At 40.2% G+C, this 57,671-nt stretch carries 46 protein-coding genes (2 of these 46 cut by a window edge); 31 read left to right on the top strand and 15 right to left on the bottom strand.

Annotated features, from left to right (window positions below):
• From C9J48_RS20955 to emrD, 4 genes are all read left to right on the top strand, one after another.
• Nucleotides 1-961 carry the 3' portion of an alpha/beta fold hydrolase gene (locus C9J48_RS20955; protein ID WP_006232180.1) on the top strand. 332 nt of this gene lie to the left of the window's left edge, so the window shows 961 of its 1,293 coding nt (coding positions 333-1,293); its start codon lies beyond the left edge, outside the window; the stop codon is at nt 959-961.
• 239 nt (nt 962-1,200) lie between these two features.
• Complete coding sequence (locus C9J48_RS20950; protein WP_006232179.1) at nt 1,201-1,554, top strand: hypothetical protein; 354 nt, start codon at nt 1,201-1,203, stop codon at nt 1,552-1,554.
• A gap of 355 nt (nt 1,555-1,909) precedes the next feature.
• Nucleotides 1,910-2,509 (top strand): GTP cyclohydrolase II, encoded by a 600-nt coding sequence (locus C9J48_RS20945; RefSeq protein ID WP_006232178.1) that lies wholly within the window; start codon nt 1,910-1,912, stop codon nt 2,507-2,509.
• A 368-nt stretch (nt 2,510-2,877) separates the two neighbouring features.
• Complete coding sequence (emrD, locus tag C9J48_RS20940) at nt 2,878-4,086, top strand: multidrug efflux MFS transporter EmrD (RefSeq protein WP_006232177.1); 1,209 nt, start codon at nt 2,878-2,880, stop codon at nt 4,084-4,086.
• Nucleotides 4,087-4,208: 122 nt separating this feature from the next.
• Here the strand turns inward: emrD and C9J48_RS20935 are convergent, their stop codons facing one another.
• Both C9J48_RS20935 and C9J48_RS20930 read right to left on the bottom strand, forming a co-directional pair.
• On the bottom strand, nt 4,209-4,535 hold the full coding sequence (locus C9J48_RS20935; protein WP_006232176.1) for an HI1450 family dsDNA-mimic protein: 327 nt from the start codon (nt 4,533-4,535) through the stop codon (nt 4,209-4,211).
• A 142-nt stretch (nt 4,536-4,677) separates the two neighbouring features.
• A complete protein-coding gene (locus tag C9J48_RS20930; RefSeq protein WP_006232175.1) occupies nt 4,678-6,231 on the bottom strand; it encodes an EAL domain-containing protein in 1,554 nt (517 codons plus the stop codon).
• Between the two features lie 529 nt (nt 6,232-6,760).
• Between C9J48_RS20930 and C9J48_RS27990 the strand changes: the two genes are divergently transcribed.
• Nucleotides 6,761-6,907 carry a hypothetical protein gene (locus C9J48_RS27990; protein ID WP_006232174.1) on the top strand — a complete coding sequence of 49 codons (147 nt, stop codon included), beginning with the start codon at nt 6,761-6,763 and terminating at the stop codon, nt 6,905-6,907.
• 247 nt (nt 6,908-7,154) lie between these two features.
• On the top strand, nt 7,155-8,372 hold the full coding sequence (gene glgC, locus C9J48_RS20925) for a glucose-1-phosphate adenylyltransferase (RefSeq protein ID WP_036803766.1): 1,218 nt from the start codon (nt 7,155-7,157) through the stop codon (nt 8,370-8,372).
• Nucleotides 8,373-8,451: 79 nt separating this feature from the next.
• On the opposite strand, the gene C9J48_RS20920 is transcribed toward glgC, so the two are convergent.
• The 5 genes from C9J48_RS20920 to C9J48_RS20900 form a co-directional block, all read right to left on the bottom strand.
• Complete coding sequence (locus C9J48_RS20920) at nt 8,452-8,742, bottom strand: hypothetical protein (RefSeq protein WP_006232172.1); 291 nt, start codon at nt 8,740-8,742, stop codon at nt 8,452-8,454.
• 505 nt (nt 8,743-9,247) lie between these two features.
• Nucleotides 9,248-10,675 carry a hypothetical protein gene (locus C9J48_RS20915; protein ID WP_006232171.1) on the bottom strand — a complete coding sequence of 476 codons (1,428 nt, stop codon included), beginning with the start codon at nt 10,673-10,675 and terminating at the stop codon, nt 9,248-9,250.
• A 130-nt stretch (nt 10,676-10,805) separates the two neighbouring features.
• Nucleotides 10,806-11,402, bottom strand: a complete 597-nt coding sequence (gene trmY, locus C9J48_RS20910) for a tRNA (pseudouridine(54)-N(1))-methyltransferase TrmY (RefSeq protein WP_006232170.1) — start codon at nt 11,400-11,402, stop codon at nt 10,806-10,808.
• 340 nt (nt 11,403-11,742) lie between these two features.
• On the bottom strand, nt 11,743-13,215 hold the full coding sequence (locus tag C9J48_RS20905) for a peptide MFS transporter (protein WP_036803417.1): 1,473 nt from the start codon (nt 13,213-13,215) through the stop codon (nt 11,743-11,745).
• A 429-nt stretch (nt 13,216-13,644) separates the two neighbouring features.
• On the bottom strand, nt 13,645-15,132 hold the full coding sequence (locus C9J48_RS20900) for an oligopeptide:H+ symporter (RefSeq protein WP_006232168.1): 1,488 nt from the start codon (nt 15,130-15,132) through the stop codon (nt 13,645-13,647).
• A gap of 387 nt (nt 15,133-15,519) precedes the next feature.
• On the opposite strand from C9J48_RS20900, the gene C9J48_RS20895 reads away from it, so the two are divergent.
• Entirely contained in the window at nt 15,520-16,293 is a 774-nt protein-coding gene (locus tag C9J48_RS20895; protein ID WP_006232167.1) for a hypothetical protein, read from the top strand.
• 35 nt (nt 16,294-16,328) lie between these two features.
• Nucleotides 16,329-18,707: a DNA polymerase II gene (locus C9J48_RS20890; RefSeq protein ID WP_036803764.1), complete on the top strand. Its 2,379-nt coding sequence runs from the start codon at nt 16,329-16,331 to the stop codon at nt 18,705-18,707.
• Nucleotides 18,708-18,823: 116 nt separating this feature from the next.
• Here the strand turns inward: C9J48_RS20890 and C9J48_RS20885 are convergent, their stop codons facing one another.
• Nucleotides 18,824-19,135 (bottom strand): hypothetical protein, encoded by a 312-nt coding sequence (locus tag C9J48_RS20885; protein WP_006232165.1) that lies wholly within the window; start codon nt 19,133-19,135, stop codon nt 18,824-18,826.
• Between the two features lie 231 nt (nt 19,136-19,366).
• Here C9J48_RS20885 and C9J48_RS20880 point away from each other — a divergent pair, with 231 nt between their 5' ends.
• Nucleotides 19,367-19,618, top strand: coding sequence for a DUF1289 domain-containing protein (locus C9J48_RS20880; RefSeq protein ID WP_006232164.1), 252 nt, complete (start codon nt 19,367-19,369; stop codon nt 19,616-19,618).
• Between the two features lie 69 nt (nt 19,619-19,687).
• Here C9J48_RS20880 and rplY read toward each other — a convergent pair whose 3' ends face one another.
• Nucleotides 19,688-19,966 (bottom strand): 50S ribosomal protein L25, encoded by a 279-nt coding sequence (rplY, locus tag C9J48_RS20875; RefSeq protein ID WP_006232163.1) that lies wholly within the window; start codon nt 19,964-19,966, stop codon nt 19,688-19,690.
• Between the two features lie 329 nt (nt 19,967-20,295).
• Here rplY and C9J48_RS20870 point away from each other — a divergent pair, with 329 nt between their 5' ends.
• Complete coding sequence (locus tag C9J48_RS20870; protein ID WP_006232162.1) at nt 20,296-22,443, top strand: TonB-dependent hemoglobin/transferrin/lactoferrin family receptor; 2,148 nt, start codon at nt 20,296-20,298, stop codon at nt 22,441-22,443.
• 108 nt (nt 22,444-22,551) lie between these two features.
• Here C9J48_RS20870 and iadA read toward each other — a convergent pair whose 3' ends face one another.
• Nucleotides 22,552-23,718: a beta-aspartyl-peptidase gene (gene iadA, locus C9J48_RS20865; protein ID WP_006232161.1), complete on the bottom strand. Its 1,167-nt coding sequence runs from the start codon at nt 23,716-23,718 to the stop codon at nt 22,552-22,554.
• Between the two features lie 633 nt (nt 23,719-24,351).
• Between iadA and C9J48_RS20860 the strand changes: the two genes are divergently transcribed.
• Nucleotides 24,352-25,827: a cytochrome-c peroxidase gene (locus C9J48_RS20860; RefSeq protein WP_242610847.1), complete on the top strand. Its 1,476-nt coding sequence runs from the start codon at nt 24,352-24,354 to the stop codon at nt 25,825-25,827.
• An 87-nt stretch (nt 25,828-25,914) separates the two neighbouring features.
• On the opposite strand, the gene radD is transcribed toward C9J48_RS20860, so the two are convergent.
• Complete coding sequence (gene radD, locus C9J48_RS20855) at nt 25,915-27,678, bottom strand: DNA repair helicase RadD (protein WP_036803759.1); 1,764 nt, start codon at nt 27,676-27,678, stop codon at nt 25,915-25,917.
• A 304-nt stretch (nt 27,679-27,982) separates the two neighbouring features.
• Between radD and arsB the strand changes: the two genes are divergently transcribed.
• The 3 genes from arsB to arsA are packed head-to-tail and all read left to right on the top strand — an operon-like array spanning nt 27,983 to nt 31,224.
• A complete protein-coding gene (gene arsB, locus C9J48_RS20850) occupies nt 27,983-29,050 on the top strand; it encodes an ACR3 family arsenite efflux transporter (RefSeq protein WP_006232157.1) in 1,068 nt (355 codons plus the stop codon).
• Nucleotides 29,051-29,060: 10 nt separating this feature from the next.
• Nucleotides 29,061-29,435 carry an arsenite efflux transporter metallochaperone ArsD gene (gene arsD, locus C9J48_RS20845; protein WP_006232156.1) on the top strand — a complete coding sequence of 125 codons (375 nt, stop codon included), beginning with the start codon at nt 29,061-29,063 and terminating at the stop codon, nt 29,433-29,435.
• Nucleotides 29,436-29,451: 16 nt separating this feature from the next.
• Nucleotides 29,452-31,224, top strand: coding sequence for an arsenical pump-driving ATPase (gene arsA / locus C9J48_RS20840; RefSeq protein WP_006232155.1), 1,773 nt, complete (start codon nt 29,452-29,454; stop codon nt 31,222-31,224).
• 122 nt (nt 31,225-31,346) lie between these two features.
• On the opposite strand, the gene C9J48_RS20835 is transcribed toward arsA, so the two are convergent.
• Entirely contained in the window at nt 31,347-31,841 is a 495-nt protein-coding gene (locus tag C9J48_RS20835; protein ID WP_036803756.1) for a GNAT family N-acetyltransferase, read from the bottom strand.
• 310 nt (nt 31,842-32,151) lie between these two features.
• Here C9J48_RS20835 and rsuA point away from each other — a divergent pair, with 310 nt between their 5' ends.
• The 4 genes from rsuA to C9J48_RS20815 all read left to right on the top strand — a co-directional run bounded on the left by rsuA (nt 32,152) and on the right by C9J48_RS20815 (nt 37,020).
• A complete protein-coding gene (rsuA, locus tag C9J48_RS20830) occupies nt 32,152-32,850 on the top strand; it encodes a 16S rRNA pseudouridine(516) synthase RsuA (protein ID WP_006232153.1) in 699 nt (232 codons plus the stop codon).
• Between the two features lie 301 nt (nt 32,851-33,151).
• Nucleotides 33,152-34,342 (top strand): Bcr/CflA family multidrug efflux MFS transporter, encoded by a 1,191-nt coding sequence (locus C9J48_RS20825; protein ID WP_006232152.1) that lies wholly within the window; start codon nt 33,152-33,154, stop codon nt 34,340-34,342.
• 93 nt (nt 34,343-34,435) lie between these two features.
• Nucleotides 34,436-35,089 (top strand): DUF2913 family protein, encoded by a 654-nt coding sequence (locus tag C9J48_RS20820; RefSeq protein WP_006232151.1) that lies wholly within the window; start codon nt 34,436-34,438, stop codon nt 35,087-35,089.
• 338 nt (nt 35,090-35,427) lie between these two features.
• The gene (locus C9J48_RS20815; protein WP_006232150.1) at nt 35,428-37,020 is read left to right on the top strand and encodes a BCCT family transporter; all 1,593 of its coding nucleotides are present in this window, start codon (nt 35,428-35,430) and stop codon (nt 37,018-37,020) included.
• A 227-nt stretch (nt 37,021-37,247) separates the two neighbouring features.
• Here the strand turns inward: C9J48_RS20815 and C9J48_RS20810 are convergent, their stop codons facing one another.
• Nucleotides 37,248-38,708: a DUF2867 domain-containing protein gene (locus C9J48_RS20810; RefSeq protein ID WP_006232149.1), complete on the bottom strand. Its 1,461-nt coding sequence runs from the start codon at nt 38,706-38,708 to the stop codon at nt 37,248-37,250.
• A 237-nt stretch (nt 38,709-38,945) separates the two neighbouring features.
• Here C9J48_RS20810 and C9J48_RS20805 point away from each other — a divergent pair, with 237 nt between their 5' ends.
• The 13 genes from C9J48_RS20805 to C9J48_RS20745 all read left to right on the top strand — a co-directional run bounded on the left by C9J48_RS20805 (nt 38,946) and on the right by C9J48_RS20745 (nt 56,495).
• Complete coding sequence (locus C9J48_RS20805) at nt 38,946-40,313, top strand: MATE family efflux transporter (RefSeq protein WP_006232148.1); 1,368 nt, start codon at nt 38,946-38,948, stop codon at nt 40,311-40,313.
• A 289-nt stretch (nt 40,314-40,602) separates the two neighbouring features.
• On the top strand, nt 40,603-41,274 hold the full coding sequence (locus C9J48_RS20800) for an ABC transporter ATP-binding protein (protein WP_006232147.1): 672 nt from the start codon (nt 40,603-40,605) through the stop codon (nt 41,272-41,274).
• On the top strand, nt 41,255-43,714 hold the full coding sequence (locus C9J48_RS20795; RefSeq protein WP_006232146.1) for an ABC transporter permease: 2,460 nt from the start codon (nt 41,255-41,257) through the stop codon (nt 43,712-43,714). Before C9J48_RS20800 ends, C9J48_RS20795 begins: the two co-directional genes overlap by 20 nt.
• Nucleotides 43,714-44,805 carry a lipocalin-like domain-containing protein gene (locus tag C9J48_RS20790; protein ID WP_006232145.1) on the top strand — a complete coding sequence of 364 codons (1,092 nt, stop codon included), beginning with the start codon at nt 43,714-43,716 and terminating at the stop codon, nt 44,803-44,805. Before C9J48_RS20795 ends, C9J48_RS20790 begins: the two co-directional genes overlap by 1 nt.
• Before the next feature lie 34 nt (nt 44,806-44,839).
• Nucleotides 44,840-46,135, top strand: coding sequence for an amidohydrolase (locus tag C9J48_RS20785; protein WP_006232144.1), 1,296 nt, complete (start codon nt 44,840-44,842; stop codon nt 46,133-46,135).
• Between the two features lie 354 nt (nt 46,136-46,489).
• Nucleotides 46,490-48,784 (top strand): FUSC family protein, encoded by a 2,295-nt coding sequence (locus tag C9J48_RS20780; protein ID WP_006232143.1) that lies wholly within the window; start codon nt 46,490-46,492, stop codon nt 48,782-48,784.
• 116 nt (nt 48,785-48,900) lie between these two features.
• On the top strand, nt 48,901-50,454 hold the full coding sequence (locus C9J48_RS20775; protein ID WP_107281233.1) for a TolC family protein: 1,554 nt from the start codon (nt 48,901-48,903) through the stop codon (nt 50,452-50,454).
• 5 nt (nt 50,455-50,459) lie between these two features.
• Nucleotides 50,460-50,663, top strand: a complete 204-nt coding sequence (locus C9J48_RS20770) for a DUF1656 domain-containing protein (RefSeq protein ID WP_107281232.1) — start codon at nt 50,460-50,462, stop codon at nt 50,661-50,663.
• A 17-nt stretch (nt 50,664-50,680) separates the two neighbouring features.
• Complete coding sequence (locus C9J48_RS20765; RefSeq protein ID WP_036803753.1) at nt 50,681-51,562, top strand: efflux RND transporter periplasmic adaptor subunit; 882 nt, start codon at nt 50,681-50,683, stop codon at nt 51,560-51,562.
• Between the two features lie 47 nt (nt 51,563-51,609).
• Entirely contained in the window at nt 51,610-52,326 is a 717-nt protein-coding gene (locus tag C9J48_RS20760) for a potassium channel family protein (RefSeq protein WP_006232140.1), read from the top strand.
• Nucleotides 52,319-53,458 (top strand): AI-2E family transporter, encoded by a 1,140-nt coding sequence (locus C9J48_RS20755; protein ID WP_006232139.1) that lies wholly within the window; start codon nt 52,319-52,321, stop codon nt 53,456-53,458. Before C9J48_RS20760 ends, C9J48_RS20755 begins: the two co-directional genes overlap by 8 nt.
• A gap of 236 nt (nt 53,459-53,694) precedes the next feature.
• On the top strand, nt 53,695-54,879 hold the full coding sequence (locus C9J48_RS20750) for a YcjF family protein (protein ID WP_107281231.1): 1,185 nt from the start codon (nt 53,695-53,697) through the stop codon (nt 54,877-54,879).
• Nucleotides 54,876-56,495, top strand: a complete 1,620-nt coding sequence (locus C9J48_RS20745; protein WP_006232137.1) for a GTPase family protein — start codon at nt 54,876-54,878, stop codon at nt 56,493-56,495. The genes C9J48_RS20750 and C9J48_RS20745 overlap by 4 nt, the downstream gene beginning before the upstream one ends.
• 68 nt (nt 56,496-56,563) lie before the next feature.
• On the opposite strand, the gene C9J48_RS20740 is transcribed toward C9J48_RS20745, so the two are convergent.
• Both C9J48_RS20740 and cra read right to left on the bottom strand, forming a co-directional pair.
• Nucleotides 56,564-57,088, bottom strand: coding sequence for a cytochrome b (locus C9J48_RS20740; RefSeq protein WP_006232136.1), 525 nt, complete (start codon nt 57,086-57,088; stop codon nt 56,564-56,566).
• Between the two features lie 103 nt (nt 57,089-57,191).
• Nucleotides 57,192-57,671, bottom strand: the 3' portion of a protein-coding gene (cra, locus tag C9J48_RS20735) for a catabolite repressor/activator (RefSeq protein WP_006232135.1). The gene runs 504 nt beyond the window's last position; 480 of the gene's 984 nt are visible here — the last part of the coding sequence; its start codon lies off the right edge, out of view — the gene reads right to left on this strand; it ends in the stop codon at nt 57,192-57,194.

Below are 57,671 nucleotides of genomic sequence, written 5' to 3'. Positions count from 1 at the left end.
CTTGAGCCAATTTCGTGCTGATAATATTGTGCGTGATGCTGAAGCGATTCGCGAGCAGTTGGGTATTCAACAGTGGGCGTTGTTAGGGCAGAGTTTTGGTGGCTTCTGTGCGTTACATTATTTGTCTTATTATCCTCAGAGTTTGTCTCGTGCTTATATCACGGGCGGTATTCCATCGATGACACGTCATGCTGATGATGTGTATCAAGCGACGTATCAACGTGTATTGGATAAAACCCAACAGTTCTTCCATGCATTTCCTGCAGCACAAGGTATGTGTAATCGTATTGCCGATTACTTGCTGAATAATGAAATTATACTGCCTAATGGTCAGCGCTTTACTGTAGAGCAATTCCAGTTGATTGGTATCAATCTTGGTCGCAGCGGTGGTGCGTTGGCCATGTATTACTTACTGGAAGACGCTTTTGTTGACGTAAATAGTAAACCTGAACTGAGTTACAGTTTCTTAACCGCGATGCTAGCTGAGCAGTCATACCTGACTAACCCGATTTATGCCATTTTGCATGAATCAATTTACTGTCAGCAAGATGCATCACAGTGGTCTGCACACCGTGTTCGTGAACACTATCCGCAATGCAATTATGTTTCTGGTGAAGATTTCTGCTTTACTGGCGAAATGGTATACCCATGGATGTTCGATCAATTAGAAACCCTTAGGCCATTAAAAACAGCTGCGGATTTACTGGCTGAAAAAGCAGATTGGCCGCAGTTGTATGATGTTGATCTATTAGCTAAGAATACCGTACCAGTTACTGCTGCGGTTTACGTTGAAGATATGTATGTAGAGTTTGATTATTCGCGTGAAACATTGGCTTTAATGCCCAATGCAAAAGCATGGATGACGAATGAATACGAACATAATGGTTTACGAGCAGATGGTGAGCGTATTCTCGATAAGCTTATATCTATGGCTGAAGTGATAGAGCAAACACAAAGCTAAAACCTAAATGCGAATTGCTAGCAGCCCTGAGTACTTATCTGATGATCTAGTCGATTGAATTAAACATTCTGATGTTAGTCTGAATTCTGTACCTTGAGATCGCTAAAGTATAGTTAGCTTTAAAAATCGTTTTAATCTGTATGTTGAATCAGGTTAAAGCGATTTTTTATACACGATACTCGAAATCATAAAATACATATTAGAACTTACGAGTTACTTAACTTAGCATGGAGAACATTGTGCGTTCATTAAAACTTTCTTTTTTGCTCTTGCCTATAGTATTAAGTTTTTGGCTGCTCGCGGCACATTTTTTACGAAATGGTAATGTTGTTTTATGTATTGCTTTGGTCGTTTTTCCACTATTACTATCGATTCGCCAGCGATGGGTTGCTAGGTTCATCCAAGTTGCGCTTGGGTTGTCAGCCTTAATCTGGATGCAGTCTACTTATCAAATGGTGTCAGAGCGATTGATCATGGGTGATAATTGGATGAGAATGGCTGCAATTATGTTAGGTGTAATGAGTTTTACTATTTTGTCTGCCTGCGTATTTTTACACTCTTTATTAGAAAAACGTTATGGCTTGAGTCAGTAAAAAAGTTACCCACCTAGCAACAGGTTGCATAATGCCTTTCGTTTGATTTTGTTATAATATAACAAAACAAGGTGAGGTAAGGCGGCTTAAGGTAGTCAAAAAATAATACCCTTACTCTTACTATACTTTTTAAGTGTGAATATTTTAGATATTATCTAGCAACAAGCAGAGGAATATTCATCTGTCGTACTATCGTTTAGTTATATCTATGCTGAGATGAAGCGCGACACATGAGTATTTTGTAAAGATTATCAGTCTATAGGGTAGACGTTCAAACATAACGCTCACGCAATGTTCGTTGTAATATTTTTTGAATTGTAGACCCTAAAGGCATTAAGACGTACTTAGGAACAACATGGTAAATATAAGAGCACGAGTGCCTTTTAAAGTTGGCCAGAAGAGTAACATTCCGGCTGATTTGCTTTCTTTCAATGGTCTTGAATCTGGTAAAGAGCATGTGGCCGTTATTTTCCAAGCTGCAGATACGAAACCGGCAGTACCATTGGTACGTATGCATTCAGAGTGTTTAACTGGTGATGTTTTCCACTCTTCACGTTGTGACTGTGGTGAACAGTTAGATGAAACCATTGAAAAAATGGGTGAAATGGGTGGGGTGATTCTTTATTTACGTCAAGAAGGGCGTGGTATTGGATTATATAATAAGATTGATGCTTATGAACTACAAAGTCAGGGTATGAATACTTATGAAGCGAATAACCACCTTGGTTTTGGCGACGATCTTCGTGATTTTACAGAAGCAGCATTAATGCTTAAAGCATTAGGTCTTAATGAAATTCGCTTGGTAACAAACAACCCGAAGAAAATTCGAGAACTCGAAGAAAACGGCATTATTATTACTGAAGTGGTTGGCACTAAAGCCCACGTCAAAGACGGTAATGAAAGTTATCTGAAAACGAAAGCTAGCCACGGCAAGCATCGCTTTCATTTTGATTGATTAATCATTGAACGTTTTGTGTGATTTCTATACATTGCGTTGTGATAGATAGTTCTTTAGCAAAAGCCTCGTTTTTCGAGGCTTTTTTGTATTCGATAAATAAATAAAACAGGCACTATTTATTCATTACTTTTTCTAATGCAAATCATGATAAAGTTTAGTGCTTAATACTACGCAATTTTCTTGCCTGATTGGCTATTCGCCATTACTATCACCGCACTTAAGACAGAGCTAGACGCTATACATTAACCCAGAATTAGTCTTAGTTATTGTTATCCTGTTTGTTCGTGGCTTTTCATACTATTAGTGGATTATTCATTCGAGTATTCACTTGTTTTTCTTATGTTGTTTTTTTGAGGGTACAGGTTGTGACTCAGCAATCTTCTTCTAGCCAAATGGCAAAGTTACTATTTCTAGTTATTATTTTGGCCGCTGCTGGCCAAATGACCCAAACAATGTATGTGCCTGCCATCCCAGCAATGGCACACGATTTTGGTGTTCAGTCTTCTTATCTACAAGCGGTAATGGCGGCTTATTTAATTCCATACGGATTATCGCAGTTCGTTTATGGTCCGCTATCTGATCGTATAGGTCGCCGACCAGTCATTATAGTTGGCATGGTGATTTTTTTAATCGGTACCATTGGTGCGTTACTAGCACCAAGCTTTGAATTATTCTTATTAGCCAGTTTTATTCAGGGTGCAGGTACGGGCTGTAGCGGTGCGATGTGCCGAACAGTAACGCGTGATTGCTATGACGGTGAAGATTTACATAAAGCCAATAGTCTTGTGAGTATGGGGGTTATATTTTCCCCTCTTATTGCACCGGTATTAGGTGGATATTTGTCATCAATGTTTGATTGGTCGGCAAGTTACATATTCTTATTAGTGTTTGGTGCTATCGTAACATTGGCGATGATGTTTATGTTTACTGAAACACTTCCGGTAGAGAATCGCCGTAATGAACGCGTACTCGTTAGCTATCGTTATGTGTTGAGTAACCGTCGTTTCCAAGGTTATGTACTTTGCTTAATTGCTACTTTTGCAGGCATCGCTGTTTTTGAAGCTGCAGCAGGTGTATTGCTAGGCAGTGTACTTAAGCTAGATTCAAAGACAGTAAGTTGGTTATTTGTATTGCCATTACCGGGATATTTAGCGGGTTCTTGGATGTCTTCGGCATTGGTTAAGCGTATTGGTAATAGCCGCGTAATGTATTTAGGTATGTTAGCCATTATTCTGGGTTCACTTACAGTTCTTATTCCAGGTATGGCAGGATTAGTAACAGTCAGTTCGTTAATTGGTGGGGCATTTATATACTTCATTGGCGCTGGTATTTTGTTTCCTGCGGCAACAACAGCAGCTATTCAGCCATTTCCGCAACACGCTGGAACGGCTGGGGCAATTCTTGGTGGGTTACAAAACTTGGGTGCCGGAATCGCGACTTTGTCGGCATCTTTCATGCGTGCAGATGATCAGTTTAGTGTTGGCTCTGTCATGACAGTAATGTCAATATTAGTTGTATTGAGCTTGATTTGGGTGAAACGTAGTCACCAACAAGATACACCCGTTTTGGTGTAATGCTTGGAATGTATAATTAATGGCTTAGGTCATTAGCGATACAGTACTAAAAAGGCGATGCTTTCTAAGTTAGAGTTTTCTAATTAGAAATGCATCGCCTTTTTGTATCTAGCTGTGATGTCTTAATCACGCTTCCATAAGATATGGCAGAACTTGTGTTCAGGGTCACGACTAATTAGCATGCGAGCGAATACGTCATCAAGCTGATCATTTTCTTCGTTAACTAAGCCAATACGTACTTCAGCGTACAGTTCTTTATCAACGTCAAAGCCAACGTGGCTGCCCCAATCATCGCGTGTTTCAACGGCTTCGGCTGCTCCACGGTCATCAAATTGTGCGGTGAATAAGATCACGTCTACTGGTTCTAAGCTCTCAGGTGCCATCTCTAGAAAGATGTCGTAAGCTGCGTCAATAACGTCGTCATATGAAATCAAATTTGATGTTTCCATGTACTTGATATGTCTCTTTTCGTAAATGAGTGACTATTAGAACATGGTTTTTTGAGGTGAGGTAGGGGGAAGAAGGAATTTTATACGTGATAAAGGAAAAGGGCTGTTGAAGCAACCCTTTAACTTATTCGTGAAGTTCGATTTATTTGATGGCTTGCTGGTGCGCGGTTGTTGTATTCGTTTCGACCGCTTCAGAGTGAGATGCAGATGCTGGTTTACATATCCCACTTAGATAATCGTCAAACGGCATCGGCTTGGCGTAAAAATAGCCTTGGCTTGCCTCAATACCTAAATCATCGACATATTCTGCTTGTTCCGCGGTTTCAACACCTTCTGCAACCATCGTACAATGCAATGTATGCCCCATCTCAGCAATATTATCTAATATAGAGTGAGTTACCGCATCTGTAACAGAAGAGGCAACAAATGTACGATCAATTTTTAAGATGTCAAAACGTAAGCTTTGCAGTGTTGATAAGCCTGCGTAACCTGTACCAAAGTCATCAAGTGCCCACTTAATCCCAACTTCACGTAGACGCTGCATACCAAGTTTAAGCTCGACTAATTCTGTGGGTGAAAATGTTTCACGTTCTGTGAATTCAAAAACCACATTATGTTGTAGGCTAGGGTACTTAGAAATAATACAAATTAACTCAGTCACATACCTAGAGTTAATAATCATTGATGCCGTTACATTGATTGATATATACAGGTCATCATTTTCTGCCTGAATCTGTGTTTTTTCATATGCTACACGCTCTAGAAGGTGAAGTGTGATCGTATTTATTAGCCCTGTACTTTCAGCAGTATGAATAAATTCAGCTGGTGAAATTACACCATGTTTAGGGTGTAGCCAGCGTACAAGTAATTCAGCACCGATCCAATGGCCACTTTTGGAATTCACAATAGGTTGATAATAAGCGTGAAATTCTCTGTTGTTAATTCCACGCTGAATATCTGACTTTATTGAACGTCGAAAATTTACTGATAGGTTAAGCAATAATACGATGAATATTGATAGTGTAATGATAATGGCAGTAGCATAAGGAAGTTGCTTGAAATAAACTTTTTTTAATGATGCCTCAACATATCCAACTGTTAATGCATAAGAGTATTTTTCTGATCGTATTTGTTCGCTAAAAATGAAATCATTGAATGGTGGTGAGTTTAAACATACAAAACTGTCATCAATGTTTCCTAAGCAACCAGAAAGTTGATCTTTATGTGTATATTGCTTAATCCAATAATCAATATAGCGACTATCAAGCATGATTCGGTACCAACCGCTAGGTGTTGGTACCATGAAAAATAATGCATCAATATGTCGTCTTTGACTTGTTGCTCTATAAATGACGTATCCGCTCTGTTCTTCAAATTTAGCTAAGTGACTGCTTTCTACTTTTATATTTGAATTTTTAATACGATCGCTGCAAAGAAAGACACCATTCTCTATATAGCTGATTTCTTGTATTACTGATGAATAAAAATTTAATTTCTCCAACTCTTCTCTGTTCTTTTTATCACAGGGGGTTGTATTAGAATCAATTAATGTTAGATCCGTTTTTATTTGATTTAACTGATAATTAATAGCAATATCAAGGCCTTGAATGGTATCTCTTGTCTTTTGATTAATGCCGTTCTTTACCCAAGCCATATCCAATATAAGACCTACCAATAGGCATAGTATCAGTAACATTATATTTTTAGCTTGAGTCATATAAAACTTAGAACGATTGCATGAAAAAGAAGACATGCAAATTATCATAAAATATTTTATGATAATATGAAAAAATGCGATTTATATCAAAATATTAATGTTTTGTTTTGTATTCTGAGGCTTACAATGATAGGCGTCATATTACTACCGCTTTTATTTTGCAACTCGTCATATTTGTGGCACTTCAGTGTGAGTGATTTATAAAATATTAAATAGCTTTATTTATAAATTTAAAGTAAGTGCCTTGCCTAGAGCCCAACAAATTCTCGCAGAAATAAGCATCTTGAGGTAACTTGGGTATAGAACTCATTATTTCAATTCGCCTTGTTAATATCATACTACATTTAATATCAGAAAAAGAATTGTTTGATTATGCTTGATACAAGCTGAATGACTCGTTTTTGTGTGACGAAAAATAATGTGAATGTTGTTAGCCGCACTTTAACTGCTTTTAGATTTCGATATCCTACCTATTAAGGGTTAGTCTTGAGTATGTAAGGAGCGGATTATGGAACGTAAAATGTTGAAACGTAATATTTCTTATATGGAAAAAGAGATATGCGAAATGAAAAGGGAATTAGATTTATTAGATGAGAAATATAAAGAGCATCAAGAGCTCGAACTTGTTCCCAGTAAGATGCTAGAGCATGACTGATCTAATCTATTGATTCAAATGAAAACGGTGCTCTTAGGGCACCGTTTTATATGCTTAGTCACTTAAACACGCATTGAGTAACTTTAGTGATGAGTCAATAAAGTGCATATTTTGTATTACTTTGCTCTATAGTGGTGCGGTGAATTAGCGTTATGTAAAAATTTAGGTTATTTATTAGTGGGTTACGGTTGGCTTGGTAATTGTATTATTAGAATATAGCCTAATTCATTAAAGGGATAATCAGATGATGCAAGAAACGTTAACAGTGATATTAGCAGGTGGTGTAGGTTCAAGGTTATCTCCTTTAACGGATCATCGAGCAAAACCCGCCGTGCCTTTCGGTGGTAAGTACCGCATTATCGACTTTACTTTGGCAAATTGCCTGCACTCCGGTTTACGACGAGTATTAGTATTGACTCAATATAAGTCCCACTCATTGCAAAAGCACCTCCGCGACGGCTGGTCTATCTTCAATCCCGAATTAGGTGAATATATTACGAATGTTCCGCCGCAAATGCGTAAGGGGGATAGTTGGTATAGCGGTACGGCAGATGCTATTTATCAAAACTTATGGCTGTTATCTCGAAGCGAAGCTAAATACGTCGTGGTGTTGTCGGGTGACCATATTTACCGAATGGATTACGCACCGATGCTTGAACAGCATAAAGCTAGCAATGCTGATTTAACCGTTGCTTGCATGGAAGTACCGATTGAAGAAGCAAAGGCATTTGGCGTCATGGAGACCGATCATGATAAACGGATTGTCGCTTTTTCAGAAAAACCGGATCAACCAGTAGCACTTAAAAGTAACCCGAGCAAAAGCTTAGCATCAATGGGTATCTATGTATTTTCAACTGATACGCTACTAAAAGTGCTAGAAAATGACGCAGAAAACCCATATTCAAGCCATGATTTTGGTAAAGACATTATTCCTAAATTGATCGATGGTTGTGGAGTGTACGCCCATCATTTTGGTGGGGAAGAGGGGCGAGTAACGCAAGATGCTTATTGGCGAGATGTGGGAACGATAGATTCTTATTACCAAGCAAACATGGACTTGTTGCAACCTGTTCCACCTATGGATCTCTACCAACAAGATTGGTCAATCCGTACTTATGAACCCCAATTACCACCAGCTAGAACTGTGTCATCGGCTACGGGTAACGAAGGTATTTTTATCAATTCTATCATATCAAGTGGTGTTGTTATTGCTGGTGGTTCAGTACAGAATTCTATTTTATTTCCTAAGGTTAATATAGCTAATGCAGCAGTTGTAGTTAATAGCATTATTCTAGAAGGGGTTGAAATAGGCGAGGGGGCAAACATTCAAAACTGTATAATAGATAAATATGTGAAAATCCCTGCTGGTACAGAAATAGGATTAAACTCCAAATTGGATGCACAACGATTTCACGTGTCAGATAAAGGCATTATTGTAGTATCGTCTGACCATGTATTTGAATAACGGAATATATACAAATAAAGTCAGCAATAGCGTAATGCTGCTCACGTTAAGTGAACTGCATTACGCATTAGCGTTTTTTCTAGGAAATATAATGATAAAAATGCCCCATCACAAATCGGGATAATTCGTCTGTTTGCTCTTGATTCATTTCTTTCAGTAGAAGAAACTTCTCTTTGTTATCTAAGATATCAAATGCATCTCTATTGAGCTCTGTCACATCATTAACACGTAAATAGGCATGGGTTAACGATATCTTCATTGCGGTTTGCGCAAACTCAGAATCAGAATCAAGAAATTTTACGATTTCATCGGGGCTTTCATACAATTCCCAAAAAATACCGTTCTTTTTAAAATTGGCTTTTTTAGTCATACAGTTCACCGTGCGTTTAATTACGAAAGTTAATGTATGTATTAAAATATAGGCATTAATGCAACTTTACGCATATAATTATTATGATATGAATAGGATAGTTTCATTTATGGCTCCGTTTCCCAGAATGGAGCTTTTTTTTGCATTTAAATCCAGTATGAACAATCTAAAACTTAGCGTAATCTGCTTATATTTGTTTATTATTTAATGACTTACGTTTTCTGATGGATTGCTATTGTAAGTCTAATCAGGAAAGGGATAAGTATCGGTATATTATATGAGAAGGTCGATTCGATATGAGGTTTATTATTTTATTTGTTAATAAATACAGTTTGTTAAGTGTTATCTTTTAACTTTGTACGAGATGGTAATGATTTCTATCAAAACTGGAATGAGAATAACAAATAAAATGCAACGTTTTTAGGTGTGCACTATTTACAAGACATTAAATATTAATATCCATATAGAATTCAGCCTATTCATGCTATATGAAACACTCGAACTATCACGGCTTCAGGAATAGCGTGTCGAATATATTTGCGTCATCAAAATGCCTTTCACCAATAAAGGCGACAGCATGCTGACCTATTTGACGGGTTGTTCCTGGCGAGGCTACCCCAAATGGCCATAAGTAAAAACGTTCTAACCGTTCACTGCCAAGCAACATTCCATTCTTATCAAACAGGCTTTTATTTAGCCCTTCTGGTGTTGGTAAGCTACGTAATGTTTGATAATTGAGTGAGGTTAAATGGCGAGTGAAAGGGTTACTTTCCCCCCAATACACATCTTTAATCATGTGCTCTCCATTTGATACACTAATTTTCAATATATCTGCACTTTGCGGTTGGTATATATGGAGGCGAGTGGGGGACTCAATCTTGGTACTTGTTGGCGAAAACTGTAATTCTTCATGTAATGCAAAAACCATATGGTAACAACCACAATGATGGATGCTATCGAGAATGTAGGGCTTTCCTTGCTCATCTAACGTTAGTCTGAATAATACACCATCAAATTTACCCGCATAGGGGGCGAGAGAAGATTTAGCCGTACGGTTTGCAAACCAGAGGCTGTAATTCAGTTGGAGTAATATTCTGCCATGGAATTGAGTGAAGCTATGGTCGACATAAACAATCGGTTCATTGGTATTAACAGCAGCCTGATCATCTGAAACATAGGTTACTAAGCCGGGCTTATCATCAAGAGATACCGATTCAACACGAAATTCAGGGGTATAAAAAGCCAATAATTGGGTGAGTTGATCATCTGTTAGCAAGGGCCAGTGAAGATCAGCACGAGCCGTTGTTTGTGAAAACCAGCTTTGTATTTCTTGCTGCGTTAATCTTGGTTTATCAGGTATAGCATAAGCGATAGTGTCATCATCTACAGGCTCAATAAACCCACTTAATATACGCTTTTTTTCTGTATGAATAGAAGGGGTCGCGAAAAGCTTACTAACAGGGTAAAGACCGATAATGCGTTGCCAATTTTGGTAATTAGACGTGATAATTGGCGGGTGTTGCTGTAGTTGCGACCAGAATTGGTTGTTTTCGGCTAATGATGTTGTTAATTGTTTGGCACAGCTTTCTTGGTTTTCAAAATTGATTGCGTTTTTGTTGCGTAAATTTTTGTATTCAATTTTGCGTTGAATCTCAGCTTGTCGAGATACATAGTTTAACCATTGAGCTTTACTTTGATCGGATGTTAATTGAGAGATTAATGCAACGCTAAAGCGATCAAAAGCAAGTGAAGGGTAATCGGGCGTCCAGAAGAGTTGTGCATCTTGAACGCCTTGTGTTTTAACTGTTTGCTTAAATTGGATTAGCTTGCGCACACAGTTTTGTTGGGTTGCTGAATAGTTTATCGCAGGGCTTGGTGTACTAGAGCAAGATAAGATAGTAAAGCAGGTGAAGAGTAAGAGCAAAATACGCATACTAATGAATCCATAGCTTTATCTATGTTCAGTTTAACTGCGTTTTATATATGAAAGCAAAATATGAACGACAATACATGCCGTTCATTAGAGCGTGTTGACGTTTTAAATACGTCAATACGCCCTAGCATTACATATTAATATCTAATTCATTGTGGATCAGCACCACACATTGCGATGCAAACAGCATCTTAGGCCCAAGGCTGATCTTTGTTGCCCCAAGGCGTTTTAAGCTGTTAAAGCTCTTCTTGGGCATAGGAATATGGTCGGTCAACAAGAAACAAGGGTTGCCTTCAAACTCTTGCTCACGAATGTTGGTGCCTTTTTTGTCCATCATGAATAGCTGGTAATCTTCAGCTAATTCTTGAACTAGTCTTTCGAAGCTCATGGTACGAACGGTAATACCCGGTTCAACCTTACGTTCTTGCTCTTTAGACATGCCTTGTGACAAATCTAATGCTCTTGCAATTTTTGTGAGTAAGGCTTGTTCGTGGAAGCCACCAACATTAGTGATTTCACTTGACGTAAAGCTAATCGTGCGAGAGAAGTCTTGCGTGCTTTCTAATACCAAATGAACAATAACATCGTCACGGTGCGATTGAGCCACAAATATAGCGTTCATCAAGGTATGAGCCAAAATTTCAGTGTGGGCTTCTTGACCGACTGATTCTAATAGCAGTTGACTATTGGTAGGGGCAGATCTGGCTCGTAATACAAAAGCGCGCATAGCTAAATGTCCATTGTGTTGAAGTGTCGTGGTTGCTAAATGCACACGACTTATGATGCTTTTGATGAATGACATCAGTAGATGTATCGGTATTCAAACTTCAGCAGATAATAAACGTATAAGAACCCGCTTATTTAAGGACGATATACTAGGCGCTACAACGGGGATTAACAAGCAGGTTTTTAGCTGCTGAATGAAAAGGGGATAAATGAACGGCTTATGTACATTTTCTATCAGTAAAAGCTTCACGGCTACAGATAGTTACTTATTTGTTTTCTCCATTAAAAAAGCCTCCAATAAGGAGGCTTTTAGCATAAAACATCATCTAAATGATACTTGCTTATTGAGCTTCAGACAGTACCATTTTCTCTGATTCTGCACTTTTCTCAAGCATCTTACGGATAACGAAAGAGGCAAAAAATGCCACTAATACCATCACGACAGCTAGCATAGTAAGTAGGCTGAAGTAGTCACCATACACTGTTTGTACGATTTCTTGTGTAATCGCCTGACCTTTTTCTAGTGCAATCGATGTAGAGAATACCGCACCAACGATACCACTTAATGCAATTGCGACAGAGAATAAGCTTACCGAGAAGTTCTCAATATGCTTCGGTGCAACAGAGAGGATGAAAGCGACAACCATACTGCCCACAATTACTTCAGCAAACGCTTGGAAGAAGTGAATTGCCAAGAATACTTCAGGACGAATAACAGCTTCAGGGCCAACAGACATTACAGCAACGGTAAGAATACCAAATGCGATAGCGGTTAGAATAAAGGCGAAGCCAACCTTTGTTGCCGTTGAAAAATTGATATTACGCTTTTCTAAAGAAGTAAAAGTCATCGCAATAACGGGGCCACCAAGAATACACCATAGTGGGTTCATTGCCATTGACGCTTCAGGTGCAATTGGGATAAATCCGAATAGATCACCACGCATCGTATTGATTGTTACCATGGTCATCGATGTCATCATCTGGCCATAGTAAACAAAGAATGCTGTTGTTAGTACAGTCATGATCAATATTGTACCCATCTTTAACGCGTCTGCTTTGTTCGACTTAACCATTAAAGAAATGAAGTATAAAATTGCAGCTGCGCCTATCGCATAGACAATGTTTTGTCCAATATCCATGTTTGAGAACATGAAGAAAACAAGACCAATCATACCAAGAGAAACAAGGCTGAATAGAAGCCAATTTTTAGGGCTAACAGGTTGTTGATCTATTTCAGCACCAACCGTCAATAAAGGCTTATGAGAAACAACTAGAATGATGAATGCAACGAATGCCATAGAAGCTGACAACATAAAGCTGCCATTAAACCCAATAGCGAGAACGAACATTGGGAATAGGTACTGTCCAAAAAGTGCACCTATGTTATTAACGGAATAGTTAACCGGATAACCGTTTTCGAATTCTTCTTGAGTTTTAAATGTACGCTTAAATAGACTAGGGTATGAAGGAGACATAAGGCCACGAGCGTAACTCGCAAGTGCAATACCAACAAGGCTCATTGGTACATTACTGGTTGAAGCGCCTAATACTAATAATGTGTAACCTAGAGCAAATCCGAAATAACTGATTGTTAAAGAGCGGTATGAACCTAAAAATTTGTCAGCTATGAATCCACCAGCGATAGCAAAAAGAGGACCAATAGATGAAAACGCACCTACAACCATCATGGTATCGGCTTCACTGTAACCAAGGTCTTCTAAAAAAAAACGGGTTAAAATAACCATTACGCCATAGAAGGAGAGGCCAAACATCATTTGGCACACCATCATTGACTTGTTCAGTCTATTCCACATAACTACACTCCATCCTTGTTAAATAACAAAGTAAATTGAAAATTGTAAGTATTTGTAAGTCGCTGCTGATATTAACATTAATACGACGAGTTGATTTAAGTCTATTGTCTCAAAAAACTCATATTGTTAGTTATATTTTCTAATGGATATGATTAGTTTTTATTGTGGTGTTTATTAAGTAGGCTGCTTTATTCTTTTGTATTTACTGGGAACATAGATTTAATTAAGTTATTTATTTTGTAAATGCGCCTTTAATTATTGCTGTTATTATGAGCAATAATTAATTTTTTCTAATTAGCGTTAAAGAAATGGATTTAGCTATTGAGTTTAATTTTTCAATATTTATTCATCATAATATTGCGATTCTAGAATGAAAAACGAGAGAGAACCAATAAGATTCGCTCCCGTTATAGTTTGAATGAAGGGGAATTAATTTGTGGCTAAATTTACGTTTTCTTCTACTTTTTCATCTTGCATCATGCGAGTTAATAATGGGGCTGTAAAGGCCATAACAAATGCTACACCGAGTGTTACGATACCAATGTTTAAGAAGACTTCACTGTATAGCGGTAACGTCTTAAGTGGATCTGTAACATTTTCTGGTGTGGCGCTGAAGGTCGCAACATAACCACCGATAATGAATGAAGCTGCTTGGGTTAGAAACCAAGCTCCCATAGTAAAGCCCATTAAGCGTTGAGGCACTAGGCTAGCAACCATAGCTAAGCCCAATCCGCTTATCATCAATTCACCAATACTTTGGAATAAATACACAAGTACCATCCACCACATTGATACCATACCTTGGCTATCGGCAAACCAGTTACCAGCAGCAGCGACGGCTAAAAAAGCAAATGCACACATAAACATGCCTACAGTAAACTTAGCTGGCATTGATAAATCTCGGCCTTTACTGCCATACGACGTATATAGATAAGCCAGTATCGGGCTACATAATACCACCCAGAAAGGGTTCAAGGCTTGTAGGCTAACAGGGTTGACATTAAACCCCATAACTTCCGTGCGTACGTTATATATTGCAAAGAAATTCAATGATGTAGGCATTTGTGCGTAAAGAACATAAAAAACGATCGCTTGTAGCATCAGTACCAATACAACAATCATTTTCTTACGTGCAGCACCTGTTAAGCGTATTGTTTCTTTTAAGAATATGCCGACAACACCAATACCAATAAGAGCAAGTACGATATTCGCCATCATAATGTTATTCAGTAGCCAAGCACATAAGGCTATAGATGCTATTGTTCCCAGAATAACAATAAGGAAATGTTGATAATTGACTGGTTTATTATCCGGCTCAGAGCCTAAGCCCTCAACAGTATGGCGGAAAACTACATAACTCATCAAACTGGCAATTAAACCAAATCCACAGATTACAAATGCTGTCGCGTAACCATATTCTGCAGCAATAACAGGGCTAAGTGAAAGTGCTACTAATGATCCCACATTAATAGACATGTAATACAGCGTGAAAGCACCATCAAGACGAGTATCATTTTCGTCATAACATTTCGCTAATAAGCTTGAAGGGTTGGCTTTAAATAAACCGTTACCGACTGCAACTGTACCCAACGCATAGAAAATAAAGTTTGGATTTAAAATTGAAAATCCCATCATAAAATAGCCGATAGCTAACACGATGGCGCCAAATATCATTGTACGTTTTGTACCGAGAATATGGTCGCCAACGTAACCGCCTATCGCGACCAAACCGTACACTAAAGCGGCAAATGCACCGAAAGTAACAAAAGAATCTTGTTGGCTAAAACCTAGTTGCTCAACAAAATATACAGCTAAAATACCTTGAAGACCGTAGTAACCAAAACGTTCCCAAAGCTCAATGAAAAATATCATCTTAAATGGCTTTGGTTGGTTGAAAATGCTATTTGTATTGCTCATTACAGTGCTAATCCACTAGTTAACTTGTCAGGTTGCACATTAAACGCTTATTGGTTTCAATTTAATGTGATGCTAGCTATGCAATTGAGAGCACTTGTGTGAGCTGTGTAGCAAAGATATACAATAAAACACATATTGAAATATTTATTTAAGGTTTAAGTCTAATAGTTAAGGTGAATAAGCTGGGTGCTTGGCAATTAAGTAGTTTATAGTTTTGATATTACACTTATTTATGAAATATAGGGCTATTTAGCGGTGGTGGAGCCTTGAAGGAAAAAGACACTGATTGTTTTGCAGCTTAGCTTTGGTAGAATTAGTCGGGTGATGTAGGTGTGATCAGCATAAACAACTGCGCGCTTACAAAAGAATAATAGCGAGAGTGATCAAGTGGCAGCAGCGTTACCAACTTTAAATAATCAAACACCTTTTCAACCAGAATATATGCCAGTATTGATTGATACCGTTAATCAACTTCGTGCGGCTCTTGGTTCGGCACTTCATAGTGTTTATTTATATGGCAGTGTTGCTCAACGAAAAGCAGTATGGGGTTATTCTGATTTAAATATCACGGTTGTGCTTAATCGAAATCTTAACTCATCTGAAGAATCTGCTTTAAATACAGTCAAGTGGCGTATAACCACCTATCAACCGAAAGTGCCTAGTCTTGATTTGCGGATAGGGCAATTTAGCGATGTCATTTCTATTGGCGGCATATTTGAGTGGGGCTTTTGGCTCAAGCATTGCTGCGTAAGCTTATACGGTGACGATTTATCGACGCGGTTTGGTTGTTTTGAACCAAGCTGGGACGTGGCTAAAACCATGAACGGTGATATTAAGGCAATGTTAGCGGATTATCGGCATAAGATAATGACCACAAAAGTAGTTAAAAACTACCTAGAATATTGCCAATTTATCAGTAAAAAAATGCTGCGTAGTTGTTTTGCGTTAGTGATGCATCGTGAAAAGTGTTTAGCGCATTCATTGAGTGATTGTGCCGATATATTTTTGCGTTATTACCCTGAGAAAAATGTCGAAGTTGAACGCTTATTTACTTTAATAGAAGGCACACAAGTGCCGAAACGTGCGGCATTATTTATGATTGAACAATTTGGCGGCTGGATAGTGGCTGAATTTGATAAAATTGAGCGTAAAATTGGTTAATTTTTTCTTTATTGCTAGCAGCTTCTGAGGTTTTTTTGCAGGTTCAATCTACTGGTTTCATTTTAACACGCCAAAGTCGTGATGCCCAAGGTCAGACTGAAGTCGTGCTATGGGTTAAAACGGACCAAGGTCCCGCTCGATTATTAGTTCATGGTGATAAACCAGTCTGTTTTGTATCTTCTGAAGCGCAAAAACAAGCCGACAATGCGCTACGAACCGCTAACCTTCAAGTCGATTGGAAGGCATTGCCTCTTAAAACTTTTCAACATCAATCACTTTTTGCCTGCTATACCCAAACGATAAGAGACAGCCTTCAAGTTTCTAAGGTTTTAAATAATGACGGGATAGAAGTATTTGAAGGAGATATTCGCCTTGCTGATCGCTTCTTAATGGAACGATTCATTCGTGGAGGGATTACCTTTACAGGGGGGGCGAAAGACAAATTGGGGTACACTGAATATTCACAAGTAAAAGCCAAAGCGACTGACTATGTACCTAAATTGTCGATTGTATCGCTTGATATAGAGTGCTCAGAAAAAGGCGTGCTGTATTCGGTGGGGTTACATAGCGATATGGATAGCCGGGTCATTATGATAGGTGAGCCAAAAGAGGGTGAAGAAGGCGAGTTATGGATTCAGTGGGTTGAATCAGAAAAAGCCTTATTATTGGCGCTTGAATCATGGTTTATTCAATACGATCCCGACATCATTATTGGTTGGAATGTGATTGATTTTGATTTCCGCTTATTACTAAAACGTGCTGAATGGAATGCAATCAGTTTACGTATTGGTCGTGGTAAACAAACACCGCATTGGCGTCAATCTAGTCAAAACCCTAATCAAGGCTTTATCTCTATTCCTGGTCGTGTGGTGCTAGATGGTATTGATACATTAAAAACGGCAACCTATAGCTTTCGTTCTTGGTCGTTAGATTCTGTGTCGCAAGAGCTGTTAGGCGAAGGTAAGCATATTCATAACGTGCATGATCGTATGGCTGAAATTAACCATATGTTTAAAAACGATAAGCTGTCGTTGGCTAAATATAACTTACAAGATTGTAAGCTGGTTACCCGTATATTTGAATATACTCATTTGCTTGAGTTCGCGATTGAGCGAAGCCGTTTAACAGGTGTAGAGCTTGATAGAGTCGGTGGTTCTGTTGCTGCATTTACTAATTTGTATTTACCGCAATTACACCGTGCTGGGTATGTAGCCCCGAATCTTGCGGGTGAAAACTGGATTGCAAGCCCCGGTGGCTATGTGATGGATTCTAACCCCGGTTTGTATGATTCTGTACTGGTACTTGATTTTAAATCACTGTACCCGTCGATTATTCGCTCATTCCGTATTGATCCTATGGGGTTGGTGGAAGGGCTATTGCAAGATGAAGGTAAAGAACCTAACCAAGCGATTTCGGGTTTTCGTGGCGGGCAGTTTCATCGAGAAAAACATTTTTTACCCGCGATGATTGAAGAGTTGTGGTCTGCGCGCGATCAAGCAAAACGTAATGGTGAAAAAGCGTTCTCTCAAGCGATTAAGATCATCATGAACTCATTTTATGGCGTACTTGGTTCATCTGGCTGCCGCTTTTTCGATCACCGGTTGGCCTCGTCAATTACGATGCGTGGGCATGAAGTATTATCAGTCACGAAAGATCTGATTGAAGACAACGGTTATAACGTTATTTACGGTGATACGGACTCTGTCTTTGTTTCATTAGGTAAAAGTCATACCCAAGAAGAAGCGGATATCGTTGGTAACCAATTGGTGAAAAGCATTAATGCGGAGTGGGTACGGCGTCTAAAAGATGACTTTAATCTTGAATGCTATTTAGAGCTTGAATACGAAACCCATTATCACAAGTTTTTAATGCCGACGATTCGAGGCTCTGAAACAGGCAGTAAGAAGCGCTACGCTGGATTAATTATTCAAGATGGTAAAGAGAAACTAATCTTTAAGGGATTAGAAACGGTTCGTACAGATTGGACGCCGTTAGCTCAAGAATTCCAGAAAACTTTATATGAGATGGTTTTTCATGACCAAGATCCCGATGAATACATTCGTGACTACACCAATAAAACGTTAGCTGGAGTATTTGATGATCGTTTGGTTTACCGCAAGCGTTTAAGACGAAATCTTGATGAATACCAAAAGAATATTCCACCACAAGTGCGTGCCGCTCGAATGGCTGATGAGATGAATGCCAAACTTGGTCGCCCGATGCAATACCAAAATAAAGGAGTGATCGAGTACGTGTTTACGATCTCTGGCTCAGAGCCGAAAGAGTATCGACAAAGCTCGATTGACTATAACCATTACCTTGAAAAGCAATTAAAGCCTGTCGCTGATGGTATTTTACCGTTTATAGGTAAGTGTTTTGATGATATTACCGCACCCCAGATGGGGTTGTTTTAGCCAACGTTAAGTATGCGCTAGAAACAAAAAACGCGCTGTTAGCGCGTTTTTAAGTGCTCATTTCTATTAGCATAATTACCTTTAGTATCTGCTAATCAGCTTTTTACCACGATAAATTAATCAAAGTATTCAACGTTTAAGAGTGTTGATTTGCTCGCGTGAATAGGGTCAAATTTGATTGCTCCACGGCTTGGTGTACATACTTTGAATACATCACCACAATCAAAAATAGCTAATACTTTCTCATCGGTACGAAATACTTCAGGTAATGATTGACCTACCTCACAAGCACAGATTTCGCCTTCGTGTTTCCATTGAAGCTTATGAATGCGCTTTTCTTGAGATGGTGCTGCAATGTGTTGAGCAATAGAAGAAAAAACCGATTCAGCCTGAGCTGAGTTAGACGAAGATGGTACAAAAAAATCCATGGATCCCTCCTGATATGCATCGATATTGATGTTAAATATAATGATGCGATTAATTACAACCCTGTTATCAATCTTAATAACCGCTTAAACCTTACCAGAATAAAGCATACTTTAGCAAGTTAGTTGCATAAATTGGCATTTTGTAATGAAGAGTTTGCACAAAAAGGTCGATAGCGCTAACTTGGGTATAAACTAAATATTAATAGAGATATATTTCATAGCGAGGGGATAATGGAGCAATTAGATTTCTTCACCGTACCCAGCCCTTGTGTTGGAATATGCCAAGTGAATAACCGTGGATATTGTAAAGGGTGTTATCGCAGTCGAGATGAGCGCTTTAATTGGCAAGTAATGACGTCAGATCAAAAGCGGCAGGTAATTAGGCTGTGTAAGCAACGCTATCTGCGCATTTTACGTCGTGCAAAAGGGAGTTCGATAGAAGTTCAGCAGGTCGATGATAATCCGCAGCAAAGTCTTTTCTAGCTTAAGCATATTTTATAGCCATAAAAAAAGCGCCATAAGGCGCTTTTATATTGAGAATGAACAACGCAATTAAACGCGTTTAAAGTCCATGTGCTCAACTTTTGGCTTGAACGCGTGACGTTGGATGTCTTGAGGCTTAACAGCAACTTCCTGACCGTCGATCACAAGGATGATACCTTCGTAGAACTCAGGCTTATCCATTTGGTTGATCACGTCACTGTGAAGAAGCTCGATAGCAACAGGAGCAGCTTCGCCACCGTAGATGATAGCTGGGAATTTTTCTGTAAGACGTAGACGGCGGCTCGCACCTTTACCTAGATCAGTACGTACAATTGCATCAAATTTCATATTAAATACTCTATAATTCATAAGTTCACTGAGTAATGCGACCTTACTCAATGTCGTAAAAACGAGCGCGCATACTAACAGTCAGCTTTATTCTTAGCAAGACTAAATCTCTATACAGACCATTTTAACGTAATGAAACGAACCTTATAGGTTTGGCTTCATTACTTTGGATGAAAAAAGAGCGTGTTCAATAGAGTAATCGATATTTAACTCCACTGCATTTGCCCTTATAAATATCAAATGGCAATGATAACGATAGTAATTCTCATTTGTATCTGTATACTATGCAGCAACGGAATTACTAACAAATCTATTTATAAGTAGGGGTTATGAGTAAAAAACTTACATTCATCGCGAGCTCAATATTTATTGCACTTTCTCCAGCACTTCACGCAGAAGAGGCAGTTTCAGTATTCGACGAAATAGTTGTATCAGGTACGCGTTCGGAACAAAGTATTAAGAACATTCCCTCTAGCGTAGCTAAAGTAACGTCTGAAGACATGGAGAATAATCTGTCGAACGATGTGAAAGATGCATTGAAGTATGAGCCAGGTGTTACGGTAAATGGACGTGGTCGCTTTGGTATGGAAGATTTTACTATTCGAGGTATGTCTGGCAGCCGCGTTAAAGTGATGGTTGATGGCGTAGAGCAGCCATCATCTTATAACCCTGGCGCAGATGTTATGCGTAAAAATGCCAATACCTTTGAAGTTGATACACTAACTGCAATCGAAGTGAATAAAGGGCCATCATCTAGCTTATACGGCAGTGATGCTTTAGGTGGTACTGTACTCTTACGTACAAAGAACCCAGAAGATTTACTTGAAGCTGGCGATGATAGCCACGTAAGTTTAAAAACAGGTTATGCCAGCGTAAGTGATGAATATAAAGCAACGATTGAAGTCGCTAACCGTACTGGCGATTTAGAAACAATGCTGATCTACACCTACCGTGATGGGCATGAGACTGAAACCCATGGTGATGGTGCGAACATTGAGGGGCCTGATCGTGGTGCTGCTGATCCTTTTAACATCACATCGCATAATATTCTAGGTAAAATGTTTTACCAAATAAACGATGCCAACCGCATTGGATTTACAGGCGAGTACTATACACGCAGTGCAGACGGTCAAATCCTTTCTCGTAATGGATATGATGGTGGTGGTGGCTTTATGCCGGGCTTCGTATATACCAATAACAGTGCAGACGACAAAGATGAAAGAGTACGTCTAGGCTTTGAATATGAGTGGCTTGCAGATAATGTGGCTTTTGATTCTTTAGAATGGAAAGTAAACTGGAGCAAGAGTGAGGCAGATCATAAGAGTTATGATCATACGGGTAATTACGGAAATCGTAACCGTGCTCGTTCTGGTACCGATGAAAGCACACAGTTAGATGCTCAATTCCAAAAAGAAATTCAGTTTACGAATAATCGTCATGAGCTTACGTACGGTCTTTCAGCATCAAATGCGAGCTTTGATTTAGATTACACTGATTACTTCTTAGATTCAGGTACATCTAAGCCAGGTAGCACTGAAGTGCCTAAATCAGAGTCTGAGAAGCGTGGCATTTTTGTACAAGATCAAGTCTATCTATTAGATGAAGCGTTGGTGGTTACGGCAGGGCTTCGTTATGATGATTACAAAGCTTCACCAGAGCAGTCTTCAGGGTTAGAAGACCATAACAGTGATGCACTCACATCGCGCTTAGGTGCGGTATATCATTGGAATCAACATTTCAGTACTTACGCGCAATACAGCGAAGGTTTCCGTGCGCCATCAATTTATGAGTTGTATTACGATAAAGATAATGCTGCGCATGGCTATAAAATTGTTTCAAACCCTAATTTGAAGCCAGAAGAAAGCCAGTCTTATGAGGTCGGTTTACGCGCAAATAATAATGTGGGTGCGTTAGAACTGTCTGCCTTCTATAACGACTACACAAACTTCATTAAGAGCTCGACGGTAAACACTGGTGGCATTGATATTACAACCAATGAAAACGTTGATGAAGCTGAAATATACGGTGCCGAATTTAAAGGTAGCTTGTGGTTAGATGAAGCTGTAGGTGCCCCTATGGGGTCATATGCACGTTTATCTTTAGCGTACCTTGATGGTGAAGATAAAAATACGGGCAAAACATTAGATACTATTGCGCCATTTACGTCTGTTGTTGGTTTGGGTTACGACGCTCCAAACGAACAGTGGGGTAGTGTTGTAAATGTTACTATGGTGGCAAGTAAAACGGATTGGGAACAAGACGATAATCTAGATGCATCTAGCTATACGGTTGTTGACTTAACTGCTTACTACCGCCCAATGAAAGATTTAACACTTCGTGCTGGCTTATTTAATGCTCTTGATGAGAAATATTGGCAGTATCAAGATCTAGAAGGTCAAACAGCATCGGCTCAAGGTATTGATATCCGTACTCAACCTGGTCGTAATTGGGGTGTTAACTTGAACTACGATTTTTAATCGATAGATGAATGTAGGCCACACCGATTAGGTTTTGAATCTAACGTTTATAATAACCGCATCGTTTGATGCGGTTCTTTTATTGAGGGGCTAGGCTAGAACAATAAATTATTCAAACGTACCTTTTACACAATACTCATTTTGTTTGAATAGCACTTTGCCTTTTGCCATTGTGAGTGTTAACGCAAGGTCAGCTTCATTCAGGAATACGAGATCTGCCATTTGATTTATCTCTAAACAACCGCGGTCATCTAATTTCAATCTGCTTGCGACATTGCTTGATACTGTATTCCAACTCTTTTCCAGTGGTAAACCTGCTGCAATCAATTCTCGAATTGTACCGAGTAAACTATCAAAGCCAGCTATTCCCATTCCCGACATATTACCATTGTCATCAAATTCAGGAATGCTGCCATTGCCGTCAGAACTTAATGTTAACTGATCTAGATTCACACCAGCTTCAAGTGCTTGTATAATAGCTTTACTTGGATTGACTGCACCTTTTGCACCAAGGTTAGGGTCAACACCTGAAGTTAAATCAATACTCCCACCTTTTAGCGCAAATTTAATTGCGTCATTTAATAAGTTATCGTTACGGTTAACATGAGTAGGTAAAAAGTGCTTAATAGGAATGTCACTATTTTCAAGAGCTTGATCAATTAGCTTTAATGTCTCTTTTGAATTACCCATGTGAACCACAATAATACCGGGCTTATTCGCTAACATAGAAGCCACTCGTACTTCCGAAGCTATCCGTATAAGCTCTTCAACACTAAGGTGAGAAGCACGGTGATCGGCGATAGCTATTTTGCAGCCTAATACTTTATCAATAAACACAACATCTTTATAAACTGAATCAGTAATGGTTGGTGAAGGTACACGATAAGATCCTGTTACCATATAGGCAGAAATACCTTCTTCGTCTAATGCTTTAACTTTTGCGTAGAGTGATTCGACATGTCGGGTTGCACTGTCTGTACCTAACAAACCAAGTACTGAGGTAATGCCTGCTTTTACCAATTTACTCACTTGTACTTCAGGTGTACGGCTTGAAAAGCCACTTTCACCACCGCCGCCAATAAGGTGAACATGTTGATCAATAATACCTGGAAGAACAAATTGATTAGAAGCATCTAACTCTTCACAAGGTAACTTTAGATTACTTGTTGTTATGGAAGAGTTTATGCCGATGATTTTATCATTACAAATAAGTATATCAGCTTTTATGAGCCCTTTTGGGGTTAGAATCGTTCCATTTTTTATAAGTTTTAGCATACTAAATCCATTTAAATATTTGATTAAAAAATAAATCAGGGTGGGTATCAGCGATTCATTCTGATACTAATATAAGTTGATCAACTTTTCTCGTATACGTAGCACAGATTTCATTTTGATAGGACAAAACAAGAACGCATCATGTTTTAAATTGATTTAACTAAAATAAGCGGTATGAAGTATAAGTTATTAACTGAATAGTTTTCAAGGTTAGAGTCTAATATGATTTTTTGGTGGGTGGTGTATATTATTTTATTTGCTATTCTGTTGTTGATTTGAGTGTGGTGTTAATAGTGTGAGAAATAAGAGGTGATGAGTGAGAAGTGAGATTCGTTATTATAATTGACACTCTTTTGAATGGTGGGTTTTGGTTTAATTTATTGTTTTAACTCATTTATTTCTATTTGTTCTTTGTTTTAATGTTTTTAAATGGTTAAGTCGTACAGTGATGTATGGGTTTGTAATGTTATTTTATAACTCTTGTCTTTTGTGTGAGATTTATAGTGTTTGATATTATATTTAACTGGTTAATATACTAGGTTTAATCTGTTGATGTTATTTCTTGTGTGGATGGTGTTTCGTTTTTGTTTATTTAAGATGATTTTTAATATAGGTTGATAGCAGGTGGAACTGATGAGTGAAATATCAAATAATATAATGTTAAAAAAGAAAAAAAGGATGCAGCATTATAGTGCTGTTATAGGTTTAATTGTTGGTGTTGGCTTTTTACCTAATACAGCAAATGCAAGTGATGAGGATCTGACCTATCTGGAGGAGATGGGTAAGCGTCTATTTTTTGAAAAAATCTCATTACAAAGAAATATGTCGTGCTCGACGTGCCATTCTGCTGGTACTGGTGGTACTAATGGTGATTCAAATATAAACCTTGAAGATGTAGCTGTTACAGGTTCCGATGGTGTTCAAGTTGGTAACCTCAAACCACCTACAAATCAATATGCACAATTTTTAAATGAGGTGGGAGACCCAGAAGGGTTGAAACTTTTTGACGTGGCTTGTCCTGGTTTTGCTCCTGCACCGTGTGGTGGAGCATTCTGGAACGGCCGTGCTGAAGGTGATTTAATTGAAACTGTACATAATATTGATGTATTCGCGGGTCTAAATAGCAAATACGAAACGATGTATAAAAAATATTTAGGTCCCGTAGCTGATCAAGCACATGCAAGCCCATTTATTAACCCACTTGAGCAGGCGAAGGACGATAAGTTTAAGGTATGTACGCAGGTTAGAGGAACGACATGGGGTAGACAGTTATACCAATATGCTTGGGGAGAGCACCTTTACTGTAGCTATAGTCAAGTGGATGAGATATTTGCGAGATTTTCGGTCGCTTTAGCTGCTTGGCAAATGTCTAGCGATAATAACCGCTTTGACTCTAAAAGAGATTTAGCATTAAAAAATGATTATGATGGATTATTCCCGTTTGATGATTTTACTGATCAGGAAAATGAAGGACATGATCTTTTTTATGGTCAAGCTAGGTGCTTCTTTTGCCACCAGAGCGGGAATAATAATGGTGTTGGCAAGTTTGAACGTTATACCAATGATTTCTACTTCAACATAGGGGTACCAAGAAATCATAAAATACCTAATGACCCAGCACCGGATGTAGGCTTATTTGCCACAACCTCGAATAGTGATCATTTAGGTGAACATAAAGTACCAACATTGCGTAATGTTGATAAACGACCATCCCCATATTTTGTTAAAGCTTATACCCATAATGGTTGGTTTAAATCGTTAGAGCAACTTGTCCATTTTTATAATACGGCTACTGTGAAAGCAACATGTTCTAACGAGTATATAACGGCTGAACAAGCTATAGCAGAAAACTGTTGGCCAGCTCCTGAGATCAATGAAAACTTCGCGGGGTTTGCTGTTGGTAATCTTCGATTAGATGCTGATCAGGAGGCTGCAATAGTCTCGTATCTGAAAACACTTACCGATACAACAAGCGTTGAACCACCAAGTGTATACCTACCATATACCTATGATAAAAGTCGTTTAGATCATAACGATGAGGAAAGTTATGAACAGGAAGCACCTATTTATGATTATAGAGAATCTATCAGAAGTCGATATATGCGATAAAAACTGGGTTAATTCAGCGTTAATTTAGTACTGCGAACATTGGGTACTTACAGTGCCCAATGTTCGGCTTTTTACTCTAAAGGATAATTATCTAGCGACAGGTACTTCGACTTTTTGATATTGGTCTAAATCAAATAATTTGTCTCGAATCGCCCAAAACCGACCGCTCTTTCTCGCGATAACAATTTCTGGTGGACGTAAGCGGTGTTCGTTATTCGCTACTTTTGTTGGCGCAGTATCAGTAAACGGGCGATGGCGATCAACAAGGTGAGGGTTAATGAATTTCTTCAAAAAATTCTCTTTTTGCGTTTTGTTCGAAAGTGGCCATACTTCGCTAATTTCAGCCCCTTCATCACTCACATAAATTACTTTAAGCTGGGGTTTATCAAATTTGTTTTTTCCTGGCTCTAAACGAAAATCTGTACACTTCATGATCATGGCATCTTTCAATTTTAATGCATCACGCAGCTTTTTGTCTGGATCAACCATTACCGCATTACATTGATGGCAACGACGAGCAGCTATATCATTATCTGCGCCACATTCTTCACAATACTTAGCCCGAAAACGGTAACCACATTCTTCGCGTTCACCTGTGTCATCGTCTTCAAAATACCCTTGGCAACGACGACCATAATGTTCAACCAAAAATCCAGCGGGATCGAGCTTACCCCAAAAGCTGTTATTGAATCCGCAAGCAGGGCAGGGAACCATAATCACTTCACTGTCGCTGTTGGGCTTAGGATCGCCAACTTCAGGTTGATACAAGTCGTAGCAGTTACCGGCATATTCTAAGATTAAGCAATCTTCTTTACCTTCAGACAAACGCAAGCCGCGTCCGACTATTTGCTGATACAAGCTGATGGATTCTGTTGGACGTAATATTGCGATTAAATCGACATGTGGAGCATCAAACCCTGTAGTGAGTACTGATACATTCACAAGGTATTTAATTTCTTGGCGTTTGAATGCATTAATAATGCGGTCGCGTTCATCTAACGGTGTATCGCCAACAACCAATGCTGCATTTTCATGCGCAAGATATCCCAGAATTTCTTGAGCATGATTAACGGTAGACGCAAAGATCATCACACCTTTACGATCTTTTGCATAATCAATTACTTGCTCAATAATCATAGGTGTAGCACGGGATGATTTTTCGATAATACTGTCTAAATCTGATTCTCGATAATTACCCGATGCAGATGGCGTTAAGCTAGAAAAGTCATACCCGATAACCGCCATATCCATCACTTTGGGTTCTGTTAGGAAATTTTCATCCAACAAATAACGAATAGGTAGCTCGAAAATGCAATCACGAAAGAAGCGTTCTTGTTCAGTCTTTACCTGTCCACGGGTATGGTATTTATAAATCCACCCAGTACCCAATCGATAAGGCGTTGCCGTTAACCCTAGAATTTTGATGCCAGGGTTAATAGTTTGAACATGAGTGATTACACGGCGATACGCGCTATTTTCATCATCAGGCACCCGGTGGCATTCATCAATCACTAGTAATGAAAATTCATTAGCAAACAGTTCTAAACTATTGGCCATTGATTGCACCGAGGCAAACACAACTTGTTGATCTGTTTCTTTTCGTCCTAACCCTGCAGAAAATATAGAGGCTTTTAAGCCATAGCTCTCATATTTTGCATGATTTTGTTCAACAAGCTCTTTTACATGCGTTAACACTAATACTCGACCACGAGCGATACGTGCTAGTTCAGCCACGACAAGGCTTTTACCTGCTCCGGTAGGTAATGCTAAAACGGCTGGGCTGGTGTTTTTACGAAAGTAGTGAACAGTGGCTTTCACGCTGTCTTGTTGGTAAGGACGAAGGGTATACATAAACTCGATAATGCACATAAAACAGGTTATCAGTGTAACGATAAATAAGGCGGATGGCGATAAGAAAGCAGTGCTAAGGTTGCGTAAAATATTGAGGAACGATGGAAGTGAATGAAGATGATTCTGATAGTCTTTGAGTCGTAATTATCGTCAATCGTCAATTAACGATTGATCCGGTATGAGAAAGGCGTATATTAATCGTTAAAAGGCGATTGTCTTATATTTATTTAACCTTAATAATCGTATTTCGACGATTAACGATTAACGATTAACGATTAACATTCAAGTTCTGAGTGAGGCTCATATGCAACCTAAATTAGGTTTTCTCGATAGATTTTTAACATTGTGGATATTCATAGCGATGGCTGTGGGTGTTGTGTTGGGTGTTTCTTTTCCTGATGCTATTGCAAATTGGAATACATCGCTGTCGGTTGGTACAACAAATGTACCGCTAGCGATTGGTCTTATTTTGATGATGTACCCACCATTAGCGAAAGTGAATTACAGCTTAATGGGTAAGGTACTGGAAGATAAGAAAGCCATTACGTTGTCACTTGTGATGAACTGGTTAGTCGGACCAATTTTGATGTTTGCGTTGGCAGTCATCTTTTTAGGTGATCATCCAAGCCTAATGACAGGCGTTATTTTAATCGGTTTAGCACGTTGTATCGCAATGGTGCTGGTATGGAATGACATAGGTGGCGGCAATAAAGAATACGCTGCGGCATTAGTGGCATTGAATAGTGTGTTCCAAATCGTGACATACAGTTTCATGGCATGGTTATTTATTACAGTACTGCCACCCTACTTTGGCGTTAAAGGTCAGTTGGTAGACATATCGATTGGTGAAATTGCAAAAAGTGTCTTTATTTACCTTGGTATTCCGTTTATTGCTGGTTTTCTTAGTCGTAAGGTATTGGTCGCGAAGAAAGGGGAGCAGTGGTACACCGAGAAGTATATTCCTGCTATTTCACCTATTACGTTAATTGCGCTATTAGCCACCATCGTTCTGATGTTTAGCTTGAAAGGCGAGATGATTGTTGAATTACCAATGCAAGTTGTGCTGGTGGCTGTTCCATTGGTTATCTACTTTGTATTGATGTTTTTGATTAGCTTTTTTACGGCGAAAAAGATGGGTGTGCCATTTGATAAGAATGCATCCATAGCGTATACCGCGACAGGTAATAACTTTGAATTAGCAATTGCTGTTGCGATAGCAGTGTTTGGTTTGAACTCACCGGAAGCATTTGCAGGGGTTATTGGTCCACTGGTGGAAGTACCAGTACTGATTGCCTTGGTGAATTTCACGTTAAAAATGAAAAATAATTACGTGACCAAGGGTCAAGTGCAAACCAATAACGCGAATAGCTAGGAGTAATAAGATGAAAAGTATTCAAGTATTTGATCCATCGATGTGTTGTTCAAGTGGTGTCTGCGGGACGGATGTTGATGCGTTACTGGTGGCTTTTTCTGCCGATGTGGATTGGCTAAAAGCGAAAAATGTGGACATCGAGCGTTTTAATTTAGCGCAACAACCAATGGCATTTGTAGAGCATGCTGCCGTGGCTGGATTTCTAGAAACAGCAGGTGCAGAAGGTTTGCCACTGACATTAGTGAACGACCAAGTTGTATTGACAGGGCGCTATGCCACACGTGAGGAATTAACACGTTGGGCAGGGCTTAACGTTACTGCTTCTGAAACATCAGTGAATGCATCGACTTCAACATCATGTTGTTCATCTTCATGTAAGTGTTAATCAAAAGGGCTGTGTCATGATTGGATTTTTACATACCCCCCCACCGTTTCTGTTTTTTACGGGTAAAGGCGGTGTCGGCAAAACATCACTGGCGTGTGCTTCGGCATTGGCGTTAGCAGAGCAAGGCAATAGAGTGTTGTTAGTGAGCACCGATCCGGCTTCGAATGTCGGTCAAGTGTTCGATACCCAAATCGGTAATCAGATCACCCCTATTCAACATGTCGAGAATTTGTCCGCTATTGAAATTGATCCGCAGGCAGCTGCACAGGCATATCGTGAGAAAATTGTAGGCCCAGTGCGTGGTAAGTTACCAGAAGCGGTCGTCAATAGTATCGAAGAGCAGCTATCTGGGGCATGCACTACTGAGATTGCCGCATTTGATGAATTTACGGCTCTGCTGACTGACAAAACCTTGCAAACTACGTATCAGTATATTGTGTTTGATACAGCCCCAACGGGGCACACTATTCGCTTACTGCAATTACCGGGTGCTTGGAATGAGTTTTTAGAGCACGGGCAGGGCGATGCATCTTGTTTAGGTCCACTGGCTGGGCTTGATAAACAGCGTGAAAAATATTCGCAAGCAGTGGATGCATTGTCAGATAAGACGCAAACGCGTTTGATTTTGGTGGCACGTGCACAAGCATCGACGTTACAAGAAGTCGCGCGAACCCATGTTGAGTTGGGGGATATTGGTTTAAAAGAGCAGTACCTTGCGATCAATGGTTTATACCCTGAAGCAGCTATCGACAATGATGCGCTGGCGTTGGCGGTGTATCAGCGTGAACAACATGCGCTGGTGGCGATGCCTGAAGGCTTGCAGCGGCTACCACAAGATCGATTACCTTTGTTATCGAGCAATATTGTGGGCTTAGATAGCTTGCGTGCTTTAGTCTCAACCTCGGTGGAGAGTGTTAGTGAGTCGTCAACGTCTGACGTCACGACGATTCAACAGGATGCCTACCCGCACCTTGATACTTTGGTGGATGAACTGGCTGAAGCCGGTCATGGTTTAGTGATGCTGATGGGCAAAGGTGGAGTAGGGAAAACCACCATTGCTGCGGCATTGGCTACAGAACTGGCCTTACGGGGTCACGATGTGCATTTAACCACCTCCGATCCTGCTGCGCATTTGAGTGAAACGTTGAACGGTTCGTTAGCGAATTTAGAGGTGAGCCGTATTGATCCTGAGGTTGAAACTCAACGTTACCGTGAGCGCGTGATGGCGACCAAAGGTAAAAACCTGGATGAGGCAGGCAAAGCATTACTGGAAGAAGATTTACGTTCACCGTGCACAGAAGAAATTGCCGTGTTCCAAGCATTCTCTCGTGTGATTCGTGATGCGAATAAGCGCTTTGTGGTGATGGATACCGCGCCAACTGGGCATACTTTATTATTGCTTGATGCGACAGGTGCTTACCATAAAGAAGTGTCACGCCAAATGGGTGACAAAGGTATGCACTTCACAACGCCGATGATGCAACTGCAAGATCCGATATTAACTAAAGTCGTGATTACCACATTGGCAGAGCCGACACCGGTACAAGAAGCGGTGAGTTTGCAATCCGATTTACAACGTGCAGGAATTTCACCGTGGGCGTGGGTCGTGAATCATGCGTTGGTACAGGCGCCACTGACAGCGCCATTGATGCAAGAAAGGGCGGCACAGCAACTACCGTACATTGAAGCAGTACAAGCTCAGCACAGTCAACGATTGGCGGTAGTACCATTACAGCATGCTGAGCCTATTGGCACCAAAGCCTTGCACGCACTCTGTTGTGCATCGTAATTAACGGGAGTTTGCTTGTAAGGTGATTTAATGGTTCTTGCTACAGCTGTAAATGACAAAGGCGCATCTTGTGATGCGCCTTCTTCTTCATGTGCGGGTAATTAATGTTGTGGTGTTGTAGGTTATGACGCGATGTTCAACGGTACTTCGTTTGGGGTGATGGTTTTTGTCATCATACAAAACTGTCGACGAGGAACATAATCATGCCTTTCATAGAAGCTACGAGCACCGGCATTACCGATATTAACTTCTAGTGATAGTGCGTGGATTCCTGATTGCGCCATATGATGTTCAATTTGTGGGATTAATTCTGTTCCTATCCCTTGTTGGCGCCAATCAGGTTTTAGGTAAAATTGGTCGATAAGCCCAACACGTCCACCGTACTCAAGGCTAAAACTGTAGCTGACGATGATATGACCCGCGATGATTTTATCGCCTTCGTGTTCAACTTCAATTAACCATGCTTGCCCAAGTTCTGGATTGCTGATTAGTTGGTTAACTGCATGATTAGTCTGCTCTATTCTTTGAGGTAGAGCTTCATAAGCAAAAAGTTCTTCAATGAGTTTCATTAGCATGTCTACAGACGACGAGCTTGGCGCAATAAGAGATATATTCATAATTAGACCTTTGTTATAAGGCGTATCATTATTTTGATTAGTAACCAGTATCACTCTTTTTTTGTTCTTGAGTAACGTTAGTAGCATACAGGTTATACGTAACAACTGTGTTATTAGTCTACTGTTATAAGACCCATATAAGACAAAAATGTTCAGCTTTTTGAGCTTAGTTATAGATTTTAAAAAAAGGCGAAAATTTTGTCTCAAAAAATTGAATCTCACTTAGTTGGTTAGAATTCGTAAGTTTTTAATGCAAGTTAGGCGTGAGCTTTTTATAATGCCGTCCCTTTTGTTACACGCGGAGCCCGTAATGAGGCTTGATAAATTCTTAGCTACCACTTTAGGTATTACTCGTAAAGAAGCCGGTAGATTATTAAGTAATAAAATGATTGAAGTGAATGGCAACGTTGTTAAGAGTGCTTCACTGAAAATCACCGACGATTGCGATGTTGAATTTAATGGCAAAAAACTAGCCTTACAAGGACCGCAATACTTCATGCTGAACAAGCCTGAAGGTTTTGTTTGTTCGCATGTTGATGATCATAACCCTACAGTCTTCGTTTTGTTTGATGAAGTAAGCCCTGAAAAAATGCACGTTGCAGGGCGTTTGGATGGCGATACAACAGGGTTAACGTTACTTACCGATGATGGCCAATGGTCACACCGTGTGACTTCTCCTCGTCATGTTTGTGAAAAGGTCTACCATGTTGAGTTGGCCGATCCTGTACCTGAAGAAACGATTCAAACGTTTTTAGAGGGAGTTCAGCTACGCGGTGAGAAAGATATTACTCGCCCTGCTAAATTAGAAATTTTAAGTGAACGTGAAGCAATACTAACGATCACTGAAGGTAAATATCACCAAGTTAAGCGTATGTTTGCTGCTGTAGGTAACCGAGTTGTTGGTCTTCACCGTGAGCAAGTCGGTGCTGTTGTTCTAGATGAAAACTTAGAACCAGGTGAGTACCGTCGCTTAACAGAAGAAGAGATTGCTTCTTTTCTGAAAAAGTAATGTATTGAGCTAAAACTGAAGGCATAACGTAGGTTTCCTATCTTGTTATGCTTTTTTATAACGTGTACTCAAGTTACCTCTGAATCCTGTATTTTGATCTCACTTGGGTACAACGTTAATTGAGTATCGTAATGTTTAGTGTTTTTCGTTACGAACATTTATGAATATTGAGTAAAGCTGCATAAAATAGAAACTTATCTATTCCTAATAGGAAAGAATAAAAAACATCTATTCATCGTACAATAACTTTCTTTATCTTCCATTCTGCTGTTTTTTCTATGGCACATACAATAGTGAAATTATGACCCAACAAGACAGTCAACGACTGAGCCTGCAACTTATTATTATTTTGGGGGCGATTGCTGCGTTAACCCCGCTTGCTATCGATATGTATTTACCTGCGATGCCTGCGATCGCCAAAGATTTGATGGTTTCTCCAAGCTTAGTTCAAGCAACATTAACCGCTTATACTGCTGGTTTTGCTATCGGACAATTACTACATGGGCCATTAGCAGACAGTTATGGTCGTCGTCCTATTCTTATCATTGGTATTGTATTCTTTACTATTGCTGGGGTGATGAGTGCGTTAAGCACAAATATTCATGAGCTTATGTGGTTCCGTGCGGCACAAGGTTTTGCTGGTGCCTCTGCTGCCGTGATTATTCAGGCCTTAGTACGAGATATGTTCGAGCGCGATGAGTTTGCTCGTACTATGTCTTTTGTTACGTTAGTAATGACGATAGCGCCACTTGCAGCACCAATGATTGGCGGTTATATGTCAATTTGGTTTGGCTGGCGTTCTATATTCTGGTTGCTCGCGATATGTGCCGTATTGGTTATTATTGCTGTGGTATGGAAAATTCCAGAGACACTGGCGGTTGAAAAGCGTTTACCTTTTCATATTGGTTCAACGTTTAGAAATTATGCCAAGTTAATGACCACACCAACGGCTGTTGGTTTGGTATTTTGTAGTGGTTTCTCTTTCGCTGGTATGTTTACATTTCTTACCGTTGGTTCGTTTGTTTATATCGATATTTACCATGTCAGTACCCAAAACTTTGGTTACTTATTTGGCCTTAACGTACTTTGCTTAATTTTAATGACAAGTATAAATGGTCGAATGGTGAAAAAGGTAGGCTCACACTGGATGCTACGTTTTGGTTTGATTATTCAGCTTATTGCCGGTATTGGGCTTATCGTTGGGCAAGTGTTTAATCTTGGCTTGTGGGGAGTCGTTGTTCCTGTCATGCTTTTCGTTGGTACTATCTCAATTATTGGTAGTAATACCATGGCATGTTTATTATCTAAATATCCACATATGGCAGGTACTGCATCTTCATTAGCCGGTACATTACGTTTTGGTACGGGCACCGTGGTAAGTGGTATTGTCGCCTTATTACATAACTCGACAGTATGGCCGATGGCAGCGACAATGGCACTGTGTGCTGTATTATCTGCTGTGTTTTACTGGTTACTAGCAAAAAATGCATAACCTTTAGCGGTGCAGTTGAATCTAAAGCTTAAGATATAAAAATGATATGTGCTTAATCACAGCCATGATTAAGCACATGTACAAAGGAATAACATGGCAATTTTCTCTCAAGAAATCTACAAAGTGGTCACAATCGGCTTGAATACGCTGGAATCATCACAAGCATCAGGTAAAACACCGCGAAACCCAGTCAGTGAAGCGCATTACTTGAATGCATGGGTAACAAAATCGATTAAGCAGCAAAATTTTGACCGTAGCGTTGTAAAAACTTTAATGATGTGGCAACAGCAAGGTCGCAGTATGGGTAAAAACGCCCAACTGAAATTGAATTTTGAGTGCTTAGCCGAAACATTTTCAGGTGTGATAAATGCAGATGGTAAAGAAAAGTGTATAACACAAGCAACACTACAGGCATTTTATGCTGCGCTAGAGCATGCTGACTGGCTTATCACTACAGAGTTCGAAGTAAACCGTAAGGTGACACACTTTACAGACGGACAGGCATCATTAGTTGTATGTAGTAAGCAGCTTCAGAACGCCTTTGACGAGCAGGGTGAATTGGTAAAGCCATTATCTTTGTATGTGCGAGGAAATGTTCAACCGTTCATTGATCTTGCATTTGCATCTGGTTTGTTACTTTTTAAAGTGACAGATTACAAGTCGAAGGTGAAATATCACGGAGAATTTGTAATATACCCAGCTAATAATGGTGAGCACCTACCAGAATTGCCAACACGCAGCCTGTAAGTGTAAATTCATTAGAGTACAAATCAAAGTGGGCCCAATAGGGTCCATTTTTTTTTGCTTTTTTATTTTTGATAAAAGTATGTATATTGAACAGCTGCTTGGCTAAAAAAAGAGCGACTCAAGCGTTAGTGAGAGGTGAAAAGAGTGAAGTGAGTTAATTTATTAAAGTGATGATAATTAGTGTTCTAACTATCTGATATCGAAGATGGTTTAAATAATATTGGAATACTATTCATGTAAATAAATCGCTTAGTGACTAAAAATAAACGCATTTTTCTCTGGAATAATAATGATCATGCTGCTAATGTGACGCCCCTCACACACACCGTGAGTATTTTATGCAAAGCAATGCATGCCAGATTGGCAAAGATATTACAGCTACATCAAGTACATCAAAGCGTCGTCTTGACGGTAAACTCGTTCCAGCACTAACGATTGGCTTTATTAGCCTTTTCTTATTGGCTGCCCTTATTGATCTTCCCCGTTTTACACTCCTGATCCAAGAATTATTCTCAGCAGCAGCCGGACAATTTGGCTTCTGGTGGCAATGGCTAATGGTTGCTAACTTTGCCATTGCGTTATGTATCGCAGTAAGCCGTTACGGAAAAACCCGTATGGGTGTTGAAACCAAACCTACTATTGGCACATTTCGCTGGTTAGCGATGATTATGTGTACGTTATTAGCAGGTGGTGGTGTTTTCTGGTCTGCGGCCGAACCTATTTATCACTTTATTACACCGTCACCAAGCTACCCTGGTATCGTTGGTTCCACATCCGAAGCTGTTGTTCCCGCATTAAGCCAAAGCTTTTTACATTGGGGCTTTCTTGCATGGTCTGTACTGGGTACGTTAGCAACTATCGTATTGATGTATGCACACCATAACCATGGTATTAAACTGCGTCCACGTGCATTGTTGTTCCCTCTAGTTGGTGACCGTCTTGAAAACCATTGGTTTGGTGCTGTTATTGATGCATGTTCTATTATTGCAGTAGCAGCCGGTACGATTGGTCCAATCGGTTTCTTAGCATCACAAATGGGCTATAGCCTAGAAGTGCTCACTGGCATTAAAAATGACAGCAGTACTCAGCTAATGATCTTAGGTGCCGTTGTTTCTGTTTGTGCTATATCTGCAGCATCAGGTATGGATAAAGGTTTACAGTGGCTAAGCCGTTTGAACGTGATCGGCGCATTTGCCTTGCTATTAGCAATCCTTATTTTAGGTCCAACACAGTTTATTTTTGAACAGTTTGGTAACGCGTTTGCTGGTTACTTACAGCACATGCCAACGATGAGCTTGACTAACAGCACGCCTGGATGGAACGTATGGTGGACATGGTTCTTCTGGGGCTGGTTCATTGGTTTCGCACCTATGATGGCAATCTTTATTGCACGTATTTCAGAAGGTCGTAGTATTCGTGAGTTAGTATTGGCTGTTGCTGTTGGCGCACCGATTGTGACTAACTTCTGGTTCACCGTATTGGGTGGTACAGGTATCTTCCTTGAGCTACAAACTCCTGGAATTATTTCTGGCCCACTAAACGATGCTGGTTTACCTGCTGTACTGCTTGCTTCGCTTCAGCAATTACCATTAAGTGGAATTTTACTTCCTGCATTCTTGGTATTGACCACAACGTTTGTTGTGACAACTGGCGATTCGATGGCGTATTCTATCGCAATGGTTGTGTCGGGCGATAATGAACCGGATCGTAAACAGCGTATATTCTGGGCTGTTATTATGGGTGCGGTTGCTGCAGTATTATTACTTGCGGGTGATGGCGGCTTAAATGCGTTGCAGTCCTTCATTGTGATTACAGCGGTGCCAGTGTCCTTCATCATCGCTGCGACCTTGATAACCGGTCCTATTGCTGCGATTAAAATGACCAAGATGCAGAATGCACGTATTGCTGAGAAAGCATTACAAGCTGCATAATCGGTCACATATCGATTCCTTATAAGGTATTGATAAAGCGTGAAAAAAAGAGGCGATAGATTCGCCTCTTTTTTTATGCCTGCTATTTATACCAACCTAAATAAGTACCTGAACATTCTTGCTGGTTAAAATCGATAATAATTACGTTAGAAATTTTATAATTAAAACCACTAGTTATTTCAATTTCTGTCTTGTTCTATTGCTTAGGCTAACGGGTGAATAATTAGTTAAATCGTTTCATGATTACCAGCTTGAGCTTTTGCTTTACAGCGCTTCACAAGGGCATAAGTCATACCTCTGAAGATAAAAAGGTGTGCAGGCATCATGGCGAACCAATACAGTAAGCCAGAGAACCCCTCAGGGTGCCACCAAGCGCGAATATCGATTTCTCGATGATCGCCTTTATCTTCAATGGTGAACTCAAGGCGTCCAAGTCCAGGGGCTTTCATACCAAACAGTAATGATAGGAACTTATTAGGTACGAGTTTAATAACTTTCCACGAGTCAATCTTATCACCTTGTTCTAAGGTGTTTGGATCGCGTCGATAACGCTTTAATGCATCACCTCCAATGGCAAAATCCATCCACTCCCTAATTCGCCATAAGCTGTTAGCAAAAAAATACCCTTCTTTACCACCCACTAATTGAACTTGACGCCAAAGGTCTTCTGCACTTGCATCGGTCTTTAGTGTATATCCCGCTTGCTTGGGGTAATAGCCGTAACCCGTTTGCCAGCGGGCAAGGGCGTCAGGGTCGAACCCCCAAATTTGACTGCGAACCACTTCAGTTTCTTGTCGAAGTGCTTCTTTAACTGCTTCATCGTAGGGTAATAGATGCTGAGGGATTAAAGATTGAATCGCAGTACCATCGGCAGGTAAATCAAAACGTAACCCACCGATTAATGCTTTGGCAATATTGGTGGGCACAGAGGTGATAATTTTTAGCCAGTAGGCAGCCATTGTGGGCGTGAGAAAACTGAGTGGAACAACGTGAATCTTTTTCCCCATTAATCTACCCAATGAACGCATTTGATCCTCATAGGTTAATGGGTCAGGTCCTGCAACATCCATGATTTGATGTCGAGTTGGTTCGAATTTAAGTAGCTCTAATAAGTAGTGGAGTAAGTTGTGTAAAGCGATAGGGGAGTTTCGTGATTTTACCCATTTAGGCGTTAGCATTATTGGTAAGTGGTAAACGAAATCTCGCATCACTTCGAATGCCGCAGAACCAGGGCCAATAATGATGCCTGCACGTAATTCAGTCACCGGAATAGCACTTTCACGTAAGATTTCACCTGTCGCTTTACGTGCAAGTAAATGTTTAGAGTCACTCGAGTCAGATTGAAGCGCACCAAGGTAGATAACACGCTTTACATTACTGAGCTTTAACCCTTGGCTAAAGTGCCGAGCTGTTCCTAATTCAACATCGATAAAATCATGACCATGGTTCATACCATGAACAAGAAAGAATACGGCATCAACACCTTCAAGAAGTGGTTTGAGGTCAGTATCTTTACTTAAATCAAGTTCATGGAGCTCAATATTGGGAATTGCATCCCAGCCTCGCTTTTTCAGTAATTTTAAGCTACGCCCTGTTGCCTTTACCTTATAACCGCTATTTACGAGTTCTGGTACTAGGTGACTGCCAACATAACCTGATGCCCCGACTACCAGAATTGTTTTAATCATGTAATGCCTGCTCCTTGCTTGCAACGATTGGTGTAAGGAAGTGAGATTAATTATTTCTTGTAATACGCGTAGTTATGCACTTAATATTTGAATTTAAGTACATTTAATTGTTAAAAATCATAGCTATTCAAACTGTAGCGGATAATATCTGCTCTGTCTTTCATATTTCTTTAACTTCGCACTTCTTATTGATTACAGAATCATTAAGGCGGTGATTTACTTCTTGCCGAGGCCCGCATGCTTTCACTGGCATTATCGCATTTACGTGGTGATTTTTTACGCCGCTTGTTATTTATTGCATTGCCTATTGCTTTGCAGTCAATGCTGTTTTCGAGCAGAAGTCTTGTTGATATTTTAATGCTAGGGCAGTTGGGTGAACTAGAAGTCGCTGCTATGGGGATTGCAGGCAAAGCGCTATTTGTCGCGGTGATTATGTTGTTTGGTGTTAGCACTGGTGGTGCATTGTTAACGGCACAATACTGGGGAGCAGGAAACAGAGAAGGGGTAAAGCAAGGTACAGCGTTAACCTGGGTAATGAGTACAATAACGGCGGTGATTTTAGGCTGCGTATTTTTCTGGATACCTGAAAAAGTGATCGGGTTAGCGACTCAATCGCCTGACGTTATTGCACTAGGGGCAAAATACCTCGCTATTACGTCATTTAGTATGTTTGCGATGGCGTGGGTTATCAGTATGGCGGTAGGGTTACGTGCGATGCACCAACCTGGTGTGAGTACTTTCTTTAGTGCTATTGGCATTGGTTTAAATATTTTCCTTAACTGGGTGCTGATCTTCGGGAAATTTGGTTTTTCTGAAATGGGGATTGTTGGTGCCGCATGGGCAACATTAATCAGTGGTCTTGTTGAAGTTACCTTACTTTATGCCTATTTATACTCACGTAAACACCTTCTCGCATTTACGACTAAAACCTTGATCGTAGTCTGTGAGTGGCAGCGGGTTAAACGCTTTTTAAGTTTATCGTTACCCACGACGTTTAATCATTTAGCATGGTCTTCGGGTATTTTTGTTTACCACGCTATAATTGGTCAAGCAGGTGTTGAAGGTTTAGCTGCTTTATCTATCATGACGCCAATCGAATCTTTATCACTTGCGATGTTAATTGGTATTTCTAATGCGTCAGCTGTTCTGATTGGTAATCAGCTTGGTGCAAATAACATGGAAGAAGCCTATCAGCAAGCATGGGCAGTATCGATATTTAATCTTATTTGTAGCATCATTCTTGCCATTGGCATGCTATTGATCCAAGACTCAATTTTGGATCTTTTTTCTGCTATTTCGAGTGAAACAAGAGAACTGACAGAGCACTTCTTTGTGGTTTTAGCTATCTCTATCGTACTAAAAAGTATACCGATGACAATGATTGTGGGAGTACTTCGTGCTGGAGGGGATATTCGTTTTTGCTTGTATCAAGATCTCATCGCACAGTGGGCTATAGGTATTCCAGTAACAGCATTTTGCGCGCTCGTGCTGAAGTTACCACTTGAATGGGTTTACGCATTACTTGCACTTGAAGAAGTTATTAAATGGTTTGGTTCTACAATTAGAGTTAGATCAAAAGCATGGATGAATAATTTGGTGGCTTAAAGGGCGTCGTTAGTAAACTTTGATTAAGTACAGAATGTACAGTTTCCGATAAATATAAAGCAAGGTGTATATCTTAATTGCTATTTATATAACATAACGAAAATAGGAAATTTGATACAGAATATGTTGATTGAGTGTAGGTTATTCGTTTTATTTAAAGCGAAAATGTAACGTATTACATTTATTTATGACGATAACACGCAAAAGCCTTTCTCGTTGTCTGGCTTTACTGTAAATTTCACTGTCTATAGAAATGATAAATGATGTTATTTTATTTTGGTGAGTGTTGATGTTACGACTTGTGAAGCTCTGTAAAGGTTATCAGGATGGTGGTGAACACCATTCTGTTTTACAGGGTGCAGAGCTTGATCTTAAACAAGGAGAACAACTTGCGCTAATGGGCGAGAGTGGTTCTGGTAAAAGTACCTTATTAAACCTAATTGCAGGATTAGACACTGCTGATTCGGGTGAAATCTGGATGGATAAAGTACCTATTCATTCTATTTCAGAGCGTGAGCGTACTGCATTTCGCCGACATAATATCGGACTTGTTTTTCAACAATTTAATTTATTACCGACATTGACCATTGCCGATAATATTCGCTTCTGTCGCCAACTTAAAAAATTACCAGAAAAGCCTGAATTGTGGCGACAAATCATTTCAGCGCTAGATCTTATGCCTTTGCTTGGTCGCTATCCTGAAGAGATGTCGGGTGGTCAACAACAGCGAGCGGCAATTGCCCGCGCATTGTATATGGAACCTACCATCTTATTGGCCGATGAACCAACGGGCAGTTTAGATGAGCGTAATGCCAGTGCGGTTATTCGTTTGCTTATCAATTTAACGAAAAAGCTCGATTGTACCTTGCTGATGGTAACGCACAGCGAGCAGGTTGCTTCTCATATGAATGGTTGTATTCGTCTTCAAGGAGGACGCTTACATGTCAAGCCCCGTAGCTAAAGCTCTGTGGGGGCATTATAAACGTCATCCATTTCAAATATTACTTGTTTGGTTAGGTTTAACGCTGGGTATTGCACTGCTTGTTGGTGTAATGGCCGTGAATCAGCAAGCGAAAGAAAGCTACCAGCAGGGCGAACAACTTTTTGCCAACCCTTTCCCTTATCGTATTCGAAATAGCCAAACGGGACTTAAAGTACCTCAAGGCTTCTATATTCAAATGCGCCGCGCGGGCTTAAAAACCTGTATGCCCATAGAACAGCACCGTATTGTTACAGACCAAGCGCGTGATTTTGAAATCATAGGCATTGATCCAATTGCTATGTTCCCGCTAGTTAAAGGTCACACAACCGTACAAGATCAAAGTCAGTTAATGAATATAATGCAACCGCCTTATCCAATTATGATTGGTACTCAGCTAGCCAATTATATTGGTGTGCAAGAGGGCGATAAACTGACATTAGATTCAGGGCGAAAGATCGGGCCGTTACATATTGTAAGTGATGAGCGCGTGGGTGGACCTCGTATGATTGCCGATATGGCACTGATTCGAGAGCTTCAGCCAAGCGCAGGTTTTTCAACTGTCGCTTGTGGTGAAATGTCACCAAAAGCATTAGCAAAGTTAACGCAAATGTTACCGCCTGGTTTAACACTAGAGCGTCACCAAAGTGAGAAATTAGAGCCATTAACCGAAGCATTTCACCTGAATTTGTTTGCTATGGGCATGCTATCGTTTGTTATCGGCTTATTCATTTTTTATCAAGCTATGTCATTATCTTTGGCACAGCGTCAACCTCTAGTTGGGTTACTACGACAAGCTGGTGTTTCTGGGTTTCAACTGGCTGGTGCATTGAGCATTGAGCTTATCGTCTGGATTATTCTAGGCTTAGTTGGCGGAAATCTTTTAGGATTATTACTTGCTCAGCAATTACTCCCTTCAGTTGCCGCGACGTTAAACGATCTCTATAGCGCCAATGTGAATATGTCGATTGATTGGCATTGGACATGGGGTTTAGCCAGTGTTGCCATTGCTGTCTTTGGTAGTTTATTAGCATGCGGCTGGCCAATGTTACGTTTAATTAAAACGCCACCTGCACGCTTAGCAACTCATATGGCACTTGTTCGTTTCACTGGACGAGAGTTTGCCCTACAAGCTTTATTTTCTTGTGTGTTTATCGGTGCTGCTTTTGCTGTCTATCAGTTGCCGCATGGTCAGTTAGCTGGGTTTGTGCTTATTGCTTTCATTTTGATTGCATCAGGGTTAATGATGCCATTTTTGTTATGGCAGTTATTCCAAGGGTTAGGGCGAATCTTCAAAGATGCTCGATTACGTTGGTTTTTTTCAGATGCAGCTGCAAGCCTGAGTTATCGCGGCGTTGCAGCAATGGCATTTATGCTGGCTTTAGCCTCAAATATTGGTATGGAAACCATGGTAGGCAGTTTTCGCACGACAACAGAAACGTGGCTAAATCAGCGATTAGCTGCTGATATCTATGTGCGTCCGCCAACAAATGTTGCGCCTCGTATGTCTAAGTGGTTATCTGAGCAGCCTGAAGTTGATCAGGTATGGTGGCAATGGCGTAAAGAAACACAGACCGATGCGGGTACCTTACAAGTCATGAGTGTAGGCTCAAGTAAAGGTGAAAAGAAAGCATTATCGATTAAAGTGGTAGAGCCTAACTATTGGGAAAAGTTACATACCGAGCGTACTGTGATGGTGAGTGAATCACTTGCGCTTAAAAATGGTTGGTATCCCGGTGATGTTATTGATTTACCTGCCCCCATGCTGAAAAATTGGTTAATCACAGGGGTGTATTATGATTATGGTAACCCATACGGTCAGGTTTTAATTTCACAGCCAACATGGCAAGCCTTATGGCCTAAGGATGGCCAAGTTGGGTTGGCCATTCACATGAATGATAATACCGATAGTACGGATTTGATGGCCAGAATGGGAGAACGATTCCGCCTGCAGCCTGAAAGAATAAGTAACAATGCTAACTTATTGAATCAGGCAATGCGTGTATTTGACCGTACCTTTATTGTGACTGAAACCTTGGGTAAATTGACGTTATTTATTGCTGTCTGTGGTTTATTTGTCGCGACCATTGCTGGTGAAGTTTCACGGCAGAGGCAGTTTGCATTACTACGCTGCATGGGTATGACTGGGCGTGAATTAGCGGCTCTTGGCGGCGGTCAGCTTCTGGTTATTGGGTTATTAACTGCGTTAATGGCATTACCATTAGGGTTAGTATTAGCGCAGCTATTGATAGATGTTGTATTGAAATACTCATTTGGTTGGACAATGCCAATCAGTTTCTTCCCGAGTCAGTATTTAATATCTTTAGGCACAGCATTGTTTGTATTGCTGTGTGCTGGCGCATGGCCGGTATGGCGATTGGTTAAACGTTCCGCTATTTTATCACTACGAGAGGCATTTTAATGTTTATGCAGAATATTAAATATTTCTTCTGGGTAACGTTATTGCTGCTTTTACCGCTAGTCGGCTGTGATCAAAGTGAGCCTGCTTCAAATACCGTTGAGGTGTTAAAGCAATCTAATACTAATGAGTATCAACCTGTTGTTAAAGGGTATGAACTTAGCTTTCCTCGAGATCATAATAGTCACCCGTCATTTAAGTCAGAGTGGTGGTACTTAACCGCCAATCTTGAAACCGATGCAGGTAAGCAAATAGCCGTCCAATGGACCTTGTTTCGTATTGCAACAGGGTTAGAACAAAGTAAAGCGATTGGTTGGAATAAACCTCAAATCTACATGGCGCATGCTGTTATAACGACCGATGAAAAAGCATGGAAAGCTGAGCGTTTTTCTCGGGGTGGTATTGGTCAAGCTGGGGTACTGCAACAGCCTTATCGTGCATGGTTAGATAACTGGTCGTGGCGCGCATTAGGTCAGGGTCCATTTCCTGGCTTATTAGAATTTGAAGATGACGATATGTCTGCACGGTTGCATATTAACAATGTCGGTTCAATCATCTTGCAAGGTGAAGATGGCTACAGCAAAAAACATGCGTCTGACGATATCGCTTCTTACTATTACAGTGCACCTTTTCTGAGTCTCAACGGCAGTATTACACTTGATGGCATTCAATATAATGTGACAGGGAAAGGCTGGTACGATCGAGAGTGGAGCAGCAGTATGCTGTCAAAGAGCCAACAAGGTTGGGATTGGTTCTCTATGCACCTTGATGACGGCAGTGCCTTAATGATTTCTCAAGTAAGAGAAAAAAACACCCAGTCGTATTATTTTGGTTCTCGCAGTTGGCCTGACGGTCGAGTGGTGCAATTAGGCGCTAACGATATTCAATTAACCCCTATTAGATATACGTCAGTTGAAGGTAAGAGTGTTCCGCTGAATTGGCGTTTAGATGTGAGATCACAAGATTTAAAATTAAAAGTGGAAGCTGTCCGAAAGGAACAGTGGTTACCTTTTGTCTTTCCATACTGGGAAGGCCCAATCAAGGTGGTAGGTAGCCATTCGGGACAAGGATTTATGGAGCTAACAGGGTACTAACTTTGTTTGCCATAATAAGTAATAGGATGATGTCGTGGTACAAAGAATAACGTTTGATGAGCAGGCGCTGTCACAGCGTTTAATGAATTACCGTCGCGAGCTTCATCGCTATCCAGAAGCTGCATGGTGTGAGTTTTTTACAACAAGTCGTATTGCGGGTCATTTAGAAGACTTAGGTTTTGAGTTATTTTTCTCTGATCAGATCATAGCGTCCGATACGATCATGGGTCGTGATGAACGTGCGATAGCAACAGAGCAACAACGAGCACTGAATTGGGGAACAGACGAGAATACCATATCTAAAATGCAGGGTATTACCGGTGTTGGTGCGCTGCTTGATACAGGCAGAGAAGGGCCTGTATATGTTTTTCGTTTCGATATTGATGCTGTAGAGGTAATGGAAAGCCAGAATGATTCCCACCGACCTTGTTTTTTAGGTTTTTCGTCTCTATCGCCTGGTGTCGCCCATGCTTGTGGTCATGATGCCCATGCGGCAATGGGGTTAGGTCTAGCTGAAGTGCTTGCTGAAAATAAAGAGATACTGAATGGTAAAATCAAATTACTCTTTCAACCTGCCGAAGAAGGCTGCCGTGCAGGTAAAGCGATCGCAGAAAGTGGTTGGTTAGACGATGCTGATTACTTTGTAGCTGCACATATTGGAATGAATGTACCAAGTGGGACATTAGTTTGTGATCCTCAGCATTTCCTTTGTAGCTCTAAGTTTGATCTTCATTTTAAAGGTAAGCCAGCACACGCTGGTATTGAGCCAAATGTGGGGTGTAATGCCCTTGCTGCTGCCTGTACATCAGTTACACAAATGTTAGCCATTCCTCGCCACCGTGACGGAATGACTCGTGTAAACATTGGTCAGCTTACTTCAGGTGAAGGGCGTAATGTAATACCGGCACATGCTGTTCTAAAAGGTGAAACTCGTGGTGAAAACCGTGAATTGAACAGTTACATGTATCAGCAGGTCGAACAAATCGCTCAAGCTTCAGCCATGATGCACGGCGTGCGGGTTGAAATACAAGCACAAGGTGAAGCAATCGGTTTGCATAATGATCCTGAAATGGTCGATATCTTAGAGAGTGTTGGCTACGGCAGTGGCTTTACCCAAGTTGTACGCCAGAAAGACTTCGGTGCAAGTGAAGATGCTGGTTATCTGGTTGATCGGGTGCAATCCAAAGGTGGAAAGGCTGTATATTGTTTAGTGGGATCTGACTTAACAGCTGGGCATCACAATGGTGATTTCGACATTGATGAAAGCCGCATGCTATCAGGTGTAAAGTTATTCACCTCTGTAATAGAGAAAATACAAGCACAGCAATAAAGCATTAGTCTTCTTATCGATATATAGATAGAACATCTTTCTCAAATCCTCAATATGAATGTATTGGGGTTTTTTATATCTAAAAAATACTATATTTTATATTCATATACCCAAGTAACCTCTTTTAACTGCGTAAGCAGTATGCCTCTTTAATATTACTTTATCTTCTTTGAATGTTTCGCCTTTTAATCAATTAGAATTTTTTGGTTTTTGCTATTTTGGGCGAGATTAAAAAATCTGAATATTTCCTGATTCCATACTTATCAGTAGATTGAAACATTTAATTACGCTAATTTCCCGTTTTGACCTAACCTTGAGGTGTGCCAAACGTGATTTTTTTGATAAGGAATATGGATGTCAGTTAGAGGCACCAAACAATTGGAACAACCTAATGTTTTAAGGTCAATACTGTCATTTAACAACTGGCTTCTTCCTTTTTGCTTAAGCGAGAAGTTTAAGTTCGCATCAAAAGTAGCACTTAGTCTGACGTTGGCTTTTTTAATTCCAATGGCAATGGGCTGGTCTCAAGCGTCAACGGCAGCAACAACTGTTATGCTTATCGCGTCAACAGGCAGCCGCCGTGAATCCCTTGCTAAAGGTACATTACGTGTACTTGGTACGATTGTGGGCGCGATCATTGGGTTGTTGCTGGTTGGACTATTCGCGCAAGATCGTTTGCTGTACATGTTAGCGGTATCCATTGTTATTTCCTTTGTGTTTTATATCCGTAATGCTTACAAGCAAGACCCGACACTGTTCATGTTAACTGGTGTAATGGTGTTGATGATGTCGAACGGTGGTGATGCAGCAGGTGCATTTACATACGGTGTCGATCGTACTTTCATGACATCGTTTGGCGTCATTGTTTATACCTTAGTCGGCGTGTTTGTTTTCCCTACCAAAACAGAACAAAACTTACGTAAGTTAACCGATGATTTAAGTCAGCTGCAACAAACACTTTTTAATCGTTTAGTAGCTGCACCAGTAGAAATTCAAAGCGCCGATGAACAACCGAAAGAGAAAAATCCAAGCGAAAAAAATGAAGATGAACTAGAAGCAACCGACGAGCCAGAGATCAAAGAAGTCCCCTTACAAGATGCAGTTAAACAGCTTTATGCCGCACAAAATGCTTTAGAGCAAAGGTACAGTACAATAAGTACAGAATGCAGTGATTTGTCGGCGTATAAAAAAGAATGGGATTTGGCACTGTATTACTACAAACAAGTGACGCTTCTACTTATCTTTGTCGCTGAGAGTAAAGATGAGCAATCTATCGATGTCCCTTCTTTGATCAACGACTATCAAGATGCTGTATCACGAATAGATACCTTATTTACCGCATCGCAAGACGCTTGGGATGATAAAGATACCGTGCGTGAGGTAGGGGAACCACTAAAGGTCGATATTAATACACAAAAAATATCTCAATGTACTCACCTTGAAAAAGGTTCTGTTATTACATTTGGATATTTGATTAATACCCTGCACGAAAAGCTATCACGCTTAGCAGTAACAGCAAGTTGTATTGATTCACTTACAGGGCGTGTCTCTTTTCACGAAACGTTTCCTAAGAAGCCAGGGCGTTTTTTATTATGGGATGCTGAAAATGCAAAAACTGCTATAAAGGTTTTTGTGACTTACTGGGTCGCCGGTATTTTATGGATATATTTTAACCCTCCGGGGGGATATAGCTTCGTAATTTTTGCCACCATCTTTGCATCGGTATTATCTTACTTACCCGTTCACCCTGTGTTGTTATTAGTGTTATTTACTTTTGGTTTTTTGTTTGCTGTACCTGCCTATGTCTTTATTTTACCTCAACTGTCGTTAGGTATAGAGCTGGGTGCGTTTCTCTTTATCTATACCTTTGTGGCGTTTTATTTATTCAAAGGCCCCATCACAATTTTCTTTTTATTGGGGCTGTTTATTTTAGGTATTGATAATACGATGACATATCACTTCGGCATCATTCTTACGATTATGTTGTTGTTTTATCTTGTCGTATTCATGATCATTTTTTCTTATTACTTTCCATTTTCATCCAGACCTGAGCATCTGTTTCTTGTTATGAGAGAGCGTTTTTTCAGACATATAATGGGTGTATTACGCTCGCACCAAATACACAATCCTTCATTGTTGAATCGTTTACGTTGCCGTTGGCATGTCGTTACGATGAATGTGACGATAAAAAAAATGATGATGTGGAGCAGCAAAATTAATCATAAATATTTTGACCAAACCTCACCAGAAGCACTCGCTAAATTTACAAGTGCATGCAATTTATTAAATAACCACTTGAATACATTTGTAATGGCTGATCAAAAATTCCAAACAAATATGTTAGTTAACAAAGTAAGAGCAACCTACGCCGACCAAGTACTACCACAGATGGCACAGTCTTTGGCGGGGGGGCGTAAAAATGAAGTGCTGAATGAAATTTTTCATTCTTACACCATTAATTATGAGAGCACTGAAGAAAAACTTGAAAGCTTTTTCAATGGCTTGGATTTGAGTGACTATTCTCATACAGATATAGCAGGTTTATATATTTTCCTAAACTTAAAGAAGAATGTCTTTGAAGCGATGAATCAATGCAAAGTAGCGTATGAGGATATCAGTTGGGTGAATTTGCGACAGAAGAGGTTTTAGGGGTATGAGCAATGTTTAAGAAACACTTAAAAACATGTATCACTATACTGCCGTTATGCAGCTTAACAGCTTGTACCGTTGTAGGGCCAGATTATAAGGCTATCGAGTCAGTAAAAATGCCAGAGGCTTGGACTCAAAATGATACCGAGCAAGCGAACAAGAATATTGAACAATGGTGGATGCAATTTAATGATCCCACATTAAATACCTTGGTTGAACGTGCTAACCAGCAAAACCTTGACCTAGAGTCTGCAGGGTTACGTATTCTGCAAGCACGAATGGTGTTAGGTATTTCTGATTCATTCCGTTACCCGCAAGTACAAACTGTATCAGGTAACTTAGCGCGTGCTTATAATAATGAAAATTCATTTAACAATGCTGCTTTGTCTTTTGATGCTGGTTGGGAAATGGATATTTGGGGCAAATATTCACGGGGTATTGAATCTGCTGAAGCTGCAATGTACGCGACTATTGCGTCTTACAATGATGTGGCGGTAACTATTTCTGCCGAGGTGGCGCGTAATTACGTTAATTACCGCACATTCCAAGAGCGTATTTTATTATCTAAACGTAATATTGAAGTGCAAGAGCGCGTGGTTAATATTACTCAGGTTCAGTTCGATTCAGGCAATGTTACCGAACTGGATATTCAGCAAGCTAAAAGTCAATTATATGCCACGCAAGCGGCACTACCATCATTAGAAATTGGCATGAATCAAGCTCGAAATGCTTTAGCAGTGTTGTTAGGTGTTATGCCTTTCGAGGTTGAGCCTTTCCTTCAATCTGACGCTATCGATGCTCGAATTAAGGCGTACAACACGGGTTATTCCCAAGCTAACGCAAAACGTACAGCCGCGAGTTATGATGATTATTCATTGGTCCCTCGTGCCCCTGGCATGAGCACAAGTGTTGATGCGTCTTTGGTACTTCGCCGTCCTGATTTACAGGTTGCAGAGTTACAAGCACATGCGCAAAGTGCTCAAATTGGTGTTGCAGAATCGGCGTTATATCCAAGTTTCTCTTTATTTGGTTCCATTGGTGTCAATAGTACGGTGCGATCAGGCAGTAGCTTTAGTTTCAGTGATTCACTTACGCTAGCTGCTGGCCCCAGTTTTTCTTGGAATATATTTCAATACGGTCGGGTGAAAAATAATGTGCGCTTAGAGGATGCACGTTTTCAAGAAAGCCTGACTAACTACAATAAAAAAGTGTTAGTCGCTGTTCAAGAAGTTAGTAATGCCTTGGAGTCTTACGAGTTATACCAACAGCAAAAAGCCCTTCGTTTAAGTTCTGTTAGCTCGGCAGTACGTGCCTATAATATTTCTATGACGCAATATGAAAATGGACAAATTACATTTGAACGTTTGCTGAATTCGGTAGAAACGATGACACGAAGTGAAGACAGCTATGCGCAAATCAAAGGCAATGTTGCCAATCAAGTTGTTGCGTTATACAAAGCATTAGGCGGTGGCTGGGAAGCGAACACTGGTAAAGCGTTTATTAAAGATGCTCAAATTCAACAAATGAAAGAAAGAACAGACTGGGGTGATAAGCTAGATAATCCTCAAGTATTACCACCGTTATTGCCCGATCCCGTTAAGCAACCTAAACCTTTATTTGAAGATGAACTCGGCTTTACTGACTCTACAAGCAATGAGAGGGCTGAATAGTGCAGATCCCTCATGAATTACAATTCGGTGATATTTACTATTCGCCTTTTTTATTAGTGATGATTATTGCCATTATTGCGACATGGATAACCGTCGCTATTTTAAATAAAACACGGCTATCTCGATTAATAGCATTTCCATCAATTACGTTTATTGCGATTTCTGTTTTTTATGTTGTCGCGATTGATAGTTTCTTTTTACGATTTTAGGTGTGATTTTGAACAAGATTAAAAAACTATTTGTTATAGCGCTTAATATCCTAATCATAGGAGGCGCAATCTATCTTGGGTATCAGAAATATGAAGAGTATTTCAATAATCCATGGACGCGAGATGGTCAAGTACGGGCAAATATAATCAAAGTAGCCCCTCGTGTTTCAGGGCCCATTGTGAATGTGGCGGTAAATGATAACCAATTTGTCCGTAAAGGTGATTTACTGTTCCAAATCGATCCAAGCACTTATGCTGTGTCTTTATCACAGGCTGAAGTCTCACTCGCGCGTTCAAAAGTAAGTTCGCGCGGTAAAAAGATCGAATATGATCGATTACTTGATATTCGCGCGAAAGATAAAGGGGCGGTATCTCATAAAGATCTTGTACGTAGGCAAATCACGTATGAAGAATCACTGCTGCAAATTAAATCTGCAGAAGAGCAATTAAAAGCTGCGAAGTTGAACATGGAATTCACCAATGTGTATGCATCGGTTGATGGCTACGTATCCAATATTGATATCCGTAACGGCACACAAGCGGTGGCCAATCAGCCTTTAATTGCGTTAGTCGATAGTAATAGCTTCTGGGTATTTGGCTACTTTCGTGAAAACCAGTTAGAGCAAATACAAATTGGCAGTAAAGCAAAAGTCACGCTAATGGCACATCCCGACAAACCCATTGATGCGGTTGTTGAATCGTTAGGTTGGGGTATTGCCCCTAAAGATGGCACCGTAGGATATAACTTACTGCCCAACGTGAACCCTGTGTTTCAGTGGATACGATTAGCACAGCGTATTCCCGTTCGTATTGCCCTTGATGAATTACCTGAAGGTGTCGCACTACGGTTTGGTTTGTCTGCATCCATTATGGTGCAGCAAGAAAAACCAGAAGAGTAATGTGAAAAATTTATTCCCGATTTCAGATAATAACTGCGAGGATAATTATGACCGTAGAGACAAATAATAATCAGAACAACAATGTTCCGAAGAAGAAAATAAATGAAGCGAACAACTTTTATTATATGACTGTAGCGCTTGTTATGTTGTTAGTGAGTACGTCACTCGTCGAGGTGTTACCGAATAAATTCGGTCTACTTGAATATATATTGGAAGGCTTTACTGCGCTTACATTTTTGGTCTGTTTAGTGAGTTTGCGGTTTGATAAAAATTGGTACCGATTCATGATGACATTGGCCGGGTGCTGGTTAGTTGCCACAATTATTCGGAACTTGTTAGGTGTACAGCAAATGGATTTAATCATGTTGGGGCTAATGTTTAGTTTCTTCTTTGGGACGTTTAAATCTGTTGCTCGTCAAATATTGTTTACTGGCAGTGTCGATTCCAACAAAGTTGTTGGCTCTGTCTCGTTATTTCTTCTTTTAGGCTTAATGTGGACCATTATCTATCTGTTAGTAATGGAATTTTCACCTGAAGCATTTACAGGCATGACTGCCGCCCCATGGGTAGAGAACTTCTCTCGCATGGCTTATTTCAGTTTCGTCACCTTAACCACACTAGGTTATGGTGATATCAGCCCTTTATCACCTTTTGCACAAGTTGTTGTATACCTTGAAGCAATTGCTGGTGTGTTTTATATGGCGATTGTCGTAGCCAGTTTAGTGAGTTCGAGTCAAAGTAATCAGGAAAAACAAAATGGATAAACAAGTAGATGCTAAGCAACAAATAGACGCTCAGCAGAGTAAAGTATTTGTCAATAACATGGTTGAATCTGCCATTCGAATTGGATTGTTGTTTATCCTAATTGTATGGACGTATGACATTATAAAACCGTTTGTTATTCCTGTTTTATGGGGGGCAATTATTGCCGTGGCTTTATTGCCTTTAACTCAGAAACTGGAAGCAATGTTAGGCGGTCGCCGTGGCTTGTCGGCAACAATACTGGCATTGCTGGGTATTACGCTGTTAGTTGCTCCTTTTGTTTTGGTGTCAGGTTCTATTTTTGATGCAGTAACACACTTAACTGACGTAGTACAAAGCGGCGACATTAAAATTCCCGGTCCAACACAGCGCATTGCTGATATTCCCGTTATTGGTGATAAGTTGTTTGAAGTGTGGTCGTTGTTTTCGACGAATTTAGAAAAAGCTGTCACGCACTTTTTGCCAGAAATTAAAACTGCTGTAGGCACCATGGCATCTTTGGTGGGTAGCAGTTTAGCAACCTTAGTGATGTTTATTATTTCATTGGCGATTGCTGCTGGTTTTATGACACATTCCAAAGCATGTTCTGAGGCAATCGGAACCGTGGCTGTTCGTGTTGTGGGTAAACACGGTGAAGAATGGACAACACTAACAGCGGCAACTATTCGCAGTGTGTTACTGGGTGTTGTTGGCGTTGCCTTTATTCAGTCAATGCTGGTGGGCGCGGGCATGTTCGTGTTCGGTGTGCCTGCTGCGGGTTTAATTACACTCGGCGTGTTGATCTTGGGTATTGCTCAGCTTCCAGCTCTTATTATTGTTGCACCTGTTATCTTTTATGTGTTCTCGACACAAGATACAACATCGGCAACGATCTTCACGGTTTGGGTATTGCTAGCGGGTATCTCTGATAACTTCTTAAAACCAATGCTAATGGGGCGTGGTGTTGATGTACCTATGCCCGTTATTTTGATTGGTGCAATCGGTGGTATGTTAGCAGCTGGTATTATTGGTTTATTCTTGGGGGCGGTTGTATTGGCTATTTGGTATGAACTATTCGTAACTTGGTTGAAGTTAGATCAAGATGAAACCCCATTAGAAGCCGCTCAAGAAGATTTAGTTGAAGCGAAAGATTAACCGTCTTCATTTGTATTAAACATTGTTATAAGTAAAAGTTGTATATATAACGAAAGGCTAAAGCATCTATGGTGTTTTAGTCTTTTTTGTAACGGTATTGAATAAAGATATAAAATAAAGGCACACAGGGTTTATAAATCAGTATCTTGCCAAGATCCCAACAAATTCTCGCTGAAACGAGCATCTTAAGGTAACTTGGGTATATGCATCACGTAAGTAGAGAATCATATATGGCAATGAATAGCTTTTTTAAGAAAGTGTTTAGCTACATAAATCCGTCAGTGAACCCCGATATTGAACCTGCATTCACAGAATGGCAGCAGCATTTACCCACATTGTGGTTGTTAGGCAAAACGGGCGCGGGTAAGTCGACGTTAATTCAAGCTTTAACGGGTAACTCTGCGGTTGAAATTGGCAATGGTTTTAAACCCTGTACCCAAACGGCACATAGCTATCATTATCCTGCCGATAACCCATTATTGTGTTTTCTTGATACGCGTGGGCTTTCTGAAGCTAATTACGATCCTCATGACGATATTCAAGCCTGTAAAGATCGAAGCCATGCCTTAATTGTGGTGCTAAAAGCAGAAGAGCCAGAACAAAGTGATGTACTGAATGCGCTTAAACAGATTAAAAAATCAGGCGATATAAAGCATCTTCTGATTGTTCACACTGCCATTAGTTCATTGGGCTCTCATACCGAGCAACAACAAGCTATCTTGCATAATCAAACCCAAGTTGAGCATGTTTGGGGCAAAAGTGTTCCGTTTATTCAAGCGGATTTCTTGCCTGAAACGGGTGACGTAATTGGACTAGATACGCTGAAAGCTACCTTGGCAGACATGCTGCCGATTTTAAGTTTGTTCACAAATACCAAAGCGCATATTTCTCGTGAAGAGGGTAATTTCAATAAACTGAAAACTGAAGTGCTGTGGTATGCAGGCGCTGCTGGTGCAAGTGATGCTATTCCTGCGGTAGGGTTTGTCTCGGTACCTGCTATACAAGGAAAGATGCTGCACAGTTTAGGCAATCAATACGGAGTCGAGTGGACTAAACAAGATTTCATTGAATTTATAGGCACATTGGGTACTGGCTTTATGGTGCAGTATCTTTCGAAGTTGGGTATTCGGCAATTAGTGAAATTTATTCCGGTCTATGGTCAAACTATCGGTAGTGCAACCGCTGCTGCAATGAGCTTTTCATCGACATACGCGATTGGCCGTGCTGCATGTAAGTACTTATACCATAAGAGTAAAGGTGAAACGGTAACCAAAGACGAAATGAAAGCCATTTTTGAGCAAGCGTTTGAAAATATTAAAAATGTCGCTGAAACTGAAATGAAGAAAACAGAGACATTAGAAAAATGTCAGGGTAAAGATCCTAACGATAGAGAGCAAGCATTAAAACAGGATAAAAGATGAAACAGCTTAAAAATAGTTATCAATTATTGAGCCGTTTATCGAATGGCTTTGTGCCTTTAATGATTACAGCGATATTTATTCCCTTTATTATTTTGGCTGTTTTTGGTGCGATTTCGTTGTTTGAAAAAGGGCAATGGCTGTTATTTTTAGGCTTATCAGCCGTGTTTTGTCTCGTTATCTTTTTGCCGTTTCTTTTCTTGAAGCAAAGGGCCACTAAACAGCGCCTGTTTGAACAAGACCAGTTTAAGCAAAGCCAAGCACAAGATGGCTCACAACAGACAATGTTAACTGACGATGACTTTAAGAAAGCCACTGTTGAGCCTAATGCTGAATGGTCTGAGTTTGATCTTCAGGTGTGGAAAAAGGTTAATATTACGATTCAACAAAAATTAGAAACTGATGATGAGTGGGGCAGTTTGCGTGAGCATAGTTTTGATTTAGCCTCTCACGTTGCCCGTGAATATGCGCCGAATGCTACCGCTCACGATTTAGCATTTACTGCCCCTGAGTTTTTATTGATGGTAGAAGAGGTAAGCCATCGTTATCGTCACTTTCTAAAAGAAAACATCCCATTTTCAGAAAAAATAAAGCTAACCACTATCAAGCAAGGGTATGCCCACAAAGACAAAATGGATACCGCAAAGAAAGCGTACGATGTCTATCGTATTTTTCGTGCCGTTACCCCAGCTGGTTGGATTGCCGAAGCCAGAAGTCAGATTGTTGGTCGGCTTTTTGATGAAGTGAGTGCCGATGTACAACATCGCTTGAAGAAGACGTTGTTACAAGAAGTGGTTTCTGTGGCGATCGATTTATACAGTGGGCGGTTTAAAGCCAGAGACACAGAACTTGCCGAGAGTGACGTTGTCACTAAAGACCGTGCACGAGTCGAACCTAGTATTGAACCGTTGCGTGTTGCTATTATCGGGCAAGTGAGTGCGGGAAAATCGTCGGTGGTGAATGCAGTGGTTGGCAGTATGGTTGCAGAAGTCAGTGCTATTCCTTCAACCGACAGTATTCATGTTCATAAGTGCGAAGTCGATGGTGTCGATCTGATCCATTTAGTCGATCTTCCTGGAATTGATGGCGATACTAAAACAGAAGCTCTCATTGTTGATCAAATTGCTAACAGTGATCTTGTATTGTGGGTACTTAAAGCCAATCAATCAGCCAGAACATTAGACACTCATCTCAAAGCAGCGATTGATGAATTTTATATACAGCCGAAAAACCTATCACGAAAAAAACCGCAGATATTGGCTTTGGTCAATCAAGTTGATCGCCTTCAGCCTGTGCAAGAGTGGCAACCACCTTACAACATAGAGCAGCCAACTACAGCCAAAGCTAAAACCATTAAAGCCGCCGTTGAATATAACCAAGAATTGTTATCGCCTGATCATATTATTCCAGTGTGCGTAAGTGAAAATAAAGCGGCATTTAACCTCGATGAAATAGGGGTGCTGTTACAATTTGCGTATGAAGATGGTGTTAATACACAGCTTAATCGTCGAAGAATTGAGGGTGATAAAACCGATTATCTCAATCAAGCCAAACGTCTTTTTCGTTTAAGTAAAGTGGCATTTAAACAGTTAAGAGATGCAGATAAGTACTCTACTTGATGGTAAAAAGAGAGCTTGTTAGTCGTAACGAATAGTCTCTCTTTTTTGTTAACTGCTATTTGAGAATGCTATTTAGGTAGCATCCGCTGTAGCGTATTGTCTTTCACCACATAGTGATGGTAAATAGCAGCCCCTGCATGTAATGCAATCAAGAAATATCCAATGTCGGCAATAGTTTCGTGAATCTCTTTAATCGACTTTGAGGTTTCTTTATCAGGTACTGAAAAAGCAGGCATTGATATTCCTACGAGATCCCATTGCTTACCCCCGACAGCCAGCATAATTAACCCTAATAAGGGTAGAAGAATAAAAGCCGCATACATTACGTAATGTATAACCTTCGACAAGGTTAATTGCCACTGGGGAGGAGGAGGAATAATCTCGGGTGTTATCTGGTTACGCTGAAAAAAAAGCCGAATACACATCAAAATCAAGACAAAGCTACCGGCATTGAAATGAATGAGTTTAAGGTAGTCATGCCAGGGGGTTGTTTTAGGCACAACGCCTTTCAGCTCAATGGCAGCATAGGTAATAGCAATAAGCAGTAGGCTAAGCCAGTGAAACCAAATTTGATAACGAGTAAAACGTGTCATAACGTTTCTTCTTAATATTGAACGTAGCTGTAACGTTAATTGAGTTAATGTGAATATAGGCTGAATTCTCCTTATTCACATCACTCACAGCCCTATTTTTACGTTATCGTCTTTTTATTTTTCTTGGTACAACTTCAACTCCGGTACGGTAGCGCCCAGCTGTGGCATTGAGTGCTAGTTCTAGGGCATTGTCTGCAATTAGCTCAAATTGTTGGGGTAACGACTGAATTTTAATGGGTAAAAAGTCCAATAAACGGTTGTCACCAAACGTCGCTAAATGAATTTTCGACATCAATTCGGGATTAGCCAGTAAACAATCAAGAATGCCTTCAAATAAGGTATAAGATGTGGCGAGAATGGCGTCAGGAAAATGCCCTGAATCAATCCATTGCTGCACCTGCTTTTGCCCTTGTTCTTGGCTGAAGTGATCGCCATAGGCAACGCGCATAGTGATATCAGGTTGATGACGACGAATAGCTGTTAAAAAACCTTGCTCACGCTCTTTCGACACACCTAATTCAGGTACGGCTCCTACCAGCCCAATACTATTCACACTTTTATTGAGAAGGGTTTGAGTAAGCTC

Source organism: Photobacterium profundum (genome assembly GCF_003026285.1).
GTDB classification, from domain to species: Bacteria; Pseudomonadota; Gammaproteobacteria; order Enterobacterales; family Vibrionaceae; genus Photobacterium; species Photobacterium profundum.
The sequence above is the reverse complement of the archived record's forward strand: the minus strand, read 5'-3'. Positions and strand labels throughout refer to the sequence as shown.

Excerpts from the sequence above, each read along its gene's own strand:
- C9J48_RS20825 (WP_006232152.1), top strand. The coding sequence starts at position 33,152 with ATGACCCAACAAGACAGTCAACGACTGAGCCTGCAACTTATTATTATT.
- C9J48_RS20760 (WP_006232140.1), top strand. The coding sequence starts at position 51,610 with ATGACCGTAGAGACAAATAATAATCAGAACAACAATGTTCCGAAGAAG.
- rplY (WP_006232163.1), bottom strand. The coding sequence starts at position 19,966 with ATGAAATTTGATGCAATTGTACGTACTGATCTAGGTAAAGGTGCGAGC.
- C9J48_RS20810 (WP_006232149.1), bottom strand. The coding sequence starts at position 38,708 with ATGATTAAAACAATTCTGGTAGTCGGGGCATCAGGTTATGTTGGCAGT.
- C9J48_RS20905 (WP_036803417.1), bottom strand. The coding sequence starts at position 13,215 with ATGTGGAATAGACTGAACAAGTCAATGATGGTGTGCCAAATGATGTTT.
- C9J48_RS20870 (WP_006232162.1), top strand. The coding sequence starts at position 20,296 with ATGAGTAAAAAACTTACATTCATCGCGAGCTCAATATTTATTGCACTT.
- C9J48_RS20790 (WP_006232145.1), top strand. The coding sequence starts at position 43,714 with ATGTTTATGCAGAATATTAAATATTTCTTCTGGGTAACGTTATTGCTG.
- C9J48_RS20880 (WP_006232164.1), top strand. The coding sequence starts at position 19,367 with ATGGAGCAATTAGATTTCTTCACCGTACCCAGCCCTTGTGTTGGAATA.
- C9J48_RS20820 (WP_006232151.1), top strand. The coding sequence starts at position 34,436 with ATGGCAATTTTCTCTCAAGAAATCTACAAAGTGGTCACAATCGGCTTG.
- C9J48_RS20915 (WP_006232171.1), bottom strand. The coding sequence starts at position 10,675 with ATGCGTATTTTGCTCTTACTCTTCACCTGCTTTACTATCTTATCTTGC.
- C9J48_RS20740 (WP_006232136.1), bottom strand. The coding sequence starts at position 57,088 with ATGACACGTTTTACTCGTTATCAAATTTGGTTTCACTGGCTTAGCCTA.
- C9J48_RS20930 (WP_006232175.1), bottom strand. The coding sequence starts at position 6,231 with ATGTTACTGATACTATGCCTATTGGTAGGTCTTATATTGGATATGGCT.
- C9J48_RS20780 (WP_006232143.1), top strand. The coding sequence starts at position 46,490 with ATGTCAGTTAGAGGCACCAAACAATTGGAACAACCTAATGTTTTAAGG.
- arsB (WP_006232157.1), top strand. The coding sequence starts at position 27,983 with ATGCAACCTAAATTAGGTTTTCTCGATAGATTTTTAACATTGTGGATA.
- C9J48_RS20805 (WP_006232148.1), top strand. The coding sequence starts at position 38,946 with ATGCTTTCACTGGCATTATCGCATTTACGTGGTGATTTTTTACGCCGC.
- C9J48_RS20795 (WP_006232146.1), top strand. The coding sequence starts at position 41,255 with ATGTCAAGCCCCGTAGCTAAAGCTCTGTGGGGGCATTATAAACGTCAT.
- C9J48_RS20945 (WP_006232178.1), top strand. The coding sequence starts at position 1,910 with ATGGTAAATATAAGAGCACGAGTGCCTTTTAAAGTTGGCCAGAAGAGT.
- C9J48_RS20860 (WP_242610847.1), top strand. The coding sequence starts at position 24,352 with ATGAGTGAAATATCAAATAATATAATGTTAAAAAAGAAAAAAAGGATG.
- C9J48_RS20815 (WP_006232150.1), top strand. The coding sequence starts at position 35,428 with ATGCAAAGCAATGCATGCCAGATTGGCAAAGATATTACAGCTACATCA.
- arsA (WP_006232155.1), top strand. The coding sequence starts at position 29,452 with ATGATTGGATTTTTACATACCCCCCCACCGTTTCTGTTTTTTACGGGT.
- rsuA (WP_006232153.1), top strand. The coding sequence starts at position 32,152 with ATGAGGCTTGATAAATTCTTAGCTACCACTTTAGGTATTACTCGTAAA.
- C9J48_RS20775 (WP_107281233.1), top strand. The coding sequence starts at position 48,901 with ATGCCAGAGGCTTGGACTCAAAATGATACCGAGCAAGCGAACAAGAAT.
- radD (WP_036803759.1), bottom strand. The coding sequence starts at position 27,678 with ATGTATACCCTTCGTCCTTACCAACAAGACAGCGTGAAAGCCACTGTT.
- C9J48_RS20835 (WP_036803756.1), bottom strand. The coding sequence starts at position 31,841 with ATGAATATATCTCTTATTGCGCCAAGCTCGTCGTCTGTAGACATGCTA.
- C9J48_RS27990 (WP_006232174.1), top strand. The coding sequence starts at position 6,761 with ATGGAACGTAAAATGTTGAAACGTAATATTTCTTATATGGAAAAAGAG.
- glgC (WP_036803766.1), top strand. The coding sequence starts at position 7,155 with ATGCAAGAAACGTTAACAGTGATATTAGCAGGTGGTGTAGGTTCAAGG.
- C9J48_RS20800 (WP_006232147.1), top strand. The coding sequence starts at position 40,603 with ATGTTACGACTTGTGAAGCTCTGTAAAGGTTATCAGGATGGTGGTGAA.
- iadA (WP_006232161.1), bottom strand. The coding sequence starts at position 23,718 with ATGCTAAAACTTATAAAAAATGGAACGATTCTAACCCCAAAAGGGCTC.
- C9J48_RS20755 (WP_006232139.1), top strand. The coding sequence starts at position 52,319 with ATGGATAAACAAGTAGATGCTAAGCAACAAATAGACGCTCAGCAGAGT.
- trmY (WP_006232170.1), bottom strand. The coding sequence starts at position 11,402 with ATGCGCGCTTTTGTATTACGAGCCAGATCTGCCCCTACCAATAGTCAA.
- arsD (WP_006232156.1), top strand. The coding sequence starts at position 29,061 with ATGAAAAGTATTCAAGTATTTGATCCATCGATGTGTTGTTCAAGTGGT.
- C9J48_RS20885 (WP_006232165.1), bottom strand. The coding sequence starts at position 19,135 with ATGGATTTTTTTGTACCATCTTCGTCTAACTCAGCTCAGGCTGAATCG.
- C9J48_RS20750 (WP_107281231.1), top strand. The coding sequence starts at position 53,695 with ATGAATAGCTTTTTTAAGAAAGTGTTTAGCTACATAAATCCGTCAGTG.
- C9J48_RS20920 (WP_006232172.1), bottom strand. The coding sequence starts at position 8,742 with ATGACTAAAAAAGCCAATTTTAAAAAGAACGGTATTTTTTGGGAATTG.
- C9J48_RS20935 (WP_006232176.1), bottom strand. The coding sequence starts at position 4,535 with ATGGAAACATCAAATTTGATTTCATATGACGACGTTATTGACGCAGCT.
- C9J48_RS20900 (WP_006232168.1), bottom strand. The coding sequence starts at position 15,132 with ATGAGCAATACAAATAGCATTTTCAACCAACCAAAGCCATTTAAGATG.
- C9J48_RS20745 (WP_006232137.1), top strand. The coding sequence starts at position 54,876 with ATGAAACAGCTTAAAAATAGTTATCAATTATTGAGCCGTTTATCGAAT.